Genomic DNA, 57,671 nt, shown 5'->3' with positions numbered 1-57,671 from the left:
TATGAAATCGTAAGATGGAGAAGACTATATGCTGAAATAGCAGAAGTAAAAGACCCTATAAACAGAGATGACGCTTGGAGAATATTCGCTGTATGGGCTGTACTTAGAGGTTATACATTACCGGACTGGAAATACTTCGAAAACACACCTGCAAGACGTATTAAAGGTAGATTCGACGAATTAAACAAAACACGTAAATTCAGAGAGTCTATTCCTGACTGGATGGATGAACTAGGTGTGAAAGAATTAGGTGAAGAAAAATGGACGAAAGAACTTGCTGCTCAGAATAAACAAGCTAGCGTGATCTTACGTGTGAATACTTTAAAAACAACTAGACAAAAACTATATGGTATTCTGATGGATCTAGATATAGAGACTATCCTACCTGAAGAATATCCTGATGCATTAATCCTTAAAGAAAGAGCGAATGTATTTATGACAGATGCTTTTAAAGAAGGATTATTCGAAGTACAAGATGCTTCTTCTCAGTTAGTAGCTAGACTGTTAGATGTAAAACCTGGAATGCGTGTAGTAGATACATGTGCGGGTGCGGGTGGTAAGACACTACACTTAGCTTCTCTTATGGAGAATAAAGGGCAAATCATAGCAATGGATATCTATGAGAGCAAACAAAAGCAATTAAAGATCAGAGCGAAGCGAAACGGAGCTTTTAATATCGAGTACAGAATCATAGAAGGTACTAAAACGATTAAAAAACTACATGACAAGGCTGATCGTCTATTAATAGATGCACCATGTAGTGGATTAGGAGTATTAAAAAGAAACCCTGATAGCAAGTGGAAGCTTAGACCTGAGTTCGTAGAAGAAATTAAGCAAGTACAAGAGCAAGTATTACAAGATTATTCTAAGATACTTAAAGCTGGTGGTAAGATGGTATATGCTACCTGCTCTATTCTTCCTTCTGAAAATGAACTACAGATAGAAAAATTCTTAAAATCAGATGCTGGTAAAGACTTTAAACTGATCGAAGATCATAAAATTTTATCTAGTGAGTCTGGTTTTGACGGATTCTATATGGCTTTATTAGAGAAAAAATAAACCTACCGATAACAAAAGCCTGTTTTACCTTAAAACAGGCTTTTTACTTATATACTCCTTTTGATATTTCTGACGTATGAAAACCAACTTCCTTATAGCCTCAATATCTCTTTTAGTACTTACGCTAGGTGCATGTGATAAAAAGAGTAATACAAACTTTACTCCTATTTATTCCACTGGAGAAGTACCTACTACTGATGTAAAAGCCACTGAAAACAGTAAGGCTACTACCACTGGTATTTTCTCTATTCCTGCATCTGAACAAGATTATTACCAAGGAGTAGATTTCACTAAAACAGGTCTAGCGCTAAAACAAGAGCTAACAGAACTAAGCACTCGTAAACACGTAAGAGAATTAAGTTATAAAGAAATATGGGAAGCTACCAAAGCAACTGACCTAACACCTGAAGGTAATGAGGTATATCTATTATATGGTCATAAAGGAGTACGCACAGGCACCACAGCGTATACCAGAGGTAAGCAGAGTAATGGTGGTGGTCAAGGACAATGGAACAGAGAACACACTTATGCTAAATCTCTAGGTACCCCTAATCTAAACGAAGCTGGTCCAGGGGCAGATGCACATCATCTAAGAGCAGCAGATGTCAAATGGAATAGTATTAGAGGAAATAAACCATTCGTACAAGGTAGTGGTACTTCTAAACTAGTAGGAGATTATTGGTATCCTGGCGATGAGTGGAAAGGAGATGTAGCGCGTATGATGATGTATATGTATATCCGTTATGAGAATAGATGTATCCCTAAGTATACTCCTAAAGGAAATAATGGAAGAAATGCTGGTGTAGTAGTCGGTACTACTAATAAGATAGATCCCAATATGATTAATCTATTGCTAGAATGGAATGCTGAAGATCCTGTCTCTGAAATCGAGAGATACAGAAATGAGTATCATGCTAACACAAAGAATAAATATGCTCAGGGAAACAGAAATCCCTTTATAGACAACCCTTATTTAGCTACTCAAATCTGGGGCGGCCCAGAAGCAAAAAATAACTGGTCAAAAGAATAACTTTACAATTTTAGATATACTATAAGGACAATCTGACGGATTGTCCTTTTTTTTGGTCTTATCTCTTCCTTATTCCTTTAAAAACGCCTCAGTAATTAATACTAAAAGACCTAAAAAACTAAAGTTCTTCTCAAACTGCCAATAAATAACAATATCATACTTCCTATTTTTGCGTATATACAAGAATATTCACAAACCCTCTCCATCACCTAAACTTAGACAATAGAATAAGTAACTTGCAAGCTAATAGAATAGCGCAAAAATTATTCATTCTATTGTAAAAAACAGAATAATAAATCACTTACCAAACATGAAAAAAACATTACTTGTATTAGCAGGATTAGCCGTCTTCGCTACTTCTTGTACGAAAGACCCTATTATTACCGAACCTACAGAAAAACCAGGTAACGGTGGAGAAGAAAAACCTGATGAAGGAGGAAATTTCACTCCTAATCCTGGAGACTACATCATCCCTGCTCAATACCAACAGTATTACAGCAAGCTAGACTTCACTAAAGAAGGAACACTACTAAAACAACAGTTAGCAAAACTAGTGAAAGATACACATATTCCACAGAGCTATACACCTGGTATCTGGGAAGCAACAGAATTCACTGATCAAGATCCTAAGAACACGAATAATGTTCTTCAGATTTATGGTTGGTCTGATAAAGATGCTAAGGGTGATATCACTAAAATGAGATCTGTCCCAAAAGAACATAAGAATAATGGTACTAATCCTTCAATGCCTATTACTTCTAAATGGGAAAGAGAACACGTATTCGCTAAAGCCTTAGCTGTAGATAAAGCTAAAAAGCAGACAGCTCTAACAACTACATATTCTGATGAGGGTCCAACTGCAATAGAAGATATCGCAGGACATGATGCGCATCACTTACGTGCTATCAATAGATCTACGAACTCATCTAGAAGTAATCACAAATTTATAGATGGTAGTGGGAATTCCGTTAAAAAAGGGAATTACTGGTATCCTGGTGATGAATGGAAAGGTGATGTAGCTCGTATGATGATGTATATGCATATCCGCTATGAAAACGAAAATGGAGGAGGGTATACTAAAGCTACTAAAGTAGGAGTACCTATGGATGCTAAAGCTGGTGTATTAAGCGATGAAATGATTGACTTATTCTTAAAATGGAATGCTGAAGATCCTGTAGATGAAATAGAGAGAAGACGTAATGAATACCACGGTAACCCGAATAATCCTAACTATAGATATTCTCAAGGTAACCGTAACCCATTCATTGACAATCCTGAATTAGCTACTCGTATCTGGGGTGGTCCTAAGGCAGAAAACAAATGGAGTAAATAGCAAAACCCTATTATAAATAAAAGCTAGAAGTCAGTACATGATTTCTAGCTTTTTTTATTATATCTAGTGTCTACACTATCACTTTAACTCAGTACTACAAAACAACTCTACTTCACAATTCTTTCATTAGCTCTAAAACTATACTATAGTGTACTTAAGTCTTAAATGGGCTATCTTATATTGTTTCTTTTATATATCACTATCACATATTATTTGGATAAAGACATAAAAAAACCAATGCTTATCACATTGGTTCTATCGTTTATTATTTAAATTAATATTCTATTCAATCGCTTTTTTGCTTTGTACTTTAGCCTTTATAAACTCATATACAATAGGCAATACAGACACTACGATAATCAGAAGTACAATTTTAGAGAAATTGTCTTTTACAAAAGGTATATTCCCTAAGAAATATCCCGCTAGAGTAAGTCCTAATACCCATACTATCCCTCCTACTACATTATAAGTCATAAATATTCCATATCTCATCTTTCCAATACCTGCTACGAAAGGAGCTAACGTACGAACTATAGGGACAAATCGAGCAATAACGATGGTTCGTTCTCCATACTTCTCATAAAAAGACTGTGTCTTATCTAGGTGTTCTTGTTTCACTACTTGTTTACCAAACAATTTAAACTCCGTTAGACGCATTCCTACTTTTCGTCCGAGATAGTAGTTTAAAGAGTCTCCTGTAATGGCCGCTACTAGAAGAATCGCAATGGTTAATACTATATTCAGCTCATCTGACTGAGCTACTAACATTCCTGTCGCAAAGAGAAGTGAATCACCTGGTAAAAATGGCATAACCACTAAGCCCGTCTCTACAAAAATGATTAAAAATAAAATAACGTATAACCACGTTCCGTATTGCTCTATAAAGATGTGCAAATACTTATCAATGTGAAAAAGATAATCTAATAGTTCCATGCCCTCAAAGATATATATCAAAACAATTTCTAAAAGAAATTTCACAAAATTATAACAATGTGTACCCTTTTGAGAATCTATGTAAAAACATAGCCCTATACTTTATTTAAAATACAAAAAATAGTGCAAGAAACTTCATCTATCCTAATTCTACTGTCCAAAAAAGGTATTTTATTATAGAAAACAGATTAGAATAAAAATATTTCAAAAAAAATAAAAAAATATTTACTCAGTAAACTTTTCATTCTAAATAGGTTAAACTAATCGTGTCATTTATTTTAAAAATATCTCGTAAAAACAGTTTGGAGAACCCATAAATACTACTATATTTGCACTCGCAATACGGAAGTAATGCAGACCAAAAATGGCGAGGTAGCTCAGTCGGTTAGAGCGCAGGATTCATAACCCTGAGGTCACGGGTTCAACTCCCGTCTTCGCTACAAGGCAAAAGGACATCTTTATAAAGATGTCCTTTTTTTATTTGGTTTATTTTGAATCAACATTAAAAGTTGGGGACTACACAAAAAGTTTAGTTAATCTAAAAAGGAGGACTTAGAGATATCTAAAGTTTAAAAAATCATTGATTCATTCTCAAGAATTAATTTTACTTTATGAATGATACTATACGATTTGTTGAACCAAATAAAGCAATACACAAAACTCATAAATAACACAAATACCTCAAATTTACTTTGGTTATTTAAACAATTACACCCGTTAATTTCGTACTTTTAATACCTCTAATTAATATATTTCAACTATGAAAAAAATTAATATCATTCTAATTTCATTATTACTTGGGATCACAGCATGTTCAAAGGATCCTATCATTACTGATCCTGATAATACTGGCTATGTAAAACCAACACCTCCTACAGGAGAAGAAGACAATAGTGGGTATATTCCTATAACACCTGAGAAGATTACAGTTCCACAAGAATTACAAGCTTATTATGCAGATATAGACTTTACAAAAACAGGTACTGCACTTAAAAAACAGTTACATGATAAACTAGAAGAAACCCATACAAAGAAGTTAAAATATACACCAGAAGTTTGGGAAGCTATTAAAGCTACTGACTATGTTCCTGTAAAAACAGGTAAACCAACTCATGTATATTTAATATATGGACATAATGATAAACCTAATTCTAGTGATAAAGAAGCATACACTAGAGAGATAAGTAAACAAAATGCGGGAGGTTCTGGAAAAGACACATGGAATAGAGAGCATGTCTATACTCAAGATGCTGGTAACTTTGATACAAAACCACCAGGTGCTGGTACTGATGTCCACAATCTTCGATCTGCAGATGTAGATTGGAATGGATTAAGAGGAAACAAAAAATTTGCTGAAGGTAATGGTTACTCAGCTGACTTAGGTCAAAACTTATGGTATCCTGGTAATGAATGGAAAGGTGATGTAGCTCGTATGATGATGTATATGTATGTTAGATATGGTGAACAGTGTCTACCTTCTAAGATCGGTGTAGGAAGTACTGCTAAAACACCTGATGGTATGATAGACTTATTTCTAAAATGGCACCAAGAAGACCCTGTATCAGATATAGAAAGAAGACGTAATGAATATCATGGTAACCCAAATAATCCATACGCTCAAGGGAATAGAAACCCTTTTATAGACAACCCTTACTTAGCTAATATGCTATGGAGTGGTCCTACTGTAGAAAACACATGGAAATAATATCATAAAAAAAAGACTATCGATTTGATAGTCTTTTTTTTATTTATTTTTCTTTTCAAACATAAGTTCTTTTACCTTTTCTTTATCTTCTTTCTCCTTATCTAGATCGAACATTGTTCCAAATACTCGATCCCAAAAAGTATTACTTACACCGAAGCCCATTTCTTCATCTTTATAGTGATGCAAATGATGGTTACGCCATAGTGGCTTCATAAACTTAAAGGGTGGTGCAAATGCATGAATAGCATAATGCATCGATGCATATAATAAATAACCTATTATAAAACCAGGATAAAAACCAAATGTATATCTACCCATAATCAGATAATGTAATCCAAAAAGTACAGAAGCTAATATGATACTAGGCACAGGAGGCATAAACAATCGCTGTCTATCTCGAGGATAATGGTGATGATTGCCATGCATAATATAAGCAAACCTCTGCGCATTCGGTTTATCACTTATTAAATGAAAAATATAACGATGTGCTAGATATTCAAAAAAAGTCCAGAATATCATTCCTCCAAAGAATAGAAGAACAAGATTCTGGACTGATAAATTATAATCCGTATATCCTAGATATACTATATATGATAACACAGGTATATACATCCCCCAAATAACTGCAGGATGCCCCTTAGTAAGCATTTCTAAATAAGGATTCTTAAATAATCTAGCCTGACCCTTATTGTGGATTTTATCAAATTTCATAACTACATTAACTTAATTAAAGCTAATATAATTATTTTTTACCACTTAATAATAACACTTCCCCAAGTAAATCCACTTCCAAAAGCTGCTAATACAACTAAATCACCTTCTTTAATCTTACCTGCTTCCCAAGCTTCTGTTAGAGCTATTGGCACAGAAGCAGCAGTTGTGTTTCCGTATTTTTGGATATTATTAAATACCTGGTCATCTGATAAACCAAACTTCTGTTGAATAAATTGAGAAATTCTTAAGTTAGCTTGATGCGGGATTAGCATATTAATATCTGATACTTGTAGACCATTTGCTTCTAATCCTTCATTAATCACCTCACTAAAACGAACTACTGCATTTTTAAACACAAACTGTCCATTCATATGCGGAGTGTAACTAACATCGTCTGGATCATTATCTTTTAAAATATCTGTTACCCATCTACCTCCCATTCCTGGTGCTAATAAAGCTAATTCTTCTGCATGCTCTCCTTGTGAGTGGATATGTGTAGATAATAATCCTTGTTCTTCATTCTCAGAACGAGTCAATACTGCTGCTCCAGCTCCATCACCAAAAATAACAGACACACCTCTACCTCTAGTAGTCATATCTAAACCTGTAGAGTGTACTTCAGACCCTACCACAAGTACGTTTTTATACATACCTGTTTTAATATACTGATCTGCTATAGACAAAGCATAAATAAAACCTGAACACTGCGCACGAATATCTAATGCTGCAACGGTATTTAATCCTAATTCACGTTGTAACATTACTCCTGGGCCTGGAAAATAATAATCAGGACTCAAAGTAGCAAATACGACAAAGTCAATATCCTTAGCCTCTACTCCTGCTCTTTCCATCGCTATACGAGCAGCCTTTACTCCCATTCCAGAAGTTGTATCTTCTTCTAATGCTTTATGTCTTCTTTCATGTATACCTGTTCTCTCTACAATCCATTCATGGTTAGTATCCATTATCTTCGCCAGGTCGTCATTGGTCACTACATTCTCAGGAACGTAATAACCTAATCCGCTTATTTTTGATCTAAACATTTTTAAAAAAATTGGTTTACGAGCTACAAAAATACACTAATAACTAAAAACTTAAACAATTTTGCCACAAAAAGGCTGTATACCCACAGAACACTCAATAATTTCGTTTATATTAGCCGACCTAACGTTAAAACTAACCATAATGAGAATCATCAAAACAACCTTATTATCCCTATTTTTGATTAGTTCTATGTACGCACAAGAAAATGTTACATATCAAAAGCCATCTCAAGAAATTCTAGAATTAGCTGACTTCGAAAGAGCTCCTTCTATATCTATGGACAACAAAATGGAATATATGCTTCTAAGCTATAGAAGTACATATAAGACATTAATGGATTTGAATGTAAACGAAATGAGACTTGCTGGTTTACGTATCGATGTAAACACGAATATTTCAAGCACAGTAACTTATATTACTAACCTAAAAGTTAGAAAAATAAAAGATACTCAAGAAATACAAGTAAAAGGATTACCTACTAATCCTAGAATTACGAATATTACTTGGTCTCCTGATCAATCAAAATTAGCATTCACTAACACTGCTGAAAACGGTGTGGAACTTTGGATCTTAGACGTAAAAACTGCTCAAGCAACTAAACTTACTGAGGCAAATTTAAATGCAAACATCGGTAACCCTATTACTTGGTTTAAGGATAGCCAATCTTTATTGATTAACCAAATCCCTGCTAATAGACCTGCATTAATCGATACTTCTAAAAACTTACCAACAGGTCCTATCGTATCTGTGAGTGAAGGTGTTGTTTCTCAAAATAGAACATACCAAGATTTATTAAAGAATAAAACTGACGAGGCTAACTTCGAAACTTTAGTTACTTCTGAATTATATAAAATAGACCTTAAAGGGAATAAAACACTTTTCAAAAAAGGAGATTTATTTGTAGGTTCTAGTTTCTCTCCTGATGGAGAATATTTAATGGTAACTACATTACAGAAACCATTCTCTTACTTAGTATCACTAAACCGTTTTCCTATGAAAACTGTAGTTTATGACAAAGCGGGTAACTTAGTAAAAGAAGTAAATGATATTCCTCTAAACGAGATTATGCCAAAAGGTTTTATGGCTACACGTGAAGGAAAGAGAAGTATGGGATGGAGAGCTGATAAAGCTGCTAGTATTTATTATGTAGAAGCACTAGATGGTGGTGATCCAGCTAAAGATGTACCATTTAGAGATGAAGTATTCACTTGGGATGCTCCATTTACTGATGCTCCTAAATCTATCGTTAAGCTATCTCAACGTTATGGTGGTATCACTTGGGGTGATGATAACTTAGCTTTAGTAGGTGACCAATGGTATGACACTAGAAACACTAGAACATTCATTATCGATCCATCTAAATTTAATGATGCTCCTGTAAAAATAGAAGACAGAAACTCACAAGACGTATACAGTGATCCAGGTACATTCGAATTAAAAAGAAATGAATTTGATCGTTATGTACTAGCTAAAGAAAACAACAAGCTTTTCTTAATAGGACAAGGTTATACAGCTAAAGGTCAGTTCCCTTTCATCGATGAGTTCGATTTAAAAACATTAAAAACAAAAAGATTATACCAGTCTAATTACACAGATAAGAAAGAGACTATTCAATCTATAGAAGATGTTAAGAAAGGACTAGTATTAGTTGCTATTCAGTCAGCTACTGAATACCCTAACTACTACTTCAGAAATATCAATAAGAAAAATGACTTAAAAGCGATCACTTCATTTAAAAACCCTTTTAGCTCTTTAAACGGAGTACATAAAGAGGTGATTAAATATAAGAGAGAAGATGGTTTAGAATTATCTGGTACTTTATACTTACCAGCTGGATATGATATCAAAGCTAAAAAAGAAAAGTTACCTCTATTAATCTGGGCTTATCCTGCTGAGTACAAAGACAAAAATAGTGCTGCGCAAGTAACACATAACCCTAATGAGTTTACATTCCCTTCTTATGGATCATTTATCTACTGGGTGACGAAAGGATACGCGGTATTAGATGATGCTGCATTCCCTATCGTAGGAGAAGGTAAAGAAGAGCCAAATGATACTTATGTAGAACAATTAGTGGCAAATGGTAAAGCTGCTATTGATGCTGTAGATGCATTAGGATATATCGATAGAAAGAGAGTAGCTGTAGGAGGACACTCTTATGGAGCGTTTATGACAGCTAACTTACTTACTCATTCAGATTTATTTGCAGCAGGTATTGCACGTAGTGGAGCTTACAACAGAACATTAACTCCATTTGGTTTCCAAACAGAACAAAGAAACTATTGGGAAGTTCCTGAAGTATACAATACAATGTCTCCATTTATGAATGCTAGTAAAATGAAGACTCCAATGTTATTAGTACATGGTGAAGCTGATAATAACCCTGGAACATTTACATTACAAACAGAGCGTTACTTCCAAGCGTTAAAAGGATTAGGAGCACCTGTAAGAATGGTTATCCTTCCTAAAGAAAGTCATGGATATGCTGCTAAAGAAAACATCTTCCACCTATTATGGGAACAAGATCAATTCTTAGAGAAAAATGTAAAAAACAAAAAATAGTATATTTTAAAAGCTTAGCAATTGCTGAGCTTTTTTTGATTTATACAAAAAACGCCACTTAATTAAAGTGGCGTTTTTTTATTATTGAAATTTCTTTAAAGCTAGTTTAATCTTAGTCCCTTTTTCGATATTAAAAGGATGATCAAAGAATACTACTCTATCCTCATTAAAGAAAGTTTTTATCATATAACCATCTCCTTTAAAATAAGAATCAAGTACCTCTACCTCTATTTGTCCTTTTTGTTTTGAAAGCATTAACTGGTGAGGATATATTAGCAATAATTCATCTTCTTCAAAAGAAGTTGTAAAGTCCGAGATATATAATTCATTCACCTCTCCGAATAAAGATGCTACATACTTATTCAAGGGGAACTCATATACATCCTTCGTTTCTCCCATATCCACTAACTCACCATCTTTTAATACAATTGTCTCGTCAGCAAAACTCAATGCATCTATACTATCATGAGTAGCTACTATACACGTAATTCCTTTTTCTTTTAAATAAGCAAATAGATTACGTCTAAGCAGACTTCTTCTCGAATAATCAATATGACTAAATGGTTCATCTAATAGTAGAATCTCTGGCTCTAATGCAAGTACACGAGCTATAGCAACACGTTGTTGTTGTCCACCACTTAGGTGTTTTACTTTTACATCTGCATATTCATCTAAATCTACTAATGTCAAAAGCTCTTTTATACGATGCTCTTTCTCTTCCATATAAAAGTTAGAAAGATACTTACCTATATTTTCTTTTACAGAAGTAAAAGGCATTAAATCGAAATCTTGAGCTAGGTATCTCATTTCATCTATTCCAGGAACCAAATGATATGCAGGCCCTAAAACTTGCTTGTTATTCCAGTGAATCTCTCCTTGATCTAAATCTTGTAAACCATAAATCAATTTTAACAAAGTACTCTTGCCACATCCACTTTCTCCTAATAGAGCAACATGCTGTCCTTTTTCGACAACCAAGCTAAGGTTATTAATAACTGTTTTTTCTTCTAAGTAACTAAATGATATATTTTTAAGTAAAAGCATTTCTATTTTTTATGAAAAACAAATATAATAATATCCCTTTAAGCACTATATAATATTAACTTTTAATAATAAAAAAGGGAACCCTCTTGAGGTTCCCTTATATACTGTATTCAATACAAATTACTTAGCAGCTAAATAACGCTCAGCATCTAATGCTGCAATACATCCTGAACCTGCAGCTGTAATAGCTTGTCTATAATCTTTATCCTGTACATCTCCACAAGCAAAAACTCCTTCTACATTCGTTTTACTAGTCTTTCCTTGAGTGATTAAGTATCCTGTTTCATCCATCTCTAATTCTTCTTTAAAGATATCTGTATTAGGTTTATGACCTATAGCTACGAAGAAACCTGTAGCCTCAATATCTTTCTCTTCACCAGTGATATTATTTTTCACACGAACACCTGTTACTACATTACCATCACCTAATACATCTACTGTAGACGTATTCATTAGGATGTCGATGTTTTCAGTATTACGTACACGTTCCTCCATAATACGAGATGAACGGAACTTATCACTACGCACTAACATAGTAACTTTCTTACATAATTTAGATAAGTAATGAGCCTCCTCACAAGCTGAATCTCCTGCTCCTACGATTACTACTTCTTGATTTCTATAAAAGAATCCATCACAAACTGCACATGCAGATACTCCTCCTCCTAATGATAAGTAATGTTGCTCTGATGGTAATCCCAAATACATCGCTGTAGCACCAGTAGAGATAATAACAGTATCAGCATGAATCTCCGTTGTTTCATTTACCCATACTTTCTTTACATCTCCTTTTAGTTCAGCCTTAGTTACCCATCCATCACGGATATCAGCACCGAAGCGTTGTGCTTGTGCTTGTAATTGCATCATCATTTCAGGTCCTGTAACTCCTTCTGGATATCCAGGGAAGTTCTCTACTTCATTTGTTGTTGTTAATTGTCCTCCTGGTTGCATACCTTGATAAAGCACAGGTGCCATATTCGCACGTGCAGCATAAATAGCAGCTGTATAACCAGCAGGTCCTGATCCGATAATTAAGCACTTTACTCTTTCTATAGTTGGCATATTTCTTCCTTTTATTTGTTTCTAAACAAAAATACTTTTTTAAACCATATCTCTACATAAAAAATGATTTAAAATATCAATACTTAAATACAGATAATCTATTCTCATCGAAATATTATACCTATCAAAACATATTATATCACCTAAAGTATCTTTTTCTTCCTTTACACATTACATAATTCTTAATCTTACAAAACATATATTGATTTTAATACATTTTAAAAATACTTATCACACATTAAAACAATCACTTACACAAAACAACCCAAAAAAACATTTATTTTTCACACCTAAACCTTGCAAATACAAAATAATGTTCTATATTTGCACTCGCAATGACAGAATAAGTCTAGCGGGGTGTAGCGTAGCCCGGTCATCGCGCCTGCTTTGGGAGCAGGAGGTCGCAGGTTCGAATCCTGCCACCCCGACAAAAAGGAATCACTATTAAGTGGTTCCTTTTTTATTTACACTCACTTTCTTATTCTACATTAACACCTCTTCATGAATCATTGAGTATCTTCGTAATTATAATAAACGATGATAATGACTAGACAAAATCCAGAAGAAATAGTTCAACAATTTGTAACTGCTTGGAATAAATACGATGCTGACTTACTTGCTGATATTTTTGTAGATGATGCAGACTTTGTCAATGTCACAGGGTTATGGTGGCATAAAAAAGAAGATATTTTTAAAGCTCATGATTATGGCTTACGAGTAATTTTCAAAGAATCTACACTAATAATCAAAAGAACTAAGATCAGATACTTAACAGACACTATAGCTATTGTACATGCAAGACTACAGTTAAGTAATCAATCAGCACTAAAAGAAGATGAAACTCCTCAACTTAGAAACAACTTATTTATTTTCGTAACTCAGAAAATAGAAAACAATTGGTACTGTATAGCAGCTCAGAATGCAGAAGTACAGAGTGGTAAAGAAACTTTTATTAAAAAAGAAGATGGTTCTTTTGAATCAGTCAATTACAATCAATTTAAGAAGTAAAGACTAGTTTAAATATTACATCTTTCCATGGCCTTTTTCTGTTTTAACTCACTAATATACTCTGAAGGCAATACACCTGTATATTTTTTAAAATTAATCGTAAAACGGCTATGAGAAGCAAAACCGCTCTTATCTGCTAAATAACTTATCTTATATGTCAGATAATGTGGTTTAGTTGATAAAGTATCTACCATATAAGAAATCCTCAATTCATTAATATACGTAGCGAAGTCTTTTTCTTTATACATATTAATATAGTAAGACACATAGCGATGATTAACTCCTAAGCTTGCAGAAAGATTACTTAGTGATATTGATTTATCCAAGTATTTTCTTTGTTTCTCAAACTCTTTTATTTTTTGACACAGATAACACTCCATGCCTATAGACATATAATTAGTTTGTTTATTAGAATCATCACTTATTTGTAGCACCTCTTCCTTTAAAGAAGAACCTCTAACTCTTCTTAGCAATCTTTTCGATTTTATTGAACTACTAGATAGTTTCTCATTTATACTCCATATCATACTTTTCTTTAATAGAGAGGCACACTCCATTGTTCTATTAATGATAATACTTAAAAATAATAAGGTCTTCATATTTATACTTTTATCATTATTCAACTATCGTCTATACTGTAGTAACTTCCAAGTCAAATAATATGTGGTGGTGTATTTTATAGTCATACTATAATGAAGCAGACTATAACTTTAGGTTTATTTGATAAAAGTATAATCTCTATAACAGAATGTCACCTTTAAGGGGGTGGACAAAGGGGTGGACTTAACACAATTCACACGACATAAGTATTTTAAAAAGTAATACACCTCATTAATAGAATACTCACTTTCAGATAAACATATACTCATTTAAAGATATAATATCAAAGATTTTTTATATCTCTAATACCTATTTACAGTTAACCACATATTTTTCAATTCTACATCCTTATCCTTTTCAACAAAAAAAAGAGGCTATACAAACTGTATAACCTCTTATAATAAACAACCCTAATTTATTTCGAATACTTTATATAATTAAATTATTATTTTTCTACATTAATTTTACCAATTGTACCAATACTTCCATCAGCTAGGTCTTTAATCTCAAGACCTTTAGTAGCCTTAGCAGCTGTAGCATCTAAAGAATAAACAAATGATTTTGACTCAGCTGTAATAGGTAAGAATACTTCTTTTCCATCTACGAATGGTGCTCCAGCAGCAGCGATATCATTAGCAGCTGGTAATCCTTCTATCCATTTAAAGTCTCCTGTTACAACATTAAATACAGCTAACTTATTAGCAGCAGCCATATTACTTGCTTTACTAGGACTTACGAACATATTAAGTAAGAAATAATCCCCACCGATAGCGAATGCTTTATACACTTTCGTTCCTGAGATCTGTTCTAAGTTAAAGTAATAGTTATTATCAAAGTCTCCTTTTTTAGAATCAAATTTAATAACAGCACTTGGCTTACTTGAGAATGATACTCCATCACCATTAGTAGCATTAGGAGAGAATAAGTAAACGTTTCCATCACCCGCTTTTCCGATAGTAGATACACGACTAGAACGGTAACGCGCTACAGCAAAACTCATCTTATCACTCTTCACTACTTTTTCTAATACTACTTTTTTATTAACATCCGTAGCACTTTCATCAAATTTAAAAACAGCTAACCATGCTCTATCTCTATAAGCAGAAGTATTATCTTCTTTATCATCTTTAGTGATTTTAAATGGTTCGATAGCCATCACAAAACGATCATTACCAATCGTCTCAAGACCTGCGAAGTTAGCATACTCTCCTTTTTCTGCAATGTTCTCTACATTTACATAAGATGTATACTTAATTCCTCCACTGTTACCATCAATGAAGTTAAAAGCCTGAGCCTTTTGTCCTGTAGTTAATTGTACCCCACCAGTTGTAGCAATCATATATTTACCGAAATTCGTAATAAACTCCTCACGAGTAGGTAGGTCAACTGTAGTATGTTTACTCAATTTTCCAGCAGGTGTTAATAACCAACTCTGCATTCCTGAAGGATCTCCTTTTCTATATTCAAAAACATAAGCTCTATTTCCTCCATAAGTATAAACTGTAGTTCCTAATGCCGTTAATCCATTTCCCTTAGCAGATATTTCTCCAGATTTAAGGTCATTGGTAGTCAGTAATAAGTTCGTTTTAGAAGCACTTGCCCCGATTACGTACTTCCATTCTATTTTATTTCCTCCATCAGTTCCACCTTCTTCAGGTGTAGGAGTACTATTGTCATCTGTAGAACAACTAGTCACCGACAATGCCCCAAATATCATAGCAAAAGCAAATGTCGAAAAAACTCTTTTTTTCATTTTAATTGTATTTATTATAGATTAGTAATTTTAGTATGTATAGCGTATTTTAAACATGAAGTTTCTTCCTGGTTTTTGGAAACTATAGTTATCATAAGCTAGTTTATCGAATAGGTTATTAGCCTCTACGGTCAAGTGTATTTTATTATTAAATAAACTGTATGAAGCACTTAGATCATGTACAGCTTGAGACGGAATCCATATAGGATCTTCACCGATTCCTTTAAAGTCGTAACTATAATGATCTATATAGCGAAGGTTATAACCTATATTTAAATTGTTATTTTTCTTTCCTAAGTCTTTAATGATAATCCCCACATCTGCTGATCCAAAGAAATAAGGCTCATTAGGAATTCTCTCATTGTAGTATGGATTTCTCACTCCATAATCTCCAATAGTATACTTTTGTTTACTTCTGATATTTTGAGAAGTTAAACTACCTCCTGCATATATAAAATCATTGTAGGTATAACGAGCTTCCACATTGATACCATAGCTCTCTACTCCTCCGATATTTACACTAGTTGCACGAGATCCTGAACCATAAGGATTACTTCGGATATAATCTTTAGTATCTCTGTATACCAAACCTGCATCTACGAATACTGCATGTATTTTGTTAATCACACCTGAGTAACTGATATTAAGGTTATAGTTTTTACCCTGTTCTGGTTTAAGACCTGTATTCCCCCATACTAAGTCTCCATCTCCAAATAACTCGCTATCAGTAGGTAGCCTAAATGTATTTTCATAAGAAGCTTTGAACTGTAGATCTTTCCACAGATATGTAGCAGCGATACCGTACCCTGTTTTATCTACTTTAGTGCTCTCACTTTGATAAGTATGTTTGATACTGTAGTGTTTACCGAATAGAGATACATTCAGATTATCTAGAATATTATAGCGATAAGACAGTGCCATAATATTTTTAAAACTACTTCTTTTTATCTCACTATTCTTTTCTGATTGAGTTTCTTTTACAGCTAGTGGGTCTTTTGTCTTTCTGTTGAAATAGTACATTACATCATTAAAACTAAATGAGTGTTTGTCATTTAATTTATAATTTACATTAAAAGTAGTTGAACCATTATGATCATAGAACTTAGTCATAGAAGGACCTCCTCCAGACTCACCTTGTTTTAACGTTTTGATACGCTCACCTGCCCAGTTATATTTATAAGAAGAGGTATCTATATTTTGATTATACCCACCGTTATAATTTGATGTGATACTTACATCTAATCCATCTATAAATAGATTCTTTTTGCTATACTCTAATGAGGGCATAATAGTTACAGAACGACGTTTCTTGTCTCCGAATACCTTCTCCATAATAGTACCTGTCTGCACACCTCGTTTTCCTTCTCCATAAGTAAACCCTAGCATTAATCTATCTGCATAAGACTTATCTACCACCCCTACTTTAGCCACTACAGTAGCAGTTTGGAATCTATCATTAAAACGTCTTACCCATTGTTTTTCTTTAGAATAAACTCCTGATTGCAGATCTACCACAGGGACTAATACTTTATAATCGTTATCTGAGTAATTCTGAAAAGCATTTAACTGAGCCACTATACCATTATTAAAAGCTTTACTTACATTCAGGTGACTCTTGTATGTATGGAATGAACCAGTAGTAAATGAAGCGTCTATTTTAGTCTCTTTAGATTTATTCGTAATAATATTCACTACTCCACCCAAGGCATCAGATCCAAACTCCACAGGCACTACACCTTTATAAACTTCGATTCTGTCAACCATCGTGATCGGTAAGTTGTTTATTTTAAACTCACTACCAAACCCTTCCATAGGTACCCCATCTATAAAGAATCGAATGTGTTTACCACTAAATCCATTCATTGAGAAATTATAGTCAGATCCCTCACCTCCATCTTTGCGCACTTTCACTCCAGATACTCTATCTAGTGCTCCAGCTACATCTAATGACGTATTGTATAGTGGTTTTGCATCTATAGCCACTACGTTATAAGCAGATTCTCTAACTTTCTCGATAGGCTGTTTTACTTGTAGTACTACATTATCTAAGAAAGAGTTATTTGTATCAAGTTTGAAGTTATGTGTTATACTCTCGCCTGCTTTAACCTCAAATGAATACTCTTTAGATTCATAACTGACGTGTTGTACAACTAATTTATACTTGCCAGGTCTTTTTGTTTTAATAGTATATCGTCCTTTATTATCTGTTAACTCACTATGATGAGTATCTAATAAACTGACTGTAGCATAATCAATAGGCTCTCCATTCGCATCTTGTACAACCCCAGAAATAACAACTGGCTTATCTTGCGCAAAAGAAGTAAACTGACCTATATTAAAAATTGCAAAAATTAATAGTAGATAGTGTTTCATTGTTCTAAGAACTTAATGTTGTGTTAGTAATTATATTATTTAGATTAATTATAAATTGAAGACAAATATATTTACTTATAACTAAACAACCATAACAACTTAGAATAAATATAAATAACAACTCAATACAGACAATAATCGTCATCGTAATACTCTAAAAACAAAACACATTAACCTTTAATATTTTACTAAAATTCACATATTATTAACTAATCTATTTTATAAATAAAAAAAGTCAGAACTACCAATAATTCTGACTTTATGCACAAAATGCACTTTTTAAGCTTATTAATTCTAAATAAAAAGGTATTAGAATTGAACACAAACAAAAAAAAGAGAACTAAACTAGTTCTCTCTTCTTCTATTTCTTAATCTTTCGTTCTTAACCTCTTTTGGTTTATTCACGCTATTATTGCGTTCTCTATCGAAGTTTTTCTTAGGCCTACGCTCATCCTTAGCATAACTTCCTCCTCTTCTACCAGAATCTTTACCTGTAGTCATACGACGACGAATACTCTGCTGACTCTCTTGATTTCTATTTAGACTCGCCTCTTCTGTCATTACAGAAGGCTCTATTAAGCGATTAAGCTCATCCAATTCTGCTTTTGTCAAGTCTCTATAAGTACCCACAGGTACATCTAAAGAAATATTAATAATACGTATCCTCTTTAATGCAACTACGTCATAGTCAAAATACTCACACATACGTCTAATCTGTCTGTTCAAACCTTGAGTAAGGAATATTCTAAACACGGTCTTACTGATCTGTTCTACTCTACACTTCTTAGTCACTGTGTCTAATATAGGCACACCTGTTCCCATACGTTGAATAAAACGATCTGTAATAGGCTTATTCACAGTTACAATATATTCTTTCTCATGATCATTCTTTTGGCGCAATATCTTATTCACGATATCTCCATCATTCGTCATCAGAATAAGCCCTTCACTATCCTTATCTAATCGTCCTACTGGAAAGATGCGTTTAGGATAATTAATATAGTCCACGATATTATCGCGTACACTCGTATTAGTAGTACACTCGATACCAATAGGTTTATAAAAAGCTAAATAAACATTCTCTTCATTTTTTTTAACGATTAATTGTCCATTTACGCGTATCTCATCATCTTCAGACACTTTTGTCCCCATCTCAGGCACTACACCATTGACAGTGACTCTCCCCTCATCTATAAGTCTATCTGCTTCTCTTCTAGAACAAAAACCTACTTCAGACAAATATTTATTTAAACGTGTTTGCATTTTTTCCATATCACAAAATTAGCTATTTTATTCGCTATTAAACAATGCTATAACGAAGCTAATTCATAAAATAATTCTTAATTTTTTCGAAGGCGATTCTATCTTGAACAGAATGCCCTAATCCTTCTGTATAATAAATCTCTATTCCTTTTTGGCTTGCGATATCGTGAAAAACCGTACACTCAGCCAATTCTACTACTACATCATCTTTATCGTGAATAATCAATGTCTGATTAGGCAATGATTTTATAAAGTTACGACTAGCATATTCTCCCATATCCATATCGATTAGCCCTTCTAAGAATTGTAATAAATCGCTAGATACTTTTTTCCAGTATCCTAACATGCCAATATAATTATCAATTACATGCTGAAAACGATCTAAACAAGCCATTAAAACAACCTTCTCTACGAAATCATATTTCACTACACTCATCTGGTGTAACAGAGCAAACGCTCCTAGAGAATGAGCTACAACGTACTGTGGTCTAAACGCTCGTAAACAATGATCCATCAAATGAGAATAATCGATAACACTCAGATTACTTCCATCACTAAGGCCTAGGCCCATCGCATCTATACTGATATACTGGTACTGATCATCTAAATAAGTCACTAGTTCTTCCCAGCGACCAGCATTACTCTCCCAGCCGTGAAAAAGCATAACTAATGGCAACTCTGATTGCTCTTGATTCCAACGGTAACATTGGATACTCAGTCCATCATAGACAAATCTATCTTGATGGGCTTCAGATAAAAAGTATGGAATATCTCTTCGCTTAAGTTGCCCTTTACGAGGTGTAGAGAATAACTTATAAGCAATAGCACATGTTTTCTTAGGAGCAAATAACGACAATAAATTAATCAATAAACCTAGACACTTAACCATATATAACTTCTGGAAATAAAAAAAGCCTCTTTCACAAGAGGCTTTCTGATATTATAATTTAGCTATAATAGCTTCAATTTTTTCTCTTTCTTCTTCAGCTAAAGCACTATCAACTAAAATACGTCCACTGTGCTCATCCGTAATAATCTTCTTACGTGCCGCAATCTCTACTTGAGTTTGTGGTGGAATAGTAAAGTAAGATCCTCCTGATGCACCACGCTCGATAGATACAACAGCTAAACCGTTACGAACACCATTTCTGATTCTGTTATAAGCTACTAATAAACGATCTTCGATATCTTGTTTGAACTCTTCTGATTTCTCTAATAAGATTTTCTCTTCACGCTCAGTCTCAGACATAATGCTGTTTAATTCAGCTTCTTTATGTCCTAAGTGTTCTTTTCTAGCAGCTAACTTAGTTTCTGTCTCTGCAATTGTGTTTTTCTTGTGCTCGATGCTAACTTTCATCTCTTTGATGTGTTTTTCAGCAAGCTCAATCTCTAACTTCTGGAACTCAATCTCTTTTTCTAATGAGTTAAACTCTCTATTGTTTTTAACCTCATTTTGTTGCTCAGTATATCTTACGATAGCAGCTTTGAATTCCTCAATAGCAGCTTTTTTATCCTTAATACTCGCTTCGATATTACTTAAGTCTATATTTGATTTCTCTAAGCGTTTGTTCAGTCCAGCAACCTCATCTTGTAGATCTTCAACTTCAAGAGGCAATTCTCCTCTCATATTTCTGATTTCGTCAATTCTTGAGTCAATCAATTGCAAGTCATAAAGTGCTCTTAACTTCTCTTCAACGGTTAATTCTTTTTTCTTTGTCATCATTATAAGTAGTTAACTGGATTCGTATTTACTGTTGATAAAATAACTGCAAAAGTAGTTATTTTTTTTGAAAGAAAGTCAGTTATATAATTTTTTGTATACCTTTCACTTTCAAAATGCCCTATATCAGCTAAAACCAACTGACTTTCAGCTTGGTAATAATCGTGATATTTCAAATCTGAGGTGATATAGGCATCTACTTTCTGTGATAATGCAGCTCCTATCGCAAAACTACCTGAACCTCCTAACACAGCTACTCTCTTTATCGGCTTCCCTAATAGCGCACTATGTCTAATACCTCCAGTTCCTGTTTTAGCTTTGACCATCTGTAAGAATGTTACCTCGTCCATCTCTTCCTCTAGTTCACCTATCATCCCCATTCCTACATTTTGCAGTTTATTTTCTAGAGTATATATTTCATACGCTTTCTCCTCATAGAAGTCTAAGTCAAATAAGGCTTTTAATACCTTACCTTGTAGATGTTTCTCAAATATTACTTCTACCTTGACTTCCTCTACTTCTTCATATTTTAGTGGTTCTCCTATAACAGGACTACTCTTCTCATTTCCTCTAAAACTTCCCTTGCCCTCCGTGGTAAAACTGCACAAATCATAATTACCTATAGCACCAGCTCCTGCATTAAACAGTGCCTTTCTCACTTCATCTGCATTCACACGAGGAGCGTAAGTCACTAGCTTTTGGATATAGTTCTCTTTCGGTATTAATATACTTGTGTTCTTTAATCCTAGTGTATCACAGAAGATCTTATTCACCCCTTCCTGATGATTATCTAGTGCAGTATGTATAGCATAGATTGCGATATCGTGTTTGATCGCTTTAATTACAGCTCTTTCTACATAGCTCTTTCCTGTTATCTTCTTTAATCCAGAAAACAAGATTGGGTGAAAGCATACTACCATATTACACTTCTTCTCTATCGCCTCGTCTATCACGGTCTCTAAAGCATCATGACAGACTAGGATCCCACTTACTTCTAAGTTATAGTCCCCTACTAATAACCCGACATTATCAAATCCCTCTGCATACGATAACGGTGTCATCTCTTCTAACACAGTGATTACTTCTCTTAACTTCATTTCTCAAATAATTTTGAACTGTAATTTATATATTTTCTCAAAGATAAAAAAATTGGTAATTTCGTATTATGGAATTACTGCGAAAATTACTCTTCCCTTTTGCCATCTTATATGGAGGGATCACTTCCCTGCGCAATTACCTTTATTCAATAAATATATTGAAGAGAACCTCTTTTAGTACACCTACTATAGTCGTAGGTAACTTAAGTGTAGGTGGTACTGGTAAAACGCCTATGGTGGAATACATAATACGACTTTTAAAAGACAAATACAAAATAGCGACTCTTAGTAGAGGGTATAAACGCAAAAGTGAGGGCTTCTTCCTAGCGGATGAACATACCACTATGGAGCAAATCGGTGATGAACCCTTCCAATATCATCACAAGTTTGATAATATCGCTGTAGCGGTAGATGCAAAAAGAGTAAACGGAATAGAGAATATCCTAAAACGAAGAACAGATACTCAAGCCATCGTTCTAGATGATGCTTTTCAGCACCTAGCTGTAAAAGGTGGTTTTAATATTCTACTGACTACTTATGATGAACCGTACTATAGCGATTATATGTTGCCGACAGGTAACCTTAGAGAAAGTCGTAGAGGATCGAAACGAGCAGATATCATCATCGTCACCAAATGCCCTCCTACGTTATCCTCAACAGAACAAAACGAGATCATTAAAAAATTAAATCTCAAACTGGGACAATTGTCTTTTTTTACGTATATTGAATTCAGTAAACTTGCATATTCAAAGGCTGATTCTATCTCAGTAGAAGACTTAAAAAAAGAAGAGTTTTTAATGGTAGCTGGTATTGCTAAACCACAAAGTTTTTTTGACCATCTAAAGGGCGATAAAACAATTTGTTTAACATTTCCTGACCATCATCATTTTTCATCTACTGACATTGAGTTAATTTTGAACAAAGCAAAAGAGAATAAGATTATTACAACAGAGAAAGATTATGTCCGTTTAAATGGACTAATCCCCTCGAATAAATTATATTATTTACCAATTCAGACTTCCTTTTTAAACAATCAAGAGGAGTTTGATAAAACAATTTTAAACTATGTGGGAGCAAGTACAAGAAACGGTTAAGTATTTAATTGAAAAGACACAATTCAAACCTGAGATAGGTATTGTATTGGGGTCAGGATTAGGAAACCTTACTGCGGATATTAAAATAGAGCATGAAATTCCTTACTCAGAAATTCCTAATTTTCCAGTATCTACTGTACAAGGACACAAAGGTGCTTTAATCTTTGGTACGATTGGTAATAAAAAAGTAATGGCTATGCAAGGTCGTTTCCATTACTACGAAGGATACGAAATGGCAAAAACGGTATTCCCTATCAGAGTAATGAAGTATATGGGAGTAGAAACATTGATCGTATCTAATGCTTCAGGAGGTGTTAACCCTACATTTAAAGTAGGAGACATTATGATCATCACAGATCATATCAATGCATTCCCTGATCATCCTCTAAGAGGACATAATGATGAGCGCTTCGGACCTCGTTTCGTAAACATGAATGATGCGTATACAGGAACTTTAGTTAAGAAAGCACAAGAAATAGCTAAAGCAAAGAACTTCGATATTAAACAAGGAGTATACTACGGATTACAAGGACCAACTTTTGAAACATTAGCGGAGTATAAAATGGTACGCGTGGTAGGAGCAGACTGTGTAGGTATGTCTACAGTACCAGAAGTAATCGTAGCTCGTCACATGGATATGAAAGTATTCGGTATCTCTGTTATCTCTGATATGGGGAATGAAGAAGGTATCGTAGAAGCACATCACGAAGATGTACTTAGAGCTGTAGAAGCTGCTGAGCCTATCGCTCGTGAGCTTATTAATGAGTTAATTAAAACTATCTAATTAGTTTTTCTTATAATGTAATTTTAAGAGATACTTCTGTAGAAGAAGTATCTCTTTTTTTTAAGACCTGTTTAGATTCTCTGTGTGGTTTTCTTTAAGAATACTACAGAGAACCTAAACAGGTTCTTTTTTTCACCTTCTATCTCATGCTAGTATCATAATGGCAGTTTTATCGCATAGTGATCGCATTAAAAACGGCCAAAACTATGCGAGCAGTATGCCATCACTATGCGATAACTATGCGACCACTCGAATCAAAGGCACAAAAAAAAGCCACCGAAGTGACTTTTTTGAGTTCTCTATTATTATAAATTAATCTATAATTTCCATTTTTTTCATAATGAATGTGGCATTCTTATTCTGACATACACCATCTCTTATCTTGTAGTCAAAGTGTAAATCATCTTCTTTAATCTCCACCTCAAAACATTTATTGATAAGAATATCAGGGAATTTATTCGTTGTCTCACATACCTCTAAATCATGGGTAGCGATCACACCATAGGTCTTCTCCCTAATCAACTTATGGATCACTCCTATCGTTCCGCTCTGCTTATCATCAGAGTTCGTCCCTCTAAGTATCTCATCTAATAGTACAAAGCATGGTTCTTCTCTCACCTGTTCGATAATCATCTTTAGCCTTTTCACCTCTGCATAGAAGTAAGACTCACTATCTTCTAATGAATCTGTCAGTCTCATCGATACAAATAACGGCAGTGGGAAGAAAGTAGCTTTCGTAGCACAGATAGGCGCTCCTATACTAGCTAGTACAAGGTTAACCCCTATGGTACGCAAGAAAGTACTCTTACCAGACATATTAGATCCTGTCAGAATCACAAAGCGTTGGTTGCTAAAGTTGATATCATTACAGACTCTCTTCTTCTCATTTAGCAGAGGATGTCCTAGATCTTTAAACTTCATCTCTCCCTCTTCACTGATAGTAGGGAAGGTATAATGTCTGTTGTTATAAGAGAAGTTCGCTAACGAATTAAGCGCTTCTACCTCTCCTATGATCTCTATTGCTTTAGGTACAAGATGTCCTTTGCTCTTTTTCCATTCTAAAAATCGGTGTAATACATGTACATGATACTGTACAAAACCGTTAAAGACAACCATCACAAAGATATTAGCAACAGTCTCTAACTGTTCGAATAGTTTTGATAGTTCTTTTAACTCTTTACTCGCTTGAAAAGAATCTTTATTTAATTCACTGATATAGGATTTCATTTTATCCGTAGTGAAAGTCTCTCTTTCTATACGTTTAATGATAGAACTACAGCTCTCTATAGTCTCATGTACCTTATCTGCTCCTCCTAGCTCTGCCTGAATATTCTTTATCTGTGATAAAGTCAGTATTAAGTTAAAAGAGAATAAGGTAGAGATCACATATCCCACAAAGTCAAGGTCTAACAGAAAGTATAAAACAATCGAAATCCCTAATAGCACAGGTAACACATAGCTTAATGCACGGCCTAGCTTACTAATAGGTACTACGGCTGTGTCACTCCATTTCTTTAATCTTGTATACGCTTTTTCATCTAGATTAGACAATTTACCATAAGCATTTATCTCATGTCTCCATTCTACCTTCTGAGAGAGTTCTTTAATCGCTTCTTGGTTATCTAAAATCGCTTCTGATGTCAATTTGCCTTTTAATAAATCTGCAAGCTTTTGTTTTCCTATAAATGTTGCTGTCCTATTTAGGTATTGATATAGGGATTTATGCCCAAAAATATCTAAGTCAAAAGCATAAGGGTGTTCTGTAGTCTTAAACTCTTCTCCTGCATCAAAAGGTCTTTTATCCTCTTCTAAGAAAGCAAGTTCATCTGTATTGATCTCTTTAAGAGCCTGCACATAGCGCATCTTCCACGAGTACTCTACGTGTACACGCAGTAATACTAAGAAAGCAACAATAAGCCCTCCTGTAAAATATAAGTAAAAGGTATCTGCGTTAGCCAAAGCTAGATAGAAGAAATAAATAATAGCGAAGAATACGATCAAGCGTATTGCTCCTACTATTTTATATTTACTTCTTATAGCATTGTATTTAGTATTAAATAATAACTGTCTTTTGTTATAAATTTCCATTGATAATTTATTTTTTTTGCCATACCGCCTCTAATGAGACATCAACAAATATACACCAATAAAAATATCTTGTTCATTAATTCTAGTTATAATATTGAGAATCTATTGTGAAAATAAGGGAATAAATAGGACAAATTAAATTAGTATTACACTATTTCACTTCAGTAGTTTATCTTCGTATTATAAAATCTCTAATAACAGTGTTATGCCTGTAGACTTTGAACAAAATAGTTATCTATATCTACCTAGTTTCTTTACGGAAAAAGAATTAACATCTATAGAATTGATACTTAACAACTTTCACAAGCAATGGTTGATTGAATATGAACAAGGGTATGAGAAGGGCTTAATCAACAGTCATAGCCTTACGAGTAGTCCTTTTATTACTAAACAAGAAAGGTTAGCATTATTCCAATTCATTGCTCAGGCTAAGCTTACGAATATTGTAGAGTCTATCTTTCCAGATAAAGCTAAATTCTTAAATACTCAATTATTCTTTGACCCTTATCGCAAGGAACAAAAGAACTATTGGCATAGAGATATTCAGTATACAGGGCTTTCGATAGAAGAACAACAAGAAAAGATTAAGACAGAGAATGTAGTTCACTTTAGAATCCCACTGAAGAAAGAAAATGGAATAGAAATCATCCCTGCTACTCATCGACTATGGGATATGCCTATAGAAGAAGACACTAGACTATCTCAGCATGGTCGTCATCCAAGTGATGCTCTAGAGCGAGGGCAAGTGTTTAATCTAAATAGGGGTGATCTATTTATCTTCTCTGCGAATAGTATACACAGAGGGCTATATGGTGATGAGAGATTCTCTTTTGACATTATCTACTGTGATGACACATCTGCTTTTAATGCATTTATAGACTCTAAAAATCAACCTACAGAAGAAGAATTAATTCTTCTAAACAACAGTGTGTTCTAAGAGTATACCCTTTATACAAAGGAACTAAAAAGGATGTAATGGTATAATACTCATTACATCCTTTTTAGCTTTCTATTGGCTCTGATATAGGCTTCGTCACTTTTATCTCTCTGGATAACATACCTAACCAGGTTCTAAAACTAAACTGTTCCCACCCTTTCTTACCTAAATCGTGACAGCGTCTAGTTCCTTTGCCAAAAAGATAAACATGTAACCCTATAAAGACCATTAGAAATAGTATTCCGAAAAAAGCGCCACTTAATCTCGCAAACATTGAGAAGCTTAAAAACAACAGCACAAAGTAAGTTACTAGACTTACGATATATGCCTTTCTGTTGATAGTCCCTTTATAAGAAAATGCCTCTTTCATCACAATTATTCAATTTATCTTGAAGCGTCAAATTTAAACAAAAACTAGTAACAAAATTACTCTGATTATATAAGTAATAGGTAGACTTATTTGTGATAAAATAAAGTTTTATTTAGATATACTGACTGTAGTTATTTTAATTTCAAAATACATGACACCTTATGACAAATATGTTAAACAATCAAACAACACCTCCTGATTAAACAATAAGAACCTTATATTTAAGGTTATATCTATAACCAACTAGAAATAAACACTATAATATGAGATTTTTATTCACCTTACTAATGGCTTTAGTAATCACCATCACTAAAGCACAAGAGTTAATAATACAGCCACTACTTCCTCCAGATACTAAGGAACTAACAGACCTGTCTTTCCTTAAAGAAGAGCTAAAAGACAAGCAAATCGTCATGCTAGGAGAACAAACACATATGTATGATAATATCTTTGAGATGAAGACAAGAGTAGTTGAATATCTACACCAAGAAATGGGCTTTACTACTTTCGCTATGGAGTCTCCTGTATATGATATATGGAAGATGAATCAACAGGGATTTAATCCTGATGCATTCAATCAAGCTATTTTTAGTACATGGAGTAATAGCCAAGAATTTCAAAGATTAGTTAAGTATATAGAAGATAATGACCTTAAAGTGATAGGATATGACTCGCAAATCCTAAATGACGATATCTTCATAGAAGACTTCTTTACTTACCTAGAGCAACAAAAAATAAGTTTAAAGCTTGACTCGGATGACTTCGGTATCGCATTAGAGGCATTGCTAGTTACTTATAAATACGATAATCAAGATATCAAGTTTACTGCTTTTGAAAAAGAGCTTAAAAGAATAATTACTGCTATAGAGAGGTTACCTCAAACAGACACTAATCTTACTTGGGTACAAATCACTAAAGGTCTTCTAAGCACTGCACAATCAGTCAATGATATGAAAGAACCTATTATGACAAGTGACCTTGCCTCTAAAGATGACAACTATCGCGATAAGCAGATGGCGGATAACTTAATACAGTATATTAAAAGGCATCCTCAAGAAAAAATCATGGTATGGGCTGATAATATTCATGTTATGTACAGCAACCCAAATAGTGGAAATGTACAGGCAAGAGCCTTCATCTCTATGGGACGACAAATAAAAGATTATTATAAAGAGAAAGTATTTAGTCTAGGTACGTTACATGCTAATGATTCCCTATTCGATACAGGGACACGTACATTACATGCTACTCCTATTCAAGAAGGTTCTTTTGAAGATCAGTTACAAAAGTTAAACACTCCTTATCTGTATATTTCTTCTAATCAAGAAGCAATGCATCAACCTATGGACACAAGGCTACTTCACTTCGTAGAGTATACGAAGGAGAGATTAGACTTATTTCACGATGGTTATATATTTCTAAATACTGCTTCACAAGCAGAGCGAAAAAAGATAAAGAAACAAGATGCCCAAAACAAGGTAACTATATCTTCTAAAGAAATTAAGCAAGAACAAGGTTCTTTTAAAGGGCAACTATTAGATAAAGATACTCAACAGCCTATCGCCTTTGCAACTATCATTTTAGTAGAACAAGATATCTATAGAGTAACGGATGACAATGGGTATTATGAACTGCCTTTTGACCCTAAGACAAAAGGCAACTCTATCCTAGAGATACAAGCTCTAGGGTATGATAACTATACTGTATCCTTAAATGAATTAGCTTCTGTTATCTCATTAGAAGCCAACTTTGACTTACTAGATGAATTAGTTATCACCAAACAACTTACTCCAAAAGAAGTACTCCGCCTTGCTATCAAAAAGAAAGCTGAGAACCACCCTACTGAACCATTTAACTTCACTAGATTTAGTCATGAATTATTCTATAAGAACGATACTAAAATATTTGACCTTGAAATAATAACTAAAGATTATCAGGAAACTTATTTAGGCTTACACAGAACAACTTTTGAGGTACAACAAGTAAAAATGGAACAATAGAAGTATTAAGAACATAAAAAATACAGACCATATTTTTAGAGGTAGAGAGAATCCAATTCAATACTCTAATATATTACACAAAAGAAAATACAAGAAGTTTAAACTTTCGTTTATAGAGTCAAAAGATCCTAATGATAGTAACTTATATGTTATCGCATTCGAAACAGAAAGAGAGGGTTGGAATTACACTAATAAAGTTGATCCCTCTAAATACTCAGGTAGAATTTATATTAATCAAGATAACTATGCCATAGTAAAAGTGGTTGAAACATGGGAATCATCATTAGATGCTGATTATTTAAAAAGTAAGTATAAACCCAATTCTAATATAGAGCGTATTGCATTAAGGACTGCTAAGGAAGAAAATATCAGCGTATTCAAAGATCTCCTCAATAATGGTAAATACTATGCTACTAACTTCTTCTATAGATCCTTTAGTGAAGAAACTTATCATAATGGAGAGAAACATAATTTAACCAACTCTACTGACTCTCATTTATTTGATTTAAAAACAAATGACGTCGAATTCATAGAGTATGAATTTAAAAACAAAAGCAAAACTTTACTAGATAGGGTATCTTACAATGAGGACTTTTGGAACAACTTCTACAAAGAAAACCCTCAGTATAAACCATAATTAAGTTAATCAAAAAGAGGCTGTAATTCCATTACAGCCTCTTTTTATATCTATTTCGTAATGACGATCATCCCAAAATCACCTTTTTTATAGCCATACATCACATCTGTCTGTTTTGACTTTTCGAAGCGTATTTCTTTTACATCTTCTACTTTTAACAAGGCTAAGTCTTTTGACTTCATCATCGTATTACCCTCGCCTTTTTTATCTATTACCATCACACTAAAATCCCCAGGCTCTATAGTAGGAAGAGCTCCCTTGTGATATAACTTACAGGTATTAATATAAAGATCTTCTACATACTGCTGTAGAGTAAGTTTATTACCTGGGTTTACTTCTTCTTTAGATTGATATAAAGAAGCTAAACTGTCATTTATACTTGTGTTTTTATCTTGTGGATTTTGTCCAATACAGAATGTAGTAACACATAGTGCCACTACTATATATCTTAAATGTCGCATGAGGTATAGAGTGAAATTATAGGTCTCTAATTTACTCTATCAATTCTTAATATAATGGTAAAGATAAGGTATTGAAATGCTAATTAAATCAACTATTGCTTTAACACCCAGTCCACTATTTTTTGTTTAGGTTCTTGATGTATTTCATAACTTTCTCCATCAGCGAAGAAATGATTTTCTCCTTCTAATACTTCTATTGTTATATTCTTATTATGAAAACTCTGAAGCAATTCAACATTGCTAATAGGGTCTACTAATACGTCTTGATCTCCTATCATATAAAACATCGGTATAGCTATCGCTCTATACTTGTCCTGATTGTCTTTTGCTACTATATCTCTTTCTGCATGTCCTATTAGAAATCGATACCTCGTTTTAGTTTTCTTATCTGTATATCCTATCTCCTTCATCTTTTTCTTATACATCTTCCAATAGTTCTTATCATCCTTAATTGAAATATAATAATCAGCTAATTCGTTATACACCTTTTCTTTTTCTTCTTGAGTATCATACACAAAGTAATCTTGAAAACCATTCTCCTCTTGTCTTAGTTGGTATAAAAACATCTCTTTACCAGAAACAACAGGTGATGATAACATCACTAAAAAATCAGGGTCAAAAGAATGAGCATAAGCATCCATAATAGTAATCCCTCCCATGCTATGCCCTATCACACCAATCTTTTTATCCTTTAACTCTTCTCTCTTCTTTAACATCTGAAAGGCAGAAGCTAATTCTGCACCCATCATAGTAGGGCTATATGACATATCTCCACCTCCTGTTCCTCCTGAATTTCCCATCTCTCTTTCATCATATCTAAATACAGCTACATTGTGATCTAATAATGCTTCTGCTAAATAGCTATGTGTATTACGTGTATTATATCCTGTACCTGGTTTAATAATCACTACTTTATCGAAGCCTGTCTTAGGTATGATCAAACTCCCTTCAAAAGAAACGCTATCTATCTTTTCTTTCCAATGAAAGGCAGGTACATTAAATTTAATCGTAGTAAAAGAGTAATTGTCTTTTTTAGGGACATAGGTTTCTAAGTCAGTCTTAGCATTCTGTCCTATACACATCGAAGTAATCAGTAGAATACTGTATAAGATTAAGTGTTTCATAATTATAAGTTTTAGTTAAGTGTTCTATAGATAACTACTTAACTAAAACCTTTAGTATAAAAAAAAGCTACTTTAACATATCGTAAAGTAGCTTTATCCATTCTTATATCAAGTGATTACCACACTAATACGTTATTCTCATTCTTCCAAAGTAACAAACGGAAGTCTTCATAAATATCAGCAGTACCAATAGTATGTGTATCTCTTACAGGCTTATTCAAAGTCAGCTTGTGTAATATACCTGCATGTGTACCTACATATAATGTCTTCTCATCCTCTGATAATACCATTCCACTTATGGTAGAACCTAAGAAATGTTGCCACAGCTCTCTTCCGTCTTTATGTATTGCTCTGATATAACCATAAGCATCTCCTAAGATATAGTAGTCATTAAAAGCTACACCAGCATACACACGCATTCCTTCATCTAATATCGTAATATCCTCATGATCATCCCACCCTGGTATATCTATTCCTTCTAACTTATCTCCATCTACACCTATCGATATCCCATTGTAAAAATGGCAAGAGTTAGTCAGTAGTTGTTTATCATCTTTAGTAAACAAACAATAATGAGGATACTCAGATTGTGGCCCTACTGATCCTACTTTATTCCCTTCACTGTCCAAAACGATGTGATCGCTACACTGCTCTCCTACTACAATATATTTATTGTCGTGAGATAAAGTAGCATGATCCATAGATAATCCATTGTTTTCTTCCCCTTCTTCTAGTATTGGAAACAACAGTTTCTCTTCTTTAGTATTTAATAAATAAATTCCCTCTGAAGAGATCAACAATACTTTCTGCCCGTCATTAAAAGGAATAAGTCTTGTAATTCCTATATTCGCTAAAGTATCTAATGTAAACTCTGCTATAATTTCTCCTTCCCATCCTTGACGAGTCACTATCTTATCTGCGTATGCTATCGCATAAACAAGGTTGCGCATAGACTGTCCGACGCTTTTAATCTCTTTGTCTAATGCAACTACTTCTGTTCCTTTTGCTATATATGCTTGTCGCTCTTCATAAGAAGTCCCTTGCATAAAAGCAACGCTATCTTCTGCTATATAACAAATATCTCCTATATAACTCCCTTTGTCATCTAACATAGGTACAATAGGAGCATGTGCAGGAGGAAACTCTTGTCTAAAAGTATCTACTGTACCATTAACATTAGCTTTTCTTAATAACTCAATAACTGCTTCTGCAAGTTTACCTCTTGTGTCCTCTGCTTCTTTACCATCCCATTTATCCCAGCCGTGTTCTGTACCAAAAGCGACCATCTCATTAATCTCCTTAGCATACTTCTCGCCTTTCTTATACCACTTACTCTGTAGCTCTTCTCTTGTTTTCATCTCTTCTATGTTTTATCACAGCACTAAAGTATTGACTTATGTCTTCTAATGCAATCACTTTATTCAGCTACTTTTCGCTCTCCTAAGTTCTCTATTAACCTCAATAAATAGCCATCAGGATCTTGTACTAAGAACTGTTTCTGACCGAACTCTACATCTTCTGCTCTATACCAACGCTCTTCTACATCTATAAATACATTATAATTAGCCTCTTGAAGTCGTTTTAGAATAGGTGCTATGGCATTTACTTCTATCTGAAAGTTTATTCCTCTACCATACGGCTTTTCTAATATTCCTGTCTCCCATTCTCTATCAGCAGGATTATATTGTTCTAGCATTACTTGTGCATCTCCCATACGTAAATAAGCAAAATACTCTTCCTTGCGATCGTACATTACTTCAAACCCAATATAATCACACCAAAACTGTAAGCTACTAGCTAAGTCAGATACTACAAACTCTGGTACTAAAGCTGACCACTTTATATTATCACTTCTCATGATGTTCTTTTAAATAAAAATACTATTTATTAGGTACAAAAAAGGCTATCTTTTAGATAGCCTACGATATACTTTATCCAATTCTAAAATAGTCTCTTGACTATCTAACTCAACATTAAAACTCACCTTTAATCCCAACGCCTTAAATACTTTTAATAAAGTAGTCAGACGAGCATCTGTAGTGCTATTCTCTATCTTTGAGATCTGAGCTTTTTTTACTCCTACTAAGAGACCTAATTCCTCTTGTGTTAAATTACGCTTTTGTCTTGCTTGTTTTATTTGTTGTCCTAACAAGTCAAGCCTTAATTCATTCTCAAACTCTTCTCTACTCTCTGTACCCCTCTCACCAATATATAAATCAGTAATTTCTTCTAAGCTATATGTTTTCATTTTACTCCTCTTTACTATTAAAATAGACATCTCTTAAACGTTCAGCTCTTTCTATTTCTTTTTTAGAAATTTTATCCTCTTTTTTTATAATACCGTGTGTTGAAATCACCATTGTATTTTTATTATCTGACTTATCCCAAAAGGCAAATAGCCTATAATAAAAAGAGCTATACATTGTTCTAAACTCCCAAATATCCCCTTGTAACTTCTTAAATAATTCAATATTTGAAGTAATGCTTGCTTTATTTATATTATAAATAATCTTTGCTCTAGCTTTAGAATCTAAATGGTCTAAAAACTCTTTAGCTTCTTCTAAAAAAGTGACATTAAACTCTAAACCATCTTTCATTATCAATACATTACAAAATTAAATGTTTCCTAATAAAGAAACAATTCTTATTATATATTAAAGATAAAATGATTTAAGAACATAAAATTAAACATATCAAACACCTTCTTAACAATACTAAAATAATACACTTAAAAGGCAATAACTCATTACATCATAGTTAAACAACTTCACTATTCTTCGTCAAAAGAAAACTCACTCCACACCAATTCCCAAAAAGGACTATCTAAATCAAAACGCTCATTATACAATCTCTCTATTTCTTCTTTAGACAATTCAGATTCTGTCAAATAAATCATATACTTCACACACTCTTCAAACTCACCTAAAGAATCTGCAACTAATAATGGTTCCCACTTACCTGCTCCATGCTCTGCAAAATAAACAGGAAAGCCTTTTTCTTCTTCTGTGATATCTATCCAATATGGATCTTGTGCATAACCTCCACATATTACATACCAATTAGGATGAAAATCACCTTCCTTAGTTCCTGTGATATCCTTTCCTTCAACGCTATTATACTTATACCCATCTTGAAAACCTTCAATATCGCCGTGTTGCGGATAAAACTGAGGCATAAAATAATGAGTGCATTCTATCTCTTTTACTATAAAATCTATTATTGCTTTTGGAAATTTCATATTCATCTTTTTAAAAGGATAAAGATAAACCATTCTACACTTGCTTCCCCTTCATCATTTTATTCCAATATAAATACGGCAACATATATTTCTTCAACATCCATAAGCGCCAATGCTCTTGATCACTATTCGAAATAAACATTTGCTTTAACTTAGGATCAGGTGTAAACTCATTCTTATAATTAAACTCAGCCAACACCATCTTTCCATAACCTGTCACTAATGGACAAGAAGAATATCCTTCATACCCTTTATTAGATGCTTCTTTAGTATCTAATAGCTTACATAAATTATCTACTACTACTGGAACTTGTTTACGTATTGCAGCACCTGTCTTAGCAGTTGGTAAACCCGCCACATCTCCGAGTCCAAATACATTAGTATACTTATTGTGTTGTAAGCTGTTTAAATCAACATCTAACCAACCAGCAGTATTTACTAAATTAGATTCTCTTACAAACTGTGGTGCCACTTGAGGTGGTGCTAAATGTAAGAAGTCAAAAGACATCTCTATTACACTATCATCAGCCACAGTGGTACTGCCGTCAGAGATTACCACACATTTATTTTCTGGCATATTAGTGCGTTTAAAATAGACCTTTTTATGATCAGCATCTATTTTAATCGGATTGTGGAAAGGTCTAAAGTCAATACCATATCTATCAACTACTTTCATTAAAGTCTCTGCAATAGGTTTAACTCCAAAAATAACACTCCCAGGCATTGGAAAATGAACTTTAGTATTCTTATCCATTCCTTTCTTTCTAAAATAATCACATGCCAGATACATGATCTTCTGAGGAGCTCCACCACATTTAATAGGTGTATTCGGTTGAGTAAAAATAGCTGTTCCTCCTTTAAATTCTTGTAATAACTTCCAAGTAAATTCTGGGTCTATATAATTACTACACACCACACCTTTCTCTACAGCATCAGCTAATCCTTCTATCAAAGATAAGTCATTCACTAATCCAGGACAGACTACTAGATAATCATACGTATAGGTTATTCCTTCTTTAGTACTTAGGCGATTATTATCAGCATCCATAGAAATAACCATATCTCGAATCCAATCTACACCGCTAGGTATAAGATCCTTTGTAGGTTTTATAGTTTTCTTCTTATCATAAGCTCCCGCCCCTACAAGTGTAAATGCAGGCTGATAATAATGTAATTCTGATGCATCTATAATCCCAATATCTATATTGAGATTACGCTTCTTTAGCTGAGCTGCTGTCATTATACCGGCAGTTCCTGCCCCTATAATAAGGATTTGATAGTGAGTTTTCATTATTTACAATATTGTTTCAGTTAATATACTAAAATATCAATCATCAACTGCCTGCATTGTAACAAATGTTACAATACTGTTTATAATATACTCAATAAATATATTACACTCTGCGTATCACCCAATACAACACAACAGTAAAAACACAATACCTTACGTATCACACAATACATCTCCAATATAACACATCAGTAGAGACACAATATTTTGTGTGTCACACAATACATACCCAATACAACACATCAGTAGAAATGCAATATTTTGCATGTCACACAATACATAGCCAATATAACACATCAGTAGAGACACAATATTTTACATGTCACACAATACATACCCAATAAAACAAAAAAAGAGATGCATAACACTTCTCTAATTTATAAATACTCATTCCATTATCACTTCAGCGTGACAAAAACTACTCCAAACACACCTCCTATAGCACCATATAACGCTACTACACTAGGTCCATTGTTATATTCTATTGACTTGACATCTTCTCTTTTTATACCTACTAGGTCTTTAGAATAACTCGGCTCACTGTTATACTTCCCTTCATTTCCAACAATAATCACGAGATACTCTCCTGACTTTATAACTGGTAGCGCACCGTCATTATACCAAGCACTACTTAAATGATATAGACGCTCTACATATTCCTGTAAGTTAAGTTTGTTCTCTTCTTTAACTTCAGCTTCTTCCTCTATTAAAGGAGAACGACTAAGTACACCTGGATGAGGAGGTCTCACTGTTAGCACTTGGCCATTTACACTTATACCAACTAACAAACAAATACCAATAATTACTTTCTTTATCATAATACAACTACTTCTTTAAAATTACTTCTAGTCTAAAACAATAATAACATATCGCATTTCACCATTTCTAGATTCTAATCCTTTATTGTAATAAATACCATACCCAACAACTTACCCCACGAACCATATTTATCCCCCACATCTATTGGACTTTTATATTCAATATTCTCTATATACTCACGTTCTAAAAAATCTAAATTACTTAAAGGTTCTATTGACCCATCTTTTTTTCCATCTCCCTTATAAGCAAACACTACAATACAGTTGTTAGCTTCTAATTCAGGTATTAAACCTCCATTATTCCATAAACTATTTAACTCATACAAACCAATTACATAATCACACAATTGTATCCCGTCTATTTTATCTTCTGAAAACTTCACTTCTTTTTCGAGTAATCTTTTCTGCCTTTTTTCATAGTATTCAGGTTTATAACACAATGTTCCAACACTAGGTTTAGGATTTTGTGCACTTATCCCCATTCCCAGTAACAAACACAAACAAATAATTATCTTCTTAATCATAGCTTCATATTATTTTTTAAAAAAAAGGCATACGAAATCGTATGCCTTATATCTATTCGTCTAAATAAAACGAATTTATCTCTATTTTATTCCCCTTTTTTAGCTCTTCTAGATCTAGCTAATAAAGTATTCTTTAATAACATCGCTATTGTCATTGGTCCTACACCACCAGGTACAGGAGTAATAAAAGCAGCTTTCTTACTAACCTCATCGAAGTCTACATCTCCTGCGATAACGTATCCTCTAGGATTAGTCTCGTCTGGTACACGAGTGATACCTACGTCTACTACAGTTACTCCATCCTTCACCATATCCCCTTTTAAGAAATAAGGCACTCCTAATGCTGAAATAATAATATCTGCTTCTCTAGTAATCTCTGCAATATTCTTAGTACGACTATGTGTAAGTGTCACAGTAGCATCCCCAGGATAACCTTTACGGCTTAATAAGATACTCATAGGACGACCTACAATGTGAGAACGACCAATAACTACTACGTTTTTACCTGCTGTCTCTACTTTATAACGCTCTAATAATTCCATGATTCCATAAGGAGTAGCTGGCAAGAATGTTTCCATCTCTAGAGCCATACGACCGAAGTTCGTTGGGTGGAACCCATCTACGTCTTTATCCGCATCGATAGCTAATAAGATTTTTTGCTCATCAATGTGTTTTGGAAGAGGTAATTGAACGATATATCCATCTATAGCAGGATCAGCATTCAATTCTTTTACTTTAGCTAAAAGCTCTTCTTCTGTAGTTTCTTCTGGCAAAGAAACTAATGTAGATTCAAAACCTACTTTCTCACAAGATTTAACCTTACTTCCTACGTAAGTTAAACTTGCTCCATTAGTACCAACAATAACTGCTGCTAAGTGAGGTACTTTTTCTCCACGAGCCTTCATCTGTTGAACCTCAACAGCGATCTCATTCTTGATATCTTCCGATACCTTTTTTCCGTCTAGTAGTTGCATTAAAATAAAATGTGTGTTGTGTGTATGTAAATAAAGAAGGTTTAAACCTCATAATGAACCTTAAACCTTCTTCTTTAATTATCTTTGCATGCCTTTCATTTGCCCCATCATTCTCATCAAATTCTTTCCTTTTGCCCCTTGCATCATCTTCATCATTTTGCTCATTTGATCGAACTGCTTAAGCAATTGATTCACTTGTTGTATATCTGTACCCGATCCTTTAGCGATACGGTTCTTACGTTTTACATCTATAATAGATGGTTTAGAACGTTCTGCAGGTGTCATTGAGTAGATAATAGCCTCGATATGTTTAAACGCATCATCTTCTATCTCTACATCTTTCATTGCTTTTCCAACTCCAGGTATCATCCCCATCAAGTCTTTCATATTCCCCATCTTCTTCACTTGCTGAATCTGATTTAAGAAATCGTCAAAACCGAACTCATTCTTCGCGATTTTCTTCTGGATTTTACGAGCCTCTTCTTCGTCGTATTGAGCCTGTGCACGCTCTACTAACGAGATAACGTCTCCCATCCCTAAGATACGGTCTGCCATACGATCTGGATAGAACACATCTATCGCTTCCATCTTCTCACCAGTACCGATAAACTTAATCGGTTTATTTACTACTGATTTAATTGAGATTGCAGCCCCTCCACGTGTATCCCCATCTAACTTAGTAAGGATTACCCCATCGAAGTTTAATCTATCGTTAAAAGCTTTCGCTGTATTTACGGCATCTTGTCCTGTCATAGAGTCCACTACGAATAGCGTCTCATGTGGTGTAATTGCTTTGTGAATATTAGCGATCTCCGTCATCATCTCCTCATCTACTGCTAGACGACCAGCTGTATCGACAATCACTACATTGAATCCATTTGCTTTCGCATGCTTAATAGCATTCTCTGCAATTAGTACAGGATTGTTATTTCCTTCTTCTGAATATACTTCTATACCTAATTGATCACCTACTACATGTAACTGATTAATAGCTGCAGGACGATATACGTCACACGCTACCAATAAAGGTTTCTTATTTTTCTTTGTCTTTAAGAAGTTTGCTAGTTTACCAGAGAATGTTGTTTTCCCTGACCCTTGCAAACCTGACATTAAAATAACTGAAGGATTACCAGATAAGTTAATACCTGCAGCCTCACCTCCCATTAATTGAGTCAACTCGTCCTTAACGATTTTGATCATCAATTGTCCTGGTTGTAAAGTTGTAAGTACCTCTTGTCCTAAGGCTTTTTCTTTTACTATATTAGTAAAATCTTTAGCAATCTTAAAGTTAACGTCGGCATCTAATAGAGCTCTACGAACCTCTTTTAGAGTGTCTGCTACATTGACTTCTGTAATCTTGCCGTGTCCCTTAAGGATATGAAAGGCTTTATCTAATTTATCACTTAAATTATCAAACATATCGGTATTATTTTAATACTTTGAGTCGCCAAAGATACTATTTAACTCGTTAAGTCACAAAAAGCAAAAGCAACAAAACATACTTTTTTAAAAATTATTTGTTATTTCGGTTATTTATCACCAATTACCTTCCCTCTATCGAACCTTTTCAAAGGAGAAAAACTTATTTATAAACCGAATATCATTACCTTAGTTTTTATAATAAAACTAAAACATGAAAAAACTACTTATACTAACCTCAGCTATCATATTATCATATAGTCAAACGATATACAGTCAAGACTTACACACTAAAATAGATAGTATACGCAACCTATACAACGTTCCTGAAGTGGCCTATGCCATTGTAACAAAAGACCAGACTGTTCAAAAAGGTATCTCTGGACATCACAAATTCGGTGAAAAGAACACGCCCTCTAACGCTAATCTAAAAGACTACTTCCACTTAGGTTCCAACTCTAAAGCCATTACAGGGTTTATAGCTGCCAAACTAGTAGAACAAGGCAAAATCAAATGGAGTACTACCTATTTTGATCTATTCCCTGAAGCAAAAAAATCTGCTAATCCTGCATACTATAACGCTACGCTGAAGGACTTCTTCTCTCATAGAGCTAAAGTACACGCCTTCACTAGTGGTACGGAACGCATTGGGCTTCCAAAGTTCGAAGGGACAAAACAACAGCAGAGACAAACTTTCGCTCAACATGTATTATCGATGGCTCCACTAGAAACTCCAGATGGATATACCTATTCTAATGCAGGGTATAGTATAGCAGCTTCTATGTTAGAGAAAGTAGCTAACAAATCTTGGGAAGAACTAGCAAAAGAAATTCTAACCAATGAACTAGGTATAGACTTCGTCATCGGCTGGCCAAATCGCAATCTAGAAAACCAACCTTGGGGACATGCCCTACAGTATGATGTACTAGAATCTGTACCTCCTACTTATAACTATGCCCTAACACTTATAGAACCAGCAGGTGACTTGAGTATGAATATAGAGAATTATATCAAATACATTCAACTCAATCTACAAGGTCTTGCAGGTCAAAACAACGCCCTTAAAGCAAGTACTTATGACTTCTTATTTAATAGTCAAAGCAAATATGCTATAGGTTGGGGGAATCTTATCAATGAGACTACCAAGCTCTATGACCACGCTGGTTCTGATGGTACATTCTTTACCTATACACAGATAGATGGCATCACGAATACTGCCTATATCATCATGGCAAACAGCAGCACTGCCAATGCACAACAAGCTGTAATGAAAATAGTACAAGTGATGAAAGACGCTAATAAGTAAAATAATATTAAAAACTAAATGTAGCTCCTATAAGAACACTTCTACCTCGAATAGGTATCTTTAAGGAGCTACTATTTAATCCATTATAACTTGTATACGAATACTCTTTTTTATCAAGTAAGTTCTGTAACAATGCTGTGAACTCCACTTGCTTCAACTTATATGATGCTGTAGCATCTATAAAGAAGTTTTTATAACTCTCCTTACCTCCCATATCATTATAGTTATGCTCACCACTGAGCTGTAATTGTACATTCTTTAAAGTAAAGAATGACAAATTCACTTGTTGAGTGATATTGTGTAACTTATCAGTATTTCTAAATTGATTGTTCTCCCAAAATATATTGTCACTAATGATATACTGTATAGACATCCAATCTAACTTCTTTACAAAAGCCTCAAAACCTACAGTCCACTGATTACTATAGTTTGTAAACAACGTATTCTGTTGCCATATATCACTTTTATAATACTCATAAGAAGTACTTAAAGCTAATGTCGTTTTTAATTCACTAAATAACTTAGACACTCTCGTATTTAGATATAACTTATCCATCTTTATATCTTGCGCTACTTTATTGCTCCAAGTATAATCCTTAGCGTAATATCCTTGATTAGCTACATTAATCTTAGAAGGTTGGTACCCTATATTCAAATTAAAGAATACAGAAGTCAATAGATTGCGATGATCTAAACCTATCTCATAACGCATAGACTTATACTTCTGTGGCAAATTGCCATAAGTCATAAAATCTCTATAGGTAGCCATCACCACTCCTTGATAATAATTATCTATCTGACTTACAGACTCTGTATAAGAAGTATTCGCATTAAACTTCCACAACTGATTCAAATTATAATTAAACGAAACTGAAGGTGTTATTAAGAAGTTACCTTTCTCTTCGTTCTCAACTCCTATTCTGTCAGATACACTGTGTTGTTCATATTTTAGAGGTATGTTAATCCGTAAATTACCTTCTTTTAAATAATATGTATAACTCGTCGTTAATGTAGTCCCATATTTCTTAAATCTTACACTATTATCATGTAGATATTGATCTAAAAAACTATATTTCTTATCTGTCTCTAATCTAGTCTTTAACTCATCATTATTATAGTACAACTCTACATTCAAGGACAGTGGATTAGACCACACTCTCATCGTCTTGCCAGATTGGGCTTTAAACAATAAATGCTTATTATCTACCTTCTGCCTATCCATACTAGACACCTTATCAGTTCCTTTAAGCGTATTTAAAGTCATACGCTCTGGCTGATCTACATATTTTATAAATGCATCGATCGTATATTTATTATCATCCGTTCCAAATATATACGCAAAGCGATTCTGGATAGTCACATTATCTTGTTTAACATGATTAGTAAATTGATCCATGCCCTGTAGTAAACTTTCATTGCTTCTCTGCCAATTAAAGATGGTCTTCAGTTCATTCTTAAAATAGACAGCTGTGCTATTCTTTTCATAGTTCACAGAAGCATTTAATCTAGTATTACTAAGTGCAACATTCCTATCCTCGTTTAATGTCAATACTTCACCATTCATTAAATCGTAGTTAGAAATATAGTAACTATCTTGTTGTTTGTGATCTTTTGTAATGTCAACCTTAAAACGCAATGTAGCCTCCTTAGCAAGTTTCTTTAGATGGTTGATAGATCCTAAATACGTTTCATTAAACAAGTATCGTTTCTCATCCATCGGTATTCTACGAATACTCGTGTTACCGATGTATTGCTTGAGTGGCATATCAAAAGAAAACAAATCTGTAAAATCTATCTGTTCTCTTGTGTCTACCTCTATATTAACACCAGTGTTATCAGACTTCGCAGTCACTAAAGTTTGACTGTTCTTGGCTATTAAAGTAGCGAATACTTTATTGCTGCTCAACAGAGGTGATCCGCCGAAAGCAGTCTTAACCTCACCAAAAGGCTTTTGTTTATACTCTTCTTTAAACTTGATATTCAAAGCCGCATTCTCACTAAACTCGACTCCTTTCAGTGTTTTGATATGTTGATTATTCTCTATCACTTGTACAGACTGTACAGCATCGATAGGTAAGTTATTAGATGCTATTGTATATTGATTACCTAACAAGTCAAGCCCTTCCATATAAAACTTATTAATAGGCTTCCCTTGATAAGTAATAGCTCCTGTCGTATTTACTGTAATACCAGGTAGCTTCTTTAAGACATCTCTCAGATAGCGATCCTCTTTCCCTTTAAAGGGAGTGACACTGTAGTTAAGCGTATCTCCTTCTTGGGTTATAGCCTGACTTTTAATCACAATCTCCTCTATCTCTATCGCCTTGCTAAACAGTTTTACCTCTTTACTCTTTACAAACGAAACATACTCCACTCTCACATTCTGAAACCCTAAATAGGAGAATATAATATATGCTGGTGTTTCTTCACTCTTTATCAACACTTCGCCAGACTTAGTACTTAATGCATAAGTTATCATCTCATCGGTACTATCGTATACCTTACAGATAACTCCTTCTATAGGTTCGTCACTCTCTCCATTAATAACTCTCCCTTTCACAATAGTACCTTGACTAAAACATAACTGAGTAAACAGCAATAAAAATATAGTCCAAAATTGATTAAACAATCTCAGACTAATTTTCTCACTATTTATACTCTTAATACTCATTTTACTCTAACTCTATCGGATTATAAGGTAATGCTTTATAATTCTGACTCGCTTCAACTTTTCCAGGAGACGAATACACTTGCCCTTGCATTAGAATACCAGGATTCTCATAAAAAGCTCGCTCAGCTTTTAGAAAAGCAGTTCTGGTAGTGTTAACAATATTAGACTCTATAGGTATATAGATATCTTGTTGTTCCTTATCAATACCAATTGCTGTAAATACATACTCTTTAGTAGCATCTTCTAATTTCAAAATCAAACCAGGCAATCCACCGAATAGATGAGGTCCATCACTAATAGGAATCTCTTCTGTATACCACGCTACATAGTTTCTACCTCTAAACGAAGTAGTAGCTTTCTTGCAGACATAACCAAGAATCTCCTGCTTTTCTGATTTTACTTTCCACTTTATATCTAATTCACTTTCTTCATATTGATAAAAGTACCCAAAGAAACCAGATTGCGTAGTCACTTTCTTTTCTGGATAATTCTTATAAATTCTTGCTTGTAACTGCTTTTTCTTATTTACAGCAACCAAAGCATTAAGCTGATCAATATGTGGTTCTTGCTTAGAAAAAGCTTCCTGCAGAGAATCTTGCTTTAAAGTATAAAAATCACTGTAATTAGATACAGTCTCTCCTATCAGCAAGACAGTTTTAGCATTAGTCACACTGCGTTTATTCTCTTTAAAATCTAAATCATAAAACACCCTTAATCGGCTCTTATCTATATCTTTTTTATTAATTGCTTCTACAGCTTTCATCGGCTTAGAATTATTCATTCTCGTGAGTTGAGCATTACAAAAACTAAATACAAACACTGAACACAAAACGGTAAAACATATTCTCTTCATAAACTTCTTTTTTATATAAACACTTGCACTCTTAAGAGTTTCTTTTACTCTAACTCTATCGGATTATAGGGTATTGATTTCATTCCACTTATATTAGTCACTTTTCCTGGTTCTGTATAAATCTTTCCTTGTAATGAAGCTCCTGGGTCAAGATGATCATTCTTATCTCCTCTTCTAAATGATCCTCTATCTGTCTTCGTTACTTTAGGATGAATAGTTAAAAATACCTCCTCATTCTTATTCTCAATTCTATTAGCTATAAAAGCATAGGCATTCTTAGTGTCTCTTACTTCTAATATCAAACCTGGTAATCCAGTAAATAAAAATGGACCATCACTAATAGGCAAATCATCTGTGTACCACACTACATAATCACGCCCTCTAAACTTAGCAGTAGCTTTAGTACATTGATACCCTAAAATTTCTTTCTGTTCCTTTCCTATTTTCCATTCTATCTTAGGAATACTTTCCTCATATTCAAATCTCTTACCTCCTATCAAATCATTTACCACTACTTTAGATGTTGAAAAATCTTTCAGTATTACACCTTTATAAACATATTTACCAAACACCTTCAGACCTTCAGCTATATTATCCTTATTTAATTCTCCTGTAAGTGCCGCATTATTATAAGCGATAGCATCTGATTCAACTACATCAAAATACTTACTCTTAGAATCTAGTATCTGTAACACTGTTTCTCCTGACTTCTTCTTATTTGTTGAGTTATCATCTAATTGATAATACACAGACAACTTAGATTGTCCTATAATCTCTGTTTCTATCTTAGGAAAACCTTTTGTACTTTGAGCAGACACATTATTTACTACTATAAAACACAGATACATTAAATTCAATATTTTTTTCATCTTTGCCATTCTTTATATAACAAGATATTTTACCTTGTCTAAATAACTAATTAATTAGTTACTAAACTACAAAAATAGTTTTACATCTTTTAATAATTATCAAATACTTTTTGAAATAGCTAAATATGAATTATAATATTTTAAAACAATGCTCTTTCCCATCTCCCTTTTATCCTTAATTTTGCAGTCTAAAAATTAGAATTACATGTCTCAGCCTAAAGCTATCTTCAGAAAGTTTACCAGTGATTTGCAGTCTATAGCACTGCCGACTAAGTTTACTTTCCCTTTTTATTACGAACCTCATCCCCTAACCGTACTAGCAGCAGAAGAGTTACAACATGAACTAAGTACACATCCTCTTATAGCACCGCTATTTGACACAGAGGATGAGAACTGTCTACCTACAGGTAAGATGTTTGGTGTACTAGTAGTAAAAAATGAAAAAGGAGAACTAGGCTACTTAGCAGGCTTCTCTGGTAAGCTAGGCAGTCATACAGACCTAGAAGGATATGTACCACTAATCTTTGACCTGTGGAATGAGAACGGCTTTTTTGCAAGAGAAGATGTAGAGGTAAAAGCAATTAATGCTATCAATGCCAAAATAGAAAAACTAGAAGCAGATACTATATATAGCAATGCCAAAGCTTTATTGAAACAACAGATAGCTGAAGAAAAAACAGCCATCGAAGAAAAGAAAGCACAGCATAAAAAACAAAAAAACGAACGAAAAGCCATCCGAAAAGAACAAGAAGTCATACTTTCTCCTGAAGAATTTCAGCTTTTAAATGATGATTTAGTCAAACAGAGTTTAAGAGATAAATATGAGTTGCGCGTACTGACAGAATATTGGCTAGAGCAAATCACTACGACTAGAGATATCACGACAAGTATAGAAGAGGAGCTAAATAACCTAAAAGAAGAACGCAAACAAAAGTCTAATGGGCTACAGCAAAAACTATTCGCTTCTTACAAATTCTTAAATTACAAAGGAGAAGAACAAAGCTTATTAGAGATCTTCGAGAAGACAGTATTACAACAGCCACCTGCTGCTGCTGGAGACTGTGCGGCTCCTAAACTGATGCAATACGCCTATGAGCATAATTATACGCCTATTGCCTTAGGAGAATTCTGGTGGGGAGAGTCTCCGAAGTCAGAGATTCGCAAGCATCAGCACTTCTACCCTTCTTGTCGTAGTAAGTGTGAGCCTATTTTAGGACATATGCTAGAAGGCTTAGAAGTAGATGATAATCCACTACTAATCAACCCTGCTCTTAACAGACCTATTGAGGTAGTCTATGAGGATGAGTACTTTGCTATTGTAAATAAGCCTGAAGACTTCTTATCTGTACCTGGTATTTATATACTAGATTCTGTATATGAGCGTATGAAACTTCGCTACCCTAATGCTACAGGGCCTCTTATCGTACACCGATTAGACATGCCTACATCAGGTATCTTAATCATTGCTAAGGATAAAGACTCTCATAAAGCACTACAGAGCCAGTTTATAAAGAAGAGCTTAGAGAAGAGATATGTCGCTATACTAGATGGTATCATAGAAGAAGACGAAGGGATTATAGAACTACCGTTGAGAATAGACTTTGACGATAGACCTAGACAGATGGTATGCTATGAATATGGCAAGTATGCCAAGACTAGATACGAAGTGATAGAACGCAAAGATGGCAAGACAAAAGTGTACTTCTATCCTATCACAGGGCGTACACATCAGCTGCGTATGCATGCCTCACACCCAAAAGGACTAAACACACCTATAGTAGGTGATGACCTATATGGTGCCAAAGCAGATAGACTATACCTACATGCAGAAAGTATCACTTTTAGACATCCAAAGACATACGAATTAATGACATTTACCATAAAAGAGAGCTTCTAAGCTCTCTTTTTTCATTACATTAGCTATAAATACAGCACTATGAATGAAAAGAAAAAACAGTTACAAAAGCATAAACGCATAGCTACTGGTCTATTTATACTTATGGCTATCCTCTATATCTCTATGGTATATGCCATCAGACATTCACCTGCTTCGTGGATGGGATATGTCAAGGCATTCTCAGAAGCTGCGATGGTCGGGGCACTAGCAGACTGGTTTGCGGTGACAGCTCTTTTTAGACATCCGATGGGCATGCCCATTCCGCATACTAATCTTATTGTCAATAGCAAAAACAAGATTGGAGATAACCTAGGAGACTTTGTCACAGATAACTTCTTGACTTCAGATAATATCAGACCTTATGTAGAGAAAGTTGATTTAGCGAATATGATTTCTACTTGGTTAAACAAACCTAATAATCAAATCATTTTAGAGCATGAGATTACTTCACTTGCCAAACGAATACTCGCTGAACTAGAGGACGAAACAATCATTGCACTGATGACTTCAAAAGCGAAAGAAGGTATCGCGGCTATTAATATTCAAAGCTTTGTATCACAAGGAGTCACCTATGCTATCGAAAAGAATGAACACAATAGATTATTAGATATTATCTTGCCTAAGGCACAACTCTATGTAGAAGAACACCGCCAAGAAATATATGACAATGTCGTAGAGAAAAAACCTATCTTAGGGCTTATCGGAGGTAAAGCGGTGACGAATCAACTTATCAGTGGTATCAATACCTTCTTAAGTGATATAGAAAAAGACCCTAATCACAAAATAAGAAAAGAGATTACCCTAAGGTTAGAAATGCTCGCTGTAGATATAGAAGCTTCTCCTATGTGGAAAGCTAAGTTTGATGAAATCATAGGTCAATTCATTACTGATGATACTATTCATACGTATATGCAAGATCTATGGCATTCTACAAAAGAGAATCTACTCGTACAACTAGAGGACAATAACTCAGTACTCCGCAAGTACATCTCTAATAGCCTGTCTAAAATAGCACTAGACTTAGAGAATAACGAAGAGAATAAAATAAAGATCAATAAGTGGATACAACACACCATCTATAAAGTAGCTCTTAAAAACACAAAAGAAGTAGGGCAACTAATCAGAAATACTGTAGATAGCTGGGATGGTCGTGAACTAAGTGATAAACTAGAACTAGAAGTAGGTAAAGACTTACAGTATATCCGTATCAACGGTACTCTAGTGGGAGGACTAGTAGGGTTACTTATTTATATTATTACTTCCTTGTTATAGTTATATTACACTTGTAATATAACTAGGCTAATTTATTGTAATCTATATACCAATTTTACACTACTCTGCTTCCTATCTCCTCTTAAAATGAGTTGAGGTGAGTCCGTAGTGAGTCCGTTATGAGTCCGTTATGAGTCCGTTATGAGTCCGTAGTGTGTCCGTTAAATCAAGTAAAAAAACGGAGGCAATACCTACTTAAACCATAAACAATATCGAAATATCTGCTATTAGACTAAACTTAGTTTACTATAAAGCTAATACTACAGAACAAAAAAAGCTGTAACATCTCTGTTACAGCTTCATTATATTAGATGGTTTAGGATCTAATTATCAGATTGTCCTTTTAGGCTTACTTCATTTCCTTCACTATCTGTTTTAACGATAGTTACTTCATGTGCTACTTCTGACTCAGGATTATCCATTAAGATCGTGATCATATCATTCGCCTTTTTATCTTTAAAATACAGTACTCTATTACCCATTGTACCTTGTATATCTTCAGTTCCTTCTAGAATCAGGTCTGGGATATCAGATACTAGCTTACCGTCGTTCCATATTGTTAAGCGCATTACTTTCTCATCTTTTCTATCTATACGCCAGATATCTTGTCCCGTTTTAATAATAGCATATGGTTCTAAGAACTTATTCACACTTCTGTGCAATCTCTTCTTATCTGCCTGAATCATTTCTTCTCTTATCTTCTTCTCTAGTTCAGTCTGATCGATAATGCGATAAATATCTCCGCTCTCTGTCAACCACATTCTACCCAAGTCAAACATAATACCGCGCCATCCCATATGACTGTATTCTTCTATTACAGAGTTCGCTATCTTAGCTGAAAACTCAGGTACAAAAAACTCTTCAAAACGACTCACAAATTCGAACTCGGAAGTCACTGGTGGCAAAGGGTATTCTCGCTTCAGAGGATAAACTATTCTCTTGGCGATACCTTCTCTATCTTCATTCTCAAACAAAGTGATTAAGGATTTTATTCGTTCTACCGAAGCATCAGATAGATTACTCTCCTGACTATACCCACTTAATCCCATCATTAGGAATAAAACTGCTAATATTCTTTTCATATTTTTATTTTCTTTTTTAATCCTTCTAATCTATCGCGCATATGCTCTGACAATAGTTTCTGTACTTCTAGATCTGACTCCGTTTCTTTTAAATAATCGAAGTGTACTAATAATTCTTCTATTCTCTCTTGACTCAATTCTATATTAGCTGTACTCAAAAAAGTATCAAAAGAAATATGAGCTGCACATAGATAATCAAATAAATACTCTTTTCCTCCTCTTTCTAATAAAGTCTGTGCTAATAAATGAAACTTATTATACACTGAAAAATTAAGTTTAGACGCGGTCCCGATATGAATAAATAACTCTCTTAATAGAGGCAAATCTACAGTATCTAATTGCTGACAAACTAACTCTGCTATCTGAATTCTAAAAAGGTAATTATCATCTTTAAACTTAGCTCCATACTTTCCGTTCCAATCTAGGGCTAACCACTCACTATCAGATGAAGAATAATTATCTATAAAACTTTGAAAATCAACACTACTCACTTCCATATCTCCTTACTTTTTTTATTCTAATACGAATGATAAAAATACAATTAAAAATAAAAAAGCGAACAATTACTTTTCTACTATTTAAAAAGTAATTGTTCGCTTAGGATTAAACCCTTATTCTTTACTGTAAGAGTGAGATCATCTCTTTATTATCTTGTAATACGGCATGGTCTAATGCTGTCTTTCCTCTGTTATCTTTTACTGTCTTATCTGCACCTGCCTTTAGTAAAGCACCTACAATATCAGTAGTCCCAAAAGTTACTGCAAAAATAAGAGGACTAGCCTCATTACTATTCCTTCTATTGACATCTGCACCTGACTCTAATAACCAATTAACCAAAGTCAAATTCTTTTTAAACACAGCTCCTATCAAAGCTGTATTGCCCATAGCATCTTGTTTCTCTAGGTCTACCCCTGCTTCTAGTAGTACCTTCACTACCTCCTTACTATCGTTATACACTGCTATCGTTAAGGGAGTAAAAGAACGATCATTGACTTGATTTAAATCTATCTTTTGACTGATCAACTGCTTTACCTCCTCTGTATTATTCTCTCTTGCGGCTGTAAATATATCTTGTCCAAAACTAATATGAACACTACATAACAACAGTCCTACTATCATCCATTGTTTCATCACTAACACTAAAAATAGATTCAACACAAATACATATCCATAGATGCAAATCTAGGTACAGAACAATGGTAGAAAGTAAATAATATAAAAATATAAGCTTGTACCTAAATCTGTTCTTCTATACTCTTGATAAAATATGATGTGGGGCCATATAGAGTAGATAATGTATCTATGCTGAATCTTTGTTTATACTATATCTATTATTGAACTAAATAAGGTTTAATCTCATCTAGCTTCATATCTACTGCTTTTAATAGACGCGTACCATATTCTTTATCAGCTTGATAAAAATAAGCAATCATCTTATGTACAATCACCTTATTCTTAATCGTCTTAAATGCTCCACTCAAATTCTTGATTAAATTATCTTGATCTTTTTTAGAGAACGAGCGATATAGATCACCAGCTTGTTTAAAGTTATTCTCCTTATCTATCACATGCTGTGTAGTACTAACAGGTTTAAAGAACTCAGACTTAGAGTACATAAACTTAGCATTATCTACTACTTCAGGTTTATTAGTAGATGGCTGATAGTTCACATCACCAGACTGTACATGTGTAGACATATACCCATTCTGGTTATAAGTAGTCGCTGTATTCTTAGGTGCATTAACAGGTATTTGTTGGAAATTCCCTGTTAAACGGTGACGTTGTGTATCGGCATAAGAGAATAATCTTCCTTGTAACAGTTTATCCTCAGAAGGCTCTATACCAGGCACTAATGTACTAGGTGCAAAGGCAGCTTGTTCTACCTGTTGGAAGTAGTTCGTAGGATTAGCCTTTAATGTCATTGTACCTACTTTTACAGACTTCGCGATCTCAGCTGGCCAAATCTTCGTTACATCTACAGGATTAAAGTCTAAGGCATCAAAGTCTTCTCTCTTTAACATCTGTACATATAAGTCCCAGATAGGATAATCACCTCTATCTATTGCGTGATATAAGTCTAAAGTCGCATGCTCTACTGAAGTTGCTTGGATAGCGTTAGCCTCTTCTTGTGTCAGGTTTTTAATCTCCTGACGAGGTACCCATTTATACTTTACATACGTTACTTCTCCTTTATCATTCATCCATTTATACGCGTGTACTCCATTCCCTTCCATCTGTCTAAAGTTAGCTGGTATACCATAATCAGAGAACAGCCAAGTAAACATATGAGTAGATTCTGGCAAATTAGAAAAGAAGTCAAATACTCTATTCGGATCTGATGCCCCATTAGTCAAAGGAGACGGTTTAAAAGCGTGTACCATATCAGGGAACTTAATCGCATCTCTGATAAAGAATACCGGAAGGTTATTTCCGACTAAGTCATAGTTACCTTGCTCTGTATAGAACTTTACCGCAAAACCACGTGGGTCTCTATACGTCTCTGGTGACCCTTGCTGATGTGTCACAGTAGAGAATCTTACCATCACAGGCGTTGTCTTACCTGCTTGTGATAAAAAGTCTGCCATCGTCACATCCGAAAAATCAGCACTCGCTACAAACTCTCCGAAAGCTCCAGCTCCACGAGCGTGTACTACTCTCTCAGGAATACGCTCTCTGTCAAAAGCTGCTAACTTCTCTATTAAATGGATGTCTTCTAATAATACTTGTCCATTATTACCAATGGTTTTAGAATGTTGATTACTTCCTACAGGGTTACCTGTATTCGTAGTCAAAACTTGAGCTTGAATAAAAGATGATACTACTAATGCAGATATCAAAAAACTACGTTTAAGCATAAAATTAATATTTGTTGTTTAGATTTTTTCTTTACATCACAAATATATTATGCCCCTCAACGGTACGTCAGTCTTTACGAACGATAGATTTTATTCTATCATAGGTACTATTTATCATAAATACTATCTATTATAGATTCCTCTATATCGTCTACTATTTATTCCTAAAAAGAGATGTATAAGCGACAATGTGTTATAATTCCTACAATCCCTGTATCATCTTATTCTTATACATAAACAAAAAAGGAGCAATAATCTTTTTAAAACTATTACTCCTCAAGGTTCAATTATATATATTCAATTGTAAGTGTCTACTTTTCTGACTAACTCATGACTACATTGATCACTGTTCTTCTAGGTTGAGATGAAGAGAACTCCTTATGACAAGTCCATTTGCTCCCTGGCTCAAACCCTTCTATTGTATTTCCATCTTCTATGACATCCCCTGCTTCCATTAAATAATAAGCATAGTCCCATAGACGACCTGCTACCTCATTCACTATCGTATCATCATCAAAGAAAAACTGAAAATCAGAAATACCTAACGCATGTAACCCTACTGTATCCATTAACAGGCTTCCATACTCTGGCTGATTCACATTATATAAACGAACATTGATCATTAAGTCTAATGCAACGTAGTTAGGATCTAGACAGTCTCTCATAAATACTTCTGGATCAATCAACTTCTCACCGTGCTCAGAAACAATGATAGTAGGCTGAGCTACTTTAGCCATCGCAAAAAGCATCTGCTGCATTAATACAATACGTATGCGAGGCTCTAAACTTCTACTCAAAAAATCAGTCACTAACACCTCATATTGACAATTCTTCAATACCTCTGCTCCCTCTTCCCAATGCCAATTCTGTTCTGTATATTTCTGGTCAATCTTCTTAACACTGTCATCCTCTGCATGCATCACGACACACTGCGCAGGCACAATACCCTCTTCGAACTCTACTTCACAATCAGGGAAAGTAAACACATTAGCCTCTTTTGCAAAGGTTACATTAGGAAACACTTGTTTTAATTCTTCTAATACTGCTTGTAGGTCTATAGATGGCTTCTGTTCAAATAACAATCTAAACATCATCATCTTCGGGTTATTACCTAGTTTTTTACTTCCCATATCTTATTGAAATATTATTAATGTATTGCAAGCTTAAAATTACGGAATTACAACAATTAAAAGATGAGTAATATCACCTTATTTACTATAAGTCTTTTTTAATAGCTTATCAATCTGATAACCATGCTGTACTAATAGAGCTAAACCATCTAACTCTAGTCTTTCTTGTGTTGGCTTCCACCCTTGTTCTAATCCATAATCTAAGGCTAAACGGATAAATAATGGTCTATTTAAATTCACCACTATTTCTTTTTCTAACGCTGTATTATATAATAGCACACTATGATTAAGTGGATTACCTACATAATAGTCATCTAACACACGGAAGTGAACGAGTAAAGCATACTTACTATACTTATCTACAAAGATGCGCATAATGAAAATGCTCTCCTCTGTATCAGCGATATAAGTAACTCCTATACTATATAGATACTCCGAGTTATTTACTCTTAATGTTCTTAGCTTCTTCTTCATAGGCATAAAAAAAGGTATGTGTAAGTAAACACATACCTTCTATATTTCAAAATAAACTATTCGTTATTTTAATTTAGCAATCAGCTCTTCTAATGATAATACCTCCTGCTCACCTGATGTTAATTCTTTTAGTGTATATTTCTGATCTGCCATTTCTTGAGATCCTACTAACACTGCATAAGGAATTCCTTTCTTATCTGCGAACTGGAATTGCTTACCTACTTTAGCTTTATCAGGGTAAACTTCTGTACGGATACCAGCATCTCTTAGCTTCATCACTGCTTGTACTCCATAGCTCATCTCTTCTTCTCCCATATTTAAGAACATCACTTTAGAAGATGCACTTACTGTCTCTGGGAATAGATTTAACTCTTCCATCACTAAATAGATACGGTCTAAACCGAACGAAATACCTACCCCGCTCATATCTTTAAGTCCGAAGATACCTGTAAGGTCATCATAACGACCACCTCCACCTATAGAACCAAGCTGTACTGTCTCAGGTGCTCCAATCTCAAAGATCGCTCCTGTATAGTAATTAAGTCCTCTAGCTAAAGTCACATCTAAGTTTAGCTTCGCTGTCTGTAGCCCGATAAGCGCTACTTCTCTTCCTACGAATGCTAACTCTTCTACTCCTTTTAATCCTTCTTCTGATGACGCTAGCATCACACGTAGTTTCGCTAATTTCTCTTCAAAAGTACCTGTGAAGTTAAACAATGCTTTTACTTTATCAATAGCTTCTGTAGTAATACCCTTTTCATTCATCTCTTTTCTCACTCCTTCTTCCCCGATTTTATCCAGTTTATCAAGAGCTACAGTAAAGTCAATTAACTTATCACTTGCATCAATCACCTCAGCAATACCTGCTAATATTTTTCTATTGTTTAGTTTTATAGTTACTCCATTTACTCCTAATGCAGTGAATACTCTGTCATATAAAGTAACAAACTCTACCTCTTGCCACAGTGATTTAGATCCGATCACATCAGCATCACACTGATAGAACTCTCTATATCTACCTTTCTGTGGACGGTCTGCACGCCATACAGGTTGCATTTGGTAACGTTTAAAAGGGAAGTCTAACTCATTCTGGTGCATTACTACATAACGTGCAAAAGGCACAGTCAAGTCATAACGCAATGCCTTCTCAGAGATCTGACTCGTTAGTTTTAAACTATTCTTACTCTCTAATACAGTCTCGTCTACTTTACTTAAGTAATCACCTGAGTTTAAAATCTTAAAAATTAAACGATCACCCTCTTCACCATACTTACCAAGTAGAGTATCAAGGTTTTCGAAAGAAGGAGTCTCGATGGGATGGAATCCAAATTTCTCAAATCCATGTCGGATAGTCTGCATGATGTATTGTCTTCTTGCTACTTCTGTTGGAGAAAAGTCTCTTGTACCTTTTGGAATTCCAGGTTTCTTTGCCATCTCTAATTAATTTTTATGTATTATTATTAGACAAAACTACTACTTTTTTTAAAATCCTCCTATTGAATCAGAGGGGTAAGTATGAGTATTTGTCACTTATTTTAAGAAAAGAAGATAACTGTGAGGTTTAAACTTTTTTTGTGTATTTTTACTTCTAGCAACTATATTAATTACTCCTACTACTATATGTTTAAAATCGGAATCGAAAACATGAGAATCGCCTTGACAAGTATTAAGAGTCAAATACTCCGTACTTGTATCACTGTGTTTATCATAGCAATCGGTATATGGGCATTAGTAGGAATATTAGCTGTAGTATCTGCTCTTCGCAATACAATATTAGATGACTTTGCCTCTATGGGAGCAAATACATTTACGATATTGAGATACGATGTCGCAGACAGAATGGCTAAGAATAAGTCTGTACAAAAGGTTAATCCTGTTATTACTTATAATGAAGCACAGGCATTTAAAAGAGAGTTTTTGTTTCCTTTCACTAATGTGTCTCTGTCTTTTAACGCTGCCTCGAATATCGAAGTCAAAAATGACTTCATGAAAACAGATCCTGAAATCCCTATTATCGGATGTGATGAAAACTACTTATCCAATAGTGGATTAACTGTCACGGAGGGTAGAAACTTTAGCTATACTGATATTGCTAATGATCACTTCGTATGTGTTATCGGTTCTGACTTTTCTAAAAAGATGTTTAAAGATCAGAATCCGATAAGTCAGATTATCTCTATTCGAGGGTATAAGTTTAGAATAATAGGAATGCTGAAAGAGCAAGGAAGTACTTTTGGTCAAAATGAAGACCAACGAATCTTTATCCCGATAAAGATTGCTCGTTCTATATTTAATACTGCACATGGTAACTATGATATCAAAATAGGTCTATTACAAGATAACTTACTTAATCAAGCCATAGATCAGGCTACTATAGACTTTAGAAATATCAGAAAACTAACTCCTGCTCAACCTTCTAATTTTGGTATCGAACGCAGTGATGATTTGATACGCTCTATGATGAAACAGGTAAATATGCTGAATGTAGCAGCCTGGGTAATCGGTCTAATCACAATACTAGGGTCGTCTATAGCACTGATGAATATCATGCTCGTATCTGTCACTGAACGTACTCGTGAGATAGGTGTACGCAAATCTCTAGGTGCTAAAAAGAAAACAATAGCGATACAGTTCTTTACTGAAACGATCATCATTGGTCAGTTAGGTGGGCTATTAGGGACTCTACTTGGTATCCTAACTGCTTATGCTTTAGCCCAAGTCATGAGCTTTAGTTTTACTGTGCCGTGGACAGCTATCATAGCTGCTTTTACTACTACCTTTATTGTTGCGATAATATCAGGGCTATACCCTGCGATGAAAGCTGCTAAGCTAGATCCTGTGGAAGCATTGAGATATGAGTAATGTTTTTTGTGATATTGTTATACTGTTTAGTCTATCATATCTCGCTGTAAAGTATCCTGACTTTGAGCTTTTATAAACTATTATCTTACTTACTCTGACACGCAAGATATTGCGTCTCTACTTTATGTTGGGGTGATTTGTAACCTGTGACATGTTCTGTAAACATTAACTGTGACACGCAAAATATTGCGTCTCTACTTTATATAGTGGGCGTAATATACACAGTTAACTGTTAATCTCTCGCTACGCAAAGTCTCCTGACTTTGAGGCTTTATAACACTAGTATCTTATTTACTGTGACACGCAAGATATGCGTCTCTACTTTATGTAGTGGCGTAATA

51 protein-coding genes and 2 tRNA genes (1 of these 53 only partly in view) are annotated in these 57,671 nt (G+C 34.2%); 17 read left to right on the top strand and 36 right to left on the bottom strand.

The annotated features are described in order from the left end of the window. The 3 genes from MPR_RS04980 to MPR_RS04970 form a co-directional block, all read left to right on the top strand. A protein-coding gene (locus MPR_RS04980; protein ID WP_006263112.1) for an RsmB/NOP family class I SAM-dependent RNA methyltransferase crosses the window boundary here: on the top strand, nucleotides 1–1,059 show its 3' portion. It extends 153 nt beyond the left edge of the window; the window shows 1,059 of its 1,212 coding nt (coding positions 154–1,212); its start codon lies off the left edge, out of view; it ends in the stop codon at nucleotides 1,057–1,059. 76 nt (nucleotides 1,060–1,135) lie between these two features. Then, a complete protein-coding gene (locus MPR_RS04975) occupies nucleotides 1,136–2,089 on the top strand; it encodes an endonuclease I family protein (protein ID WP_041889821.1) in 954 nt (317 codons plus the stop codon). Nucleotides 2,090–2,399: 310 nt separating this feature from the next. Further along, entirely contained in the window at nucleotides 2,400–3,422 is a 1,023-nt protein-coding gene (locus tag MPR_RS04970) for an endonuclease I family protein (RefSeq protein WP_041889818.1), read from the top strand. Between the two features lie 282 nt (nucleotides 3,423–3,704). On the opposite strand, the gene MPR_RS04965 is transcribed toward MPR_RS04970, so the two are convergent. Continuing rightward, on the bottom strand, nucleotides 3,705–4,355 hold the full coding sequence (locus tag MPR_RS04965; protein WP_039851641.1) for a DedA family protein: 651 nt from the start codon (nucleotides 4,353–4,355) through the stop codon (nucleotides 3,705–3,707). Nucleotides 4,356–4,721: 366 nt separating this feature from the next. Between MPR_RS04965 and MPR_RS04960 the strand changes: the two genes are divergently transcribed. Together MPR_RS04960 and MPR_RS04955 are read left to right on the top strand one after the other, a co-directional pair. Further along, nucleotides 4,722–4,795: transfer RNA gene (locus MPR_RS04960), tRNA-Met, on the top strand. Between the two features lie 320 nt (nucleotides 4,796–5,115). Further along, complete coding sequence (locus tag MPR_RS04955; RefSeq protein WP_041889813.1) at nucleotides 5,116–6,060, top strand: endonuclease I family protein; 945 nt, start codon at nucleotides 5,116–5,118, stop codon at nucleotides 6,058–6,060. 39 nt (nucleotides 6,061–6,099) lie between these two features. Here MPR_RS04955 and MPR_RS04950 read toward each other — a convergent pair whose 3' ends face one another. Together MPR_RS04950 and MPR_RS04945 are read right to left on the bottom strand one after the other, a co-directional pair. Beyond that, the gene (locus MPR_RS04950) at nucleotides 6,100–6,771 is read right to left on the bottom strand and encodes a sterol desaturase family protein (protein WP_041889810.1); all 672 of its coding nucleotides are present in this window, start codon (nucleotides 6,769–6,771) and stop codon (nucleotides 6,100–6,102) included. Between the two features lie 38 nt (nucleotides 6,772–6,809). Further along, nucleotides 6,810–7,817 (bottom strand): 3-oxoacyl-ACP synthase III family protein, encoded by a 1,008-nt coding sequence (locus tag MPR_RS04945; protein ID WP_041889808.1) that lies wholly within the window; start codon nucleotides 7,815–7,817, stop codon nucleotides 6,810–6,812. Between the two features lie 61 nt (nucleotides 7,818–7,878). Here MPR_RS04945 and MPR_RS04940 point away from each other — a divergent pair, with 61 nt between their 5' ends. Next, nucleotides 7,879–10,380, top strand: coding sequence for an alpha/beta hydrolase family protein (locus tag MPR_RS04940; protein ID WP_082027817.1), 2,502 nt, complete (start codon nucleotides 7,879–7,881; stop codon nucleotides 10,378–10,380). Nucleotides 10,381–10,461: 81 nt separating this feature from the next. Here the strand turns inward: MPR_RS04940 and MPR_RS04935 are convergent, their stop codons facing one another. Both MPR_RS04935 and trxB read right to left on the bottom strand, forming a co-directional pair. Then, nucleotides 10,462–11,424 (bottom strand): ABC transporter ATP-binding protein, encoded by a 963-nt coding sequence (locus MPR_RS04935; protein ID WP_041889803.1) that lies wholly within the window; start codon nucleotides 11,422–11,424, stop codon nucleotides 10,462–10,464. A gap of 120 nt (nucleotides 11,425–11,544) precedes the next feature. Beyond that, complete coding sequence (gene trxB, locus MPR_RS04930) at nucleotides 11,545–12,486, bottom strand: thioredoxin-disulfide reductase (protein ID WP_041889800.1); 942 nt, start codon at nucleotides 12,484–12,486, stop codon at nucleotides 11,545–11,547. Nucleotides 12,487–12,839: 353 nt separating this feature from the next. Here trxB and MPR_RS04925 point away from each other — a divergent pair. Further along, nucleotides 12,840–12,914, top strand: a tRNA-Pro gene (locus MPR_RS04925). 115 nt (nucleotides 12,915–13,029) lie between these two features. After that, entirely contained in the window at nucleotides 13,030–13,494 is a 465-nt protein-coding gene (locus MPR_RS04920; RefSeq protein WP_041889797.1) for an SgcJ/EcaC family oxidoreductase, read from the top strand. Nucleotides 13,495–13,502: 8 nt separating this feature from the next. On the opposite strand, the gene MPR_RS04915 is transcribed toward MPR_RS04920, so the two are convergent. The 7 genes from MPR_RS04915 to MPR_RS04885 form a co-directional block, all read right to left on the bottom strand. After that, nucleotides 13,503–14,093, bottom strand: a complete 591-nt coding sequence (locus MPR_RS04915; RefSeq protein ID WP_041895183.1) for a helix-turn-helix domain-containing protein — start codon at nucleotides 14,091–14,093, stop codon at nucleotides 13,503–13,505. 446 nt (nucleotides 14,094–14,539) lie between these two features. Then, nucleotides 14,540–15,847: a DUF4374 domain-containing protein gene (locus tag MPR_RS04910; protein ID WP_041889794.1), complete on the bottom strand. Its 1,308-nt coding sequence runs from the start codon at nucleotides 15,845–15,847 to the stop codon at nucleotides 14,540–14,542. Nucleotides 15,848–15,877: 30 nt separating this feature from the next. Further along, nucleotides 15,878–18,220: a TonB-dependent receptor gene (locus MPR_RS04905; protein WP_041889793.1), complete on the bottom strand. Its 2,343-nt coding sequence runs from the start codon at nucleotides 18,218–18,220 to the stop codon at nucleotides 15,878–15,880. 345 nt (nucleotides 18,221–18,565) lie between these two features. Further along, nucleotides 18,566–19,492, bottom strand: a complete 927-nt coding sequence (rluF, locus tag MPR_RS04900; protein ID WP_041889791.1) for a 23S rRNA pseudouridine(2604) synthase RluF — start codon at nucleotides 19,490–19,492, stop codon at nucleotides 18,566–18,568. 49 nt (nucleotides 19,493–19,541) lie between these two features. Then, nucleotides 19,542–20,372 carry an alpha/beta hydrolase gene (locus tag MPR_RS04895; RefSeq protein WP_041889789.1) on the bottom strand — a complete coding sequence of 277 codons (831 nt, stop codon included), beginning with the start codon at nucleotides 20,370–20,372 and terminating at the stop codon, nucleotides 19,542–19,544. A 51-nt stretch (nucleotides 20,373–20,423) separates the two neighbouring features. Beyond that, nucleotides 20,424–21,203, bottom strand: coding sequence for a zinc ribbon domain-containing protein (locus MPR_RS04890; protein ID WP_006266532.1), 780 nt, complete (start codon nucleotides 21,201–21,203; stop codon nucleotides 20,424–20,426). Between the two features lie 2 nt (nucleotides 21,204–21,205). Then, nucleotides 21,206–22,300: a Nif3-like dinuclear metal center hexameric protein gene (locus MPR_RS04885; protein ID WP_041889787.1), complete on the bottom strand. Its 1,095-nt coding sequence runs from the start codon at nucleotides 22,298–22,300 to the stop codon at nucleotides 21,206–21,208. Between the two features lie 68 nt (nucleotides 22,301–22,368). Between MPR_RS04885 and lpxK the strand changes: the two genes are divergently transcribed. Together lpxK and MPR_RS04875 are read left to right on the top strand one after the other, a co-directional pair. Then, nucleotides 22,369–23,394: a tetraacyldisaccharide 4'-kinase gene (gene lpxK, locus MPR_RS04880; protein ID WP_041889785.1), complete on the top strand. Its 1,026-nt coding sequence runs from the start codon at nucleotides 22,369–22,371 to the stop codon at nucleotides 23,392–23,394. After that, nucleotides 23,366–24,178 (top strand): purine-nucleoside phosphorylase, encoded by an 813-nt coding sequence (locus tag MPR_RS04875; RefSeq protein WP_041889783.1) that lies wholly within the window; start codon nucleotides 23,366–23,368, stop codon nucleotides 24,176–24,178. Before lpxK ends, MPR_RS04875 begins: the two co-directional genes overlap by 29 nt. A 312-nt stretch (nucleotides 24,179–24,490) precedes the next feature. Here the strand turns inward: MPR_RS04875 and MPR_RS04870 are convergent, their stop codons facing one another. Further along, nucleotides 24,491–26,266: a MutS-related protein gene (locus MPR_RS04870; RefSeq protein WP_041889781.1), complete on the bottom strand. Its 1,776-nt coding sequence runs from the start codon at nucleotides 26,264–26,266 to the stop codon at nucleotides 24,491–24,493. A 205-nt stretch (nucleotides 26,267–26,471) separates the two neighbouring features. Between MPR_RS04870 and MPR_RS04865 the strand changes: the two genes are divergently transcribed. Continuing rightward, a complete protein-coding gene (locus MPR_RS04865; protein WP_041889779.1) occupies nucleotides 26,472–27,203 on the top strand; it encodes a phytanoyl-CoA dioxygenase family protein in 732 nt (243 codons plus the stop codon). A gap of 64 nt (nucleotides 27,204–27,267) precedes the next feature. On the opposite strand, the gene MPR_RS04860 is transcribed toward MPR_RS04865, so the two are convergent. After that, nucleotides 27,268–27,573 (bottom strand): DUF805 domain-containing protein, encoded by a 306-nt coding sequence (locus MPR_RS04860; RefSeq protein WP_041889776.1) that lies wholly within the window; start codon nucleotides 27,571–27,573, stop codon nucleotides 27,268–27,270. Nucleotides 27,574–27,836: 263 nt separating this feature from the next. On the opposite strand from MPR_RS04860, the gene MPR_RS04855 reads away from it, so the two are divergent. Next, nucleotides 27,837–29,573, top strand: coding sequence for an erythromycin esterase family protein (locus MPR_RS04855; RefSeq protein ID WP_235280550.1), 1,737 nt, complete (start codon nucleotides 27,837–27,839; stop codon nucleotides 29,571–29,573). Nucleotides 29,574–29,832: 259 nt separating this feature from the next. Further along, entirely contained in the window at nucleotides 29,833–30,210 is a 378-nt protein-coding gene (locus MPR_RS18860; RefSeq protein WP_235280546.1) for a hypothetical protein, read from the top strand. Between the two features lie 50 nt (nucleotides 30,211–30,260). On the opposite strand, the gene MPR_RS04850 is transcribed toward MPR_RS18860, so the two are convergent. The 12 genes from MPR_RS04850 to ffh form a co-directional block, all read right to left on the bottom strand. After that, a complete protein-coding gene (locus tag MPR_RS04850; RefSeq protein WP_041889773.1) occupies nucleotides 30,261–30,671 on the bottom strand; it encodes a hypothetical protein in 411 nt (136 codons plus the stop codon). Between the two features lie 92 nt (nucleotides 30,672–30,763). Continuing rightward, nucleotides 30,764–31,795: an alpha/beta hydrolase family protein gene (locus MPR_RS04845; protein ID WP_041889770.1), complete on the bottom strand. Its 1,032-nt coding sequence runs from the start codon at nucleotides 31,793–31,795 to the stop codon at nucleotides 30,764–30,766. A gap of 116 nt (nucleotides 31,796–31,911) precedes the next feature. Continuing rightward, the gene (locus MPR_RS04840; protein ID WP_041889767.1) at nucleotides 31,912–33,153 is read right to left on the bottom strand and encodes a YncE family protein; all 1,242 of its coding nucleotides are present in this window, start codon (nucleotides 33,151–33,153) and stop codon (nucleotides 31,912–31,914) included. 59 nt (nucleotides 33,154–33,212) lie between these two features. Next, nucleotides 33,213–33,653, bottom strand: a complete 441-nt coding sequence (locus tag MPR_RS04835) for a bleomycin resistance protein (RefSeq protein ID WP_041889764.1) — start codon at nucleotides 33,651–33,653, stop codon at nucleotides 33,213–33,215. A 45-nt stretch (nucleotides 33,654–33,698) separates the two neighbouring features. Further along, entirely contained in the window at nucleotides 33,699–34,043 is a 345-nt protein-coding gene (locus tag MPR_RS04830) for a helix-turn-helix domain-containing protein (RefSeq protein WP_052472641.1), read from the bottom strand. A 1-nt stretch (nucleotide 34,044) separates the two neighbouring features. Continuing rightward, nucleotides 34,045–34,392 carry a type II toxin-antitoxin system RelE/ParE family toxin gene (locus MPR_RS04825; protein ID WP_041889761.1) on the bottom strand — a complete coding sequence of 116 codons (348 nt, stop codon included), beginning with the start codon at nucleotides 34,390–34,392 and terminating at the stop codon, nucleotides 34,045–34,047. 173 nt (nucleotides 34,393–34,565) lie between these two features. After that, nucleotides 34,566–35,033 (bottom strand): hypothetical protein, encoded by a 468-nt coding sequence (locus MPR_RS04820; protein WP_041895178.1) that lies wholly within the window; start codon nucleotides 35,031–35,033, stop codon nucleotides 34,566–34,568. A gap of 34 nt (nucleotides 35,034–35,067) precedes the next feature. Next, nucleotides 35,068–36,324, bottom strand: a complete 1,257-nt coding sequence (locus MPR_RS04815; RefSeq protein WP_041889759.1) for an NAD(P)/FAD-dependent oxidoreductase — start codon at nucleotides 36,322–36,324, stop codon at nucleotides 35,068–35,070. A gap of 398 nt (nucleotides 36,325–36,722) precedes the next feature. Continuing rightward, a complete protein-coding gene (locus tag MPR_RS04810) occupies nucleotides 36,723–37,142 on the bottom strand; it encodes a hypothetical protein (protein WP_041889756.1) in 420 nt (139 codons plus the stop codon). A gap of 74 nt (nucleotides 37,143–37,216) precedes the next feature. Continuing rightward, nucleotides 37,217–37,666, bottom strand: coding sequence for a hypothetical protein (locus MPR_RS04805; protein WP_139177111.1), 450 nt, complete (start codon nucleotides 37,664–37,666; stop codon nucleotides 37,217–37,219). Between the two features lie 86 nt (nucleotides 37,667–37,752). Beyond that, complete coding sequence (locus MPR_RS04800; RefSeq protein ID WP_006256929.1) at nucleotides 37,753–38,640, bottom strand: bifunctional 5,10-methylenetetrahydrofolate dehydrogenase/5,10-methenyltetrahydrofolate cyclohydrolase; 888 nt, start codon at nucleotides 38,638–38,640, stop codon at nucleotides 37,753–37,755. 78 nt (nucleotides 38,641–38,718) lie between these two features. Beyond that, on the bottom strand, nucleotides 38,719–40,059 hold the full coding sequence (gene ffh, locus MPR_RS04795) for a signal recognition particle protein (protein WP_006256930.1): 1,341 nt from the start codon (nucleotides 40,057–40,059) through the stop codon (nucleotides 38,719–38,721). A 214-nt stretch (nucleotides 40,060–40,273) separates the two neighbouring features. Between ffh and MPR_RS04790 the strand changes: the two genes are divergently transcribed. Continuing rightward, on the top strand, nucleotides 40,274–41,365 hold the full coding sequence (locus tag MPR_RS04790; protein WP_041889750.1) for a serine hydrolase domain-containing protein: 1,092 nt from the start codon (nucleotides 40,274–40,276) through the stop codon (nucleotides 41,363–41,365). A gap of 7 nt (nucleotides 41,366–41,372) precedes the next feature. Here MPR_RS04790 and MPR_RS04785 read toward each other — a convergent pair whose 3' ends face one another. From MPR_RS04785 to MPR_RS04775, 3 genes are read right to left on the bottom strand one after another with little or no spacing between them, the layout of a single operon-like run. Continuing rightward, on the bottom strand, nucleotides 41,373–44,036 hold the full coding sequence (locus tag MPR_RS04785; protein WP_041889749.1) for a TonB-dependent receptor: 2,664 nt from the start codon (nucleotides 44,034–44,036) through the stop codon (nucleotides 41,373–41,375). Between the two features lies 1 nt (nucleotide 44,037). Further along, nucleotides 44,038–44,889, bottom strand: coding sequence for a GLPGLI family protein (locus MPR_RS04780; protein ID WP_074761204.1), 852 nt, complete (start codon nucleotides 44,887–44,889; stop codon nucleotides 44,038–44,040). A gap of 44 nt (nucleotides 44,890–44,933) precedes the next feature. Next, on the bottom strand, nucleotides 44,934–45,758 hold the full coding sequence (locus MPR_RS04775) for a GLPGLI family protein (RefSeq protein WP_006266521.1): 825 nt from the start codon (nucleotides 45,756–45,758) through the stop codon (nucleotides 44,934–44,936). 205 nt (nucleotides 45,759–45,963) lie between these two features. Here MPR_RS04775 and MPR_RS04770 point away from each other — a divergent pair, with 205 nt between their 5' ends. Further along, nucleotides 45,964–47,655, top strand: coding sequence for an RluA family pseudouridine synthase (locus MPR_RS04770; RefSeq protein ID WP_041889744.1), 1,692 nt, complete (start codon nucleotides 45,964–45,966; stop codon nucleotides 47,653–47,655). Nucleotides 47,656–47,694: 39 nt separating this feature from the next. Beyond that, entirely contained in the window at nucleotides 47,695–48,927 is a 1,233-nt protein-coding gene (locus tag MPR_RS04765; protein WP_041889741.1) for a DUF445 domain-containing protein, read from the top strand. Between the two features lie 323 nt (nucleotides 48,928–49,250). On the opposite strand, the gene MPR_RS04760 is transcribed toward MPR_RS04765, so the two are convergent. The 7 genes from MPR_RS04760 to hisS all read right to left on the bottom strand — a co-directional run bounded on the left by MPR_RS04760 (nucleotide 49,251) and on the right by hisS (nucleotide 55,902). Then, complete coding sequence (locus MPR_RS04760; RefSeq protein ID WP_041889738.1) at nucleotides 49,251–50,009, bottom strand: hypothetical protein; 759 nt, start codon at nucleotides 50,007–50,009, stop codon at nucleotides 49,251–49,253. After that, complete coding sequence (locus MPR_RS04755; RefSeq protein ID WP_041889736.1) at nucleotides 50,006–50,506, bottom strand: hypothetical protein; 501 nt, start codon at nucleotides 50,504–50,506, stop codon at nucleotides 50,006–50,008. The genes MPR_RS04760 and MPR_RS04755 overlap by 4 nt, the downstream gene beginning before the upstream one ends. Nucleotides 50,507–50,627: 121 nt before the next feature. Then, complete coding sequence (locus tag MPR_RS04750; protein ID WP_235280544.1) at nucleotides 50,628–51,167, bottom strand: ankyrin repeat domain-containing protein; 540 nt, start codon at nucleotides 51,165–51,167, stop codon at nucleotides 50,628–50,630. A gap of 173 nt (nucleotides 51,168–51,340) precedes the next feature. Continuing rightward, on the bottom strand, nucleotides 51,341–52,864 hold the full coding sequence (locus MPR_RS04745; protein ID WP_041889734.1) for a catalase: 1,524 nt from the start codon (nucleotides 52,862–52,864) through the stop codon (nucleotides 51,341–51,343). A 323-nt stretch (nucleotides 52,865–53,187) separates the two neighbouring features. Then, the gene (locus MPR_RS04740) at nucleotides 53,188–53,994 is read right to left on the bottom strand and encodes a DUF4261 domain-containing protein (protein ID WP_006256938.1); all 807 of its coding nucleotides are present in this window, start codon (nucleotides 53,992–53,994) and stop codon (nucleotides 53,188–53,190) included. A 78-nt stretch (nucleotides 53,995–54,072) separates the two neighbouring features. Beyond that, complete coding sequence (locus MPR_RS04735; RefSeq protein WP_235280540.1) at nucleotides 54,073–54,468, bottom strand: hypothetical protein; 396 nt, start codon at nucleotides 54,466–54,468, stop codon at nucleotides 54,073–54,075. Between the two features lie 63 nt (nucleotides 54,469–54,531). Continuing rightward, complete coding sequence (gene hisS, locus MPR_RS04730) at nucleotides 54,532–55,902, bottom strand: histidine--tRNA ligase (RefSeq protein ID WP_041889728.1); 1,371 nt, start codon at nucleotides 55,900–55,902, stop codon at nucleotides 54,532–54,534. A 186-nt stretch (nucleotides 55,903–56,088) separates the two neighbouring features. On the opposite strand from hisS, the gene MPR_RS04725 reads away from it, so the two are divergent. Beyond that, a complete protein-coding gene (locus MPR_RS04725; RefSeq protein WP_041889725.1) occupies nucleotides 56,089–57,330 on the top strand; it encodes an ABC transporter permease in 1,242 nt (413 codons plus the stop codon). The last annotated feature ends 341 nt before the right edge of the window (nucleotides 57,331–57,671 follow it).

Origin of the sequence: Myroides profundi (genome assembly GCF_000833025.1) — a bacterium.
GTDB classification, from domain to species: Bacteria; Bacteroidota; Bacteroidia; order Flavobacteriales; family Flavobacteriaceae; genus Flavobacterium; species Flavobacterium profundi_A.
This window is presented reverse-complemented; position numbering and strand designations above follow the sequence as displayed.

Coding starts and splice junctions, on each gene's coding strand:
- MPR_RS04975 (WP_041889821.1), top strand. CDS start 1,136: ATGAAAACCAACTTCCTTATAGCCTCAATATCTCTTTTAGTACTTACG.
- MPR_RS04970 (WP_041889818.1), top strand. CDS start 2,400: ATGAAAAAAACATTACTTGTATTAGCAGGATTAGCCGTCTTCGCTACT.
- MPR_RS04965 (WP_039851641.1), bottom strand. CDS start 4,355: ATGGAACTATTAGATTATCTTTTTCACATTGATAAGTATTTGCACATC.
- MPR_RS04955 (WP_041889813.1), top strand. CDS start 5,116: ATGAAAAAAATTAATATCATTCTAATTTCATTATTACTTGGGATCACA.
- MPR_RS04950 (WP_041889810.1), bottom strand. CDS start 6,771: ATGAAATTTGATAAAATCCACAATAAGGGTCAGGCTAGATTATTTAAG.
- MPR_RS04945 (WP_041889808.1), bottom strand. CDS start 7,817: ATGTTTAGATCAAAAATAAGCGGATTAGGTTATTACGTTCCTGAGAAT.
- MPR_RS04935 (WP_041889803.1), bottom strand. CDS start 11,424: ATGCTTTTACTTAAAAATATATCATTTAGTTACTTAGAAGAAAAAACA.
- trxB (WP_041889800.1), bottom strand. CDS start 12,486: ATGCCAACTATAGAAAGAGTAAAGTGCTTAATTATCGGATCAGGACCT.
- MPR_RS04920 (WP_041889797.1), top strand. CDS start 13,030: ATGACTAGACAAAATCCAGAAGAAATAGTTCAACAATTTGTAACTGCT.
- MPR_RS04915 (WP_041895183.1), bottom strand. CDS start 14,093: ATGAAGACCTTATTATTTTTAAGTATTATCATTAATAGAACAATGGAG.
- MPR_RS04910 (WP_041889794.1), bottom strand. CDS start 15,847: ATGAAAAAAAGAGTTTTTTCGACATTTGCTTTTGCTATGATATTTGGG.
- MPR_RS04905 (WP_041889793.1), bottom strand. CDS start 18,220: ATGAAACACTATCTACTATTAATTTTTGCAATTTTTAATATAGGTCAG.
- rluF (WP_041889791.1), bottom strand. CDS start 19,492: ATGGAAAAAATGCAAACACGTTTAAATAAATATTTGTCTGAAGTAGGT.
- MPR_RS04895 (WP_041889789.1), bottom strand. CDS start 20,372: ATGGTTAAGTGTCTAGGTTTATTGATTAATTTATTGTCGTTATTTGCT.
- MPR_RS04890 (WP_006266532.1), bottom strand. CDS start 21,203: ATGACAAAGAAAAAAGAATTAACCGTTGAAGAGAAGTTAAGAGCACTT.
- MPR_RS04885 (WP_041889787.1), bottom strand. CDS start 22,300: ATGAAGTTAAGAGAAGTAATCACTGTGTTAGAAGAGATGACACCGTTA.
- lpxK (WP_041889785.1), top strand. CDS start 22,369: ATGGAATTACTGCGAAAATTACTCTTCCCTTTTGCCATCTTATATGGA.
- MPR_RS04875 (WP_041889783.1), top strand. CDS start 23,366: ATGTGGGAGCAAGTACAAGAAACGGTTAAGTATTTAATTGAAAAGACA.
- MPR_RS04870 (WP_041889781.1), bottom strand. CDS start 26,266: ATGGAAATTTATAACAAAAGACAGTTATTATTTAATACTAAATACAAT.
- MPR_RS04865 (WP_041889779.1), top strand. CDS start 26,472: ATGCCTGTAGACTTTGAACAAAATAGTTATCTATATCTACCTAGTTTC.
- MPR_RS04860 (WP_041889776.1), bottom strand. CDS start 27,573: ATGAAAGAGGCATTTTCTTATAAAGGGACTATCAACAGAAAGGCATAT.
- MPR_RS04855 (WP_235280550.1), top strand. CDS start 27,837: ATGAGATTTTTATTCACCTTACTAATGGCTTTAGTAATCACCATCACT.
- MPR_RS04850 (WP_041889773.1), bottom strand. CDS start 30,671: ATGCGACATTTAAGATATATAGTAGTGGCACTATGTGTTACTACATTC.
- MPR_RS04845 (WP_041889770.1), bottom strand. CDS start 31,795: ATGAAACACTTAATCTTATACAGTATTCTACTGATTACTTCGATGTGT.
- MPR_RS04840 (WP_041889767.1), bottom strand. CDS start 33,153: ATGAAAACAAGAGAAGAGCTACAGAGTAAGTGGTATAAGAAAGGCGAG.
- MPR_RS04835 (WP_041889764.1), bottom strand. CDS start 33,653: ATGAGAAGTGATAATATAAAGTGGTCAGCTTTAGTACCAGAGTTTGTA.
- MPR_RS04830 (WP_052472641.1), bottom strand. CDS start 34,043: ATGAAAACATATAGCTTAGAAGAAATTACTGATTTATATATTGGTGAG.
- MPR_RS04825 (WP_041889761.1), bottom strand. CDS start 34,392: ATGAAAGATGGTTTAGAGTTTAATGTCACTTTTTTAGAAGAAGCTAAA.
- MPR_RS04820 (WP_041895178.1), bottom strand. CDS start 35,033: ATGAAATTTCCAAAAGCAATAATAGATTTTATAGTAAAAGAGATAGAA.
- MPR_RS04815 (WP_041889759.1), bottom strand. CDS start 36,324: ATGAAAACTCACTATCAAATCCTTATTATAGGGGCAGGAACTGCCGGT.
- MPR_RS04810 (WP_041889756.1), bottom strand. CDS start 37,142: ATGATAAAGAAAGTAATTATTGGTATTTGTTTGTTAGTTGGTATAAGT.
- MPR_RS04805 (WP_139177111.1), bottom strand. CDS start 37,666: ATGATTAAGAAGATAATTATTTGTTTGTGTTTGTTACTGGGAATGGGG.
- MPR_RS04800 (WP_006256929.1), bottom strand. CDS start 38,640: ATGCAACTACTAGACGGAAAAAAGGTATCGGAAGATATCAAGAATGAG.
- ffh (WP_006256930.1), bottom strand. CDS start 40,059: ATGTTTGATAATTTAAGTGATAAATTAGATAAAGCCTTTCATATCCTT.
- MPR_RS04790 (WP_041889750.1), top strand. CDS start 40,274: ATGAAAAAACTACTTATACTAACCTCAGCTATCATATTATCATATAGT.
- MPR_RS04785 (WP_041889749.1), bottom strand. CDS start 44,036: ATGAGTATTAAGAGTATAAATAGTGAGAAAATTAGTCTGAGATTGTTT.
- MPR_RS04780 (WP_074761204.1), bottom strand. CDS start 44,889: ATGAAGAGAATATGTTTTACCGTTTTGTGTTCAGTGTTTGTATTTAGT.
- MPR_RS04775 (WP_006266521.1), bottom strand. CDS start 45,758: ATGAAAAAAATATTGAATTTAATGTATCTGTGTTTTATAGTAGTAAAT.
- MPR_RS04770 (WP_041889744.1), top strand. CDS start 45,964: ATGTCTCAGCCTAAAGCTATCTTCAGAAAGTTTACCAGTGATTTGCAG.
- MPR_RS04765 (WP_041889741.1), top strand. CDS start 47,695: ATGAATGAAAAGAAAAAACAGTTACAAAAGCATAAACGCATAGCTACT.
- MPR_RS04760 (WP_041889738.1), bottom strand. CDS start 50,009: ATGAAAAGAATATTAGCAGTTTTATTCCTAATGATGGGATTAAGTGGG.
- MPR_RS04755 (WP_041889736.1), bottom strand. CDS start 50,506: ATGGAAGTGAGTAGTGTTGATTTTCAAAGTTTTATAGATAATTATTCT.
- MPR_RS04745 (WP_041889734.1), bottom strand. CDS start 52,864: ATGCTTAAACGTAGTTTTTTGATATCTGCATTAGTAGTATCATCTTTT.
- MPR_RS04740 (WP_006256938.1), bottom strand. CDS start 53,994: ATGGGAAGTAAAAAACTAGGTAATAACCCGAAGATGATGATGTTTAGA.
- MPR_RS04735 (WP_235280540.1), bottom strand. CDS start 54,468: ATGAAGAAGAAGCTAAGAACATTAAGAGTAAATAACTCGGAGTATCTA.
- hisS (WP_041889728.1), bottom strand. CDS start 55,902: ATGGCAAAGAAACCTGGAATTCCAAAAGGTACAAGAGACTTTTCTCCA.
- MPR_RS04725 (WP_041889725.1), top strand. CDS start 56,089: ATGTTTAAAATCGGAATCGAAAACATGAGAATCGCCTTGACAAGTATT.